This is a genomic window from Oryzomonas rubra (assembly GCF_008369015.1).
GTDB classification, from domain to species: Bacteria; Desulfobacterota; Desulfuromonadia; order Geobacterales; family Pseudopelobacteraceae; genus Oryzomonas; species Oryzomonas japonica.
The window spans coordinates 57,672-114,292 of sequence record NZ_SRSD01000001.1; the positions used below are offsets into that span (position 1 = coordinate 57,672).

General features: G+C 58.1%; 58 protein-coding genes (2 of these 58 cut by a window edge). 46 read left to right on the forward strand and 12 right to left on the reverse strand.

Translation table 11 applies throughout. The features are described from left to right. The 7 genes from ET418_RS00250 to ET418_RS00280 all read left to right on the forward strand — a co-directional run. On the forward strand, positions 1-16 hold the final stretch of the coding sequence (locus ET418_RS00250; protein WP_246152881.1) for a LysM peptidoglycan-binding domain-containing protein. 584 nt of this gene lie to the left of the window's left edge; 16 of the gene's 600 nt are visible here — the last part of the coding sequence; its start codon lies off the left edge, out of view; its stop codon occupies positions 14-16. A 272-nt stretch (positions 17-288) separates the two neighbouring features. Beyond that, positions 289-2,514, forward strand: a complete 2,226-nt coding sequence (locus tag ET418_RS00255) for an NADP-dependent isocitrate dehydrogenase (RefSeq protein WP_149305572.1) — start codon at positions 289-291, stop codon at positions 2,512-2,514. A 44-nt stretch (positions 2,515-2,558) separates the two neighbouring features. Continuing rightward, the gene (mdh, locus tag ET418_RS00260) at positions 2,559-3,512 is read left to right on the forward strand and encodes a malate dehydrogenase (RefSeq protein ID WP_149305573.1); all 954 of its coding nucleotides are present in this window, start codon (positions 2,559-2,561) and stop codon (positions 3,510-3,512) included. Between the two features lie 119 nt (positions 3,513-3,631). Next, entirely contained in the window at positions 3,632-3,829 is a 198-nt protein-coding gene (locus tag ET418_RS00265) for a 4Fe-4S binding protein (RefSeq protein ID WP_149210461.1), read from the forward strand. Positions 3,830-3,849: 20 nt separating this feature from the next. Continuing rightward, on the forward strand, positions 3,850-4,983 hold the full coding sequence (locus tag ET418_RS00270; RefSeq protein ID WP_149305574.1) for a 2-oxoacid:acceptor oxidoreductase subunit alpha: 1,134 nt from the start codon (positions 3,850-3,852) through the stop codon (positions 4,981-4,983). A 2-nt stretch (positions 4,984-4,985) separates the two neighbouring features. Further along, positions 4,986-5,801: a 2-oxoacid:ferredoxin oxidoreductase subunit beta gene (locus ET418_RS00275; RefSeq protein ID WP_149305575.1), complete on the forward strand. Its 816-nt coding sequence runs from the start codon at positions 4,986-4,988 to the stop codon at positions 5,799-5,801. A gap of 28 nt (positions 5,802-5,829) precedes the next feature. Then, positions 5,830-6,375 carry a 2-oxoacid:acceptor oxidoreductase family protein gene (locus tag ET418_RS00280; RefSeq protein ID WP_149305576.1) on the forward strand — a complete coding sequence of 182 codons (546 nt, stop codon included), beginning with the start codon at positions 5,830-5,832 and terminating at the stop codon, positions 6,373-6,375. Positions 6,376-6,484: 109 nt separating this feature from the next. Here the strand turns inward: ET418_RS00280 and ET418_RS00285 are convergent, their stop codons facing one another. The 5 genes from ET418_RS00285 to ET418_RS00305 are packed head-to-tail and all read right to left on the reverse strand — an operon-like array spanning position 6,485 to position 11,993. Next, positions 6,485-7,468 carry a methyltransferase gene (locus tag ET418_RS00285; RefSeq protein ID WP_149305577.1) on the reverse strand — a complete coding sequence of 328 codons (984 nt, stop codon included), beginning with the start codon at positions 7,466-7,468 and terminating at the stop codon, positions 6,485-6,487. Positions 7,469-7,521: 53 nt separating this feature from the next. Beyond that, entirely contained in the window at positions 7,522-9,084 is a 1,563-nt protein-coding gene (locus tag ET418_RS00290; protein ID WP_149305578.1) for a DHA2 family efflux MFS transporter permease subunit, read from the reverse strand. Positions 9,085-9,115: 31 nt separating this feature from the next. Then, entirely contained in the window at positions 9,116-10,270 is a 1,155-nt protein-coding gene (locus ET418_RS00295; protein ID WP_149305579.1) for an HlyD family secretion protein, read from the reverse strand. A 24-nt stretch (positions 10,271-10,294) separates the two neighbouring features. Then, entirely contained in the window at positions 10,295-11,569 is a 1,275-nt protein-coding gene (locus ET418_RS00300) for a TolC family protein (protein ID WP_188055174.1), read from the reverse strand. Then, on the reverse strand, positions 11,550-11,993 hold the full coding sequence (locus ET418_RS00305) for a MarR family winged helix-turn-helix transcriptional regulator (protein ID WP_149305581.1): 444 nt from the start codon (positions 11,991-11,993) through the stop codon (positions 11,550-11,552). The genes ET418_RS00300 and ET418_RS00305 overlap by 20 nt, the downstream gene beginning before the upstream one ends. Positions 11,994-12,202: 209 nt before the next feature. Between ET418_RS00305 and ET418_RS00310 the strand changes: the two genes are divergently transcribed. The 13 genes from ET418_RS00310 to ET418_RS00370 all read left to right on the forward strand — a co-directional run bounded on the left by ET418_RS00310 (position 12,203) and on the right by ET418_RS00370 (position 23,737). Further along, a complete protein-coding gene (locus ET418_RS00310) occupies positions 12,203-12,811 on the forward strand; it encodes an L-threonylcarbamoyladenylate synthase (RefSeq protein WP_149305582.1) in 609 nt (202 codons plus the stop codon). A 25-nt stretch (positions 12,812-12,836) separates the two neighbouring features. Next, positions 12,837-13,196 (forward strand): hypothetical protein, encoded by a 360-nt coding sequence (locus tag ET418_RS00315; protein ID WP_149305583.1) that lies wholly within the window; start codon positions 12,837-12,839, stop codon positions 13,194-13,196. Positions 13,197-13,210: 14 nt separating this feature from the next. After that, positions 13,211-14,281, forward strand: coding sequence for a sensor domain-containing diguanylate cyclase (locus tag ET418_RS00320; RefSeq protein ID WP_149305584.1), 1,071 nt, complete (start codon positions 13,211-13,213; stop codon positions 14,279-14,281). 102 nt (positions 14,282-14,383) lie between these two features. Beyond that, positions 14,384-15,670 (forward strand): O-acetylhomoserine aminocarboxypropyltransferase/cysteine synthase family protein, encoded by a 1,287-nt coding sequence (locus ET418_RS00325; RefSeq protein ID WP_149305585.1) that lies wholly within the window; start codon positions 14,384-14,386, stop codon positions 15,668-15,670. 220 nt (positions 15,671-15,890) lie between these two features. Continuing rightward, positions 15,891-16,259 (forward strand): 6-carboxytetrahydropterin synthase QueD, encoded by a 369-nt coding sequence (queD, locus tag ET418_RS00330; protein WP_149305586.1) that lies wholly within the window; start codon positions 15,891-15,893, stop codon positions 16,257-16,259. Then, on the forward strand, positions 16,252-17,001 hold the full coding sequence (locus ET418_RS00335; protein WP_149305587.1) for a 7-carboxy-7-deazaguanine synthase QueE: 750 nt from the start codon (positions 16,252-16,254) through the stop codon (positions 16,999-17,001). Before queD ends, ET418_RS00335 begins: the two co-directional genes overlap by 8 nt. Then, a complete protein-coding gene (locus ET418_RS00340; RefSeq protein ID WP_149305588.1) occupies positions 16,998-17,720 on the forward strand; it encodes a creatininase family protein in 723 nt (240 codons plus the stop codon). Before ET418_RS00335 ends, ET418_RS00340 begins: the two co-directional genes overlap by 4 nt. Next, entirely contained in the window at positions 17,710-18,090 is a 381-nt protein-coding gene (locus ET418_RS00345; RefSeq protein ID WP_149305589.1) for a hypothetical protein, read from the forward strand. The genes ET418_RS00340 and ET418_RS00345 overlap by 11 nt, the downstream gene beginning before the upstream one ends. Before the next feature lie 6 nt (positions 18,091-18,096). After that, on the forward strand, positions 18,097-19,428 hold the full coding sequence (locus ET418_RS00350) for a class I SAM-dependent RNA methyltransferase (protein ID WP_149305590.1): 1,332 nt from the start codon (positions 18,097-18,099) through the stop codon (positions 19,426-19,428). Continuing rightward, positions 19,425-20,456: a tetratricopeptide repeat protein gene (locus ET418_RS00355; protein WP_149305591.1), complete on the forward strand. Its 1,032-nt coding sequence runs from the start codon at positions 19,425-19,427 to the stop codon at positions 20,454-20,456. The genes ET418_RS00350 and ET418_RS00355 overlap by 4 nt, the downstream gene beginning before the upstream one ends. 61 nt (positions 20,457-20,517) lie before the next feature. Continuing rightward, positions 20,518-20,793: an HU family DNA-binding protein gene (locus ET418_RS00360; protein WP_149305592.1), complete on the forward strand. Its 276-nt coding sequence runs from the start codon at positions 20,518-20,520 to the stop codon at positions 20,791-20,793. Between the two features lie 377 nt (positions 20,794-21,170). Beyond that, positions 21,171-22,817 (forward strand): Na/Pi cotransporter family protein, encoded by a 1,647-nt coding sequence (locus tag ET418_RS00365; RefSeq protein ID WP_188055176.1) that lies wholly within the window; start codon positions 21,171-21,173, stop codon positions 22,815-22,817. Beyond that, on the forward strand, positions 22,817-23,737 hold the full coding sequence (locus ET418_RS00370) for a Ppx/GppA phosphatase family protein (protein ID WP_149305594.1): 921 nt from the start codon (positions 22,817-22,819) through the stop codon (positions 23,735-23,737). The genes ET418_RS00365 and ET418_RS00370 overlap by 1 nt, the downstream gene beginning before the upstream one ends. On the opposite strand, the gene ET418_RS00375 is transcribed toward ET418_RS00370, so the two are convergent. The 3 genes from ET418_RS00375 to ET418_RS00385 are packed head-to-tail and all read right to left on the reverse strand — an operon-like array spanning position 23,686 to position 26,272. Next, positions 23,686-24,660 (reverse strand): tetratricopeptide repeat protein, encoded by a 975-nt coding sequence (locus tag ET418_RS00375; RefSeq protein ID WP_149305595.1) that lies wholly within the window; start codon positions 24,658-24,660, stop codon positions 23,686-23,688. The genes ET418_RS00370 and ET418_RS00375 overlap by 52 nt on opposite strands. Beyond that, positions 24,653-25,615, reverse strand: coding sequence for an MlaD family protein (locus tag ET418_RS00380; protein ID WP_149305596.1), 963 nt, complete (start codon positions 25,613-25,615; stop codon positions 24,653-24,655). Before ET418_RS00380 ends, ET418_RS00375 begins: the two co-directional genes overlap by 8 nt. 15 nt (positions 25,616-25,630) lie before the next feature. Continuing rightward, positions 25,631-26,272, reverse strand: coding sequence for an ATP-binding cassette domain-containing protein (locus tag ET418_RS00385; protein ID WP_149305597.1), 642 nt, complete (start codon positions 26,270-26,272; stop codon positions 25,631-25,633). Between the two features lie 211 nt (positions 26,273-26,483). On the opposite strand from ET418_RS00385, the gene iorA reads away from it, so the two are divergent. From iorA to rsmA, 12 genes are all read left to right on the forward strand, one after another. Further along, the gene (gene iorA, locus ET418_RS00390; protein ID WP_149305598.1) at positions 26,484-28,247 is read left to right on the forward strand and encodes an indolepyruvate ferredoxin oxidoreductase subunit alpha; all 1,764 of its coding nucleotides are present in this window, start codon (positions 26,484-26,486) and stop codon (positions 28,245-28,247) included. Beyond that, positions 28,244-28,837: an indolepyruvate oxidoreductase subunit beta gene (locus ET418_RS00395; protein WP_149305599.1), complete on the forward strand. Its 594-nt coding sequence runs from the start codon at positions 28,244-28,246 to the stop codon at positions 28,835-28,837. Before iorA ends, ET418_RS00395 begins: the two co-directional genes overlap by 4 nt. Continuing rightward, positions 28,834-29,418: a beta-class carbonic anhydrase gene (locus tag ET418_RS00400; RefSeq protein ID WP_149305600.1), complete on the forward strand. Its 585-nt coding sequence runs from the start codon at positions 28,834-28,836 to the stop codon at positions 29,416-29,418. The genes ET418_RS00395 and ET418_RS00400 overlap by 4 nt, the downstream gene beginning before the upstream one ends. An 11-nt stretch (positions 29,419-29,429) precedes the next feature. Next, positions 29,430-30,731, forward strand: a complete 1,302-nt coding sequence (locus ET418_RS00405; RefSeq protein ID WP_149305601.1) for a phenylacetate--CoA ligase family protein — start codon at positions 29,430-29,432, stop codon at positions 30,729-30,731. A gap of 165 nt (positions 30,732-30,896) precedes the next feature. Beyond that, positions 30,897-31,328 (forward strand): ACT domain-containing protein, encoded by a 432-nt coding sequence (locus tag ET418_RS00410; RefSeq protein ID WP_149305602.1) that lies wholly within the window; start codon positions 30,897-30,899, stop codon positions 31,326-31,328. A 38-nt stretch (positions 31,329-31,366) separates the two neighbouring features. After that, entirely contained in the window at positions 31,367-32,506 is a 1,140-nt protein-coding gene (locus ET418_RS00415) for an ABC transporter substrate-binding protein (RefSeq protein WP_149305603.1), read from the forward strand. A gap of 73 nt (positions 32,507-32,579) precedes the next feature. Further along, the gene (locus ET418_RS00420) at positions 32,580-33,461 is read left to right on the forward strand and encodes a branched-chain amino acid ABC transporter permease (RefSeq protein WP_149306052.1); all 882 of its coding nucleotides are present in this window, start codon (positions 32,580-32,582) and stop codon (positions 33,459-33,461) included. Between the two features lie 4 nt (positions 33,462-33,465). Then, positions 33,466-34,425, forward strand: a complete 960-nt coding sequence (locus tag ET418_RS00425) for a branched-chain amino acid ABC transporter permease (protein WP_149305604.1) — start codon at positions 33,466-33,468, stop codon at positions 34,423-34,425. After that, positions 34,418-35,170: an ABC transporter ATP-binding protein gene (locus ET418_RS00430; RefSeq protein WP_149305605.1), complete on the forward strand. Its 753-nt coding sequence runs from the start codon at positions 34,418-34,420 to the stop codon at positions 35,168-35,170. Before ET418_RS00425 ends, ET418_RS00430 begins: the two co-directional genes overlap by 8 nt. A 64-nt stretch (positions 35,171-35,234) precedes the next feature. Further along, positions 35,235-35,978: an ABC transporter ATP-binding protein gene (locus ET418_RS00435; RefSeq protein WP_149305606.1), complete on the forward strand. Its 744-nt coding sequence runs from the start codon at positions 35,235-35,237 to the stop codon at positions 35,976-35,978. 121 nt (positions 35,979-36,099) lie between these two features. Next, on the forward strand, positions 36,100-37,122 hold the full coding sequence (gene tsaD, locus ET418_RS00440; RefSeq protein ID WP_149305607.1) for a tRNA (adenosine(37)-N6)-threonylcarbamoyltransferase complex transferase subunit TsaD: 1,023 nt from the start codon (positions 36,100-36,102) through the stop codon (positions 37,120-37,122). Further along, complete coding sequence (rsmA, locus tag ET418_RS00445; RefSeq protein WP_149305608.1) at positions 37,119-37,943, forward strand: 16S rRNA (adenine(1518)-N(6)/adenine(1519)-N(6))-dimethyltransferase RsmA; 825 nt, start codon at positions 37,119-37,121, stop codon at positions 37,941-37,943. Before tsaD ends, rsmA begins: the two co-directional genes overlap by 4 nt. Before the next feature lie 85 nt (positions 37,944-38,028). Here rsmA and ET418_RS00450 read toward each other — a convergent pair whose 3' ends face one another. Then, positions 38,029-38,574 carry a Ros/MucR family transcriptional regulator gene (locus ET418_RS00450; protein WP_149305609.1) on the reverse strand — a complete coding sequence of 182 codons (546 nt, stop codon included), beginning with the start codon at positions 38,572-38,574 and terminating at the stop codon, positions 38,029-38,031. Positions 38,575-38,765: 191 nt separating this feature from the next. On the opposite strand from ET418_RS00450, the gene ET418_RS00455 reads away from it, so the two are divergent. Together ET418_RS00455 and murJ are read left to right on the forward strand one after the other, a co-directional pair. After that, positions 38,766-40,106: a DNA recombination protein RmuC gene (locus ET418_RS00455; protein WP_149305610.1), complete on the forward strand. Its 1,341-nt coding sequence runs from the start codon at positions 38,766-38,768 to the stop codon at positions 40,104-40,106. A 2-nt stretch (positions 40,107-40,108) separates the two neighbouring features. Next, a complete protein-coding gene (gene murJ, locus ET418_RS00460) occupies positions 40,109-41,689 on the forward strand; it encodes a murein biosynthesis integral membrane protein MurJ (RefSeq protein ID WP_149305611.1) in 1,581 nt (526 codons plus the stop codon). 369 nt (positions 41,690-42,058) lie between these two features. Here the strand turns inward: murJ and mazG are convergent, their stop codons facing one another. After that, positions 42,059-42,841, reverse strand: coding sequence for a nucleoside triphosphate pyrophosphohydrolase (gene mazG, locus ET418_RS00465; protein WP_149305612.1), 783 nt, complete (start codon positions 42,839-42,841; stop codon positions 42,059-42,061). Positions 42,842-42,855: 14 nt separating this feature from the next. Then, positions 42,856-43,764, reverse strand: coding sequence for a hypothetical protein (locus tag ET418_RS00470; protein ID WP_149305613.1), 909 nt, complete (start codon positions 43,762-43,764; stop codon positions 42,856-42,858). 221 nt (positions 43,765-43,985) lie between these two features. Between ET418_RS00470 and ET418_RS00475 the strand changes: the two genes are divergently transcribed. Beyond that, on the forward strand, positions 43,986-45,305 hold the full coding sequence (locus ET418_RS00475) for a GGDEF domain-containing protein (RefSeq protein ID WP_149305614.1): 1,320 nt from the start codon (positions 43,986-43,988) through the stop codon (positions 45,303-45,305). After that, a complete protein-coding gene (locus tag ET418_RS00480) occupies positions 45,295-45,822 on the forward strand; it encodes an outer membrane protein assembly factor BamD (RefSeq protein WP_149305615.1) in 528 nt (175 codons plus the stop codon). The genes ET418_RS00475 and ET418_RS00480 overlap by 11 nt, the downstream gene beginning before the upstream one ends. A gap of 121 nt (positions 45,823-45,943) precedes the next feature. Here the strand turns inward: ET418_RS00480 and tgt are convergent, their stop codons facing one another. Beyond that, entirely contained in the window at positions 45,944-47,056 is a 1,113-nt protein-coding gene (tgt, locus tag ET418_RS00485; protein ID WP_149305616.1) for a tRNA guanosine(34) transglycosylase Tgt, read from the reverse strand. A gap of 450 nt (positions 47,057-47,506) precedes the next feature. Here tgt and ET418_RS00490 point away from each other — a divergent pair, with 450 nt between their 5' ends. The 10 genes from ET418_RS00490 to ET418_RS00535 all read left to right on the forward strand — a co-directional run. Further along, positions 47,507-48,175, forward strand: a complete 669-nt coding sequence (locus tag ET418_RS00490; RefSeq protein WP_149305617.1) for a succinate dehydrogenase cytochrome b subunit — start codon at positions 47,507-47,509, stop codon at positions 48,173-48,175. A 10-nt stretch (positions 48,176-48,185) separates the two neighbouring features. Further along, on the forward strand, positions 48,186-50,099 hold the full coding sequence (locus ET418_RS00495) for a fumarate reductase/succinate dehydrogenase flavoprotein subunit (RefSeq protein WP_149305618.1): 1,914 nt from the start codon (positions 48,186-48,188) through the stop codon (positions 50,097-50,099). After that, complete coding sequence (locus tag ET418_RS00500; RefSeq protein ID WP_149305619.1) at positions 50,099-50,857, forward strand: succinate dehydrogenase/fumarate reductase iron-sulfur subunit; 759 nt, start codon at positions 50,099-50,101, stop codon at positions 50,855-50,857. The genes ET418_RS00495 and ET418_RS00500 overlap by 1 nt, the downstream gene beginning before the upstream one ends. Before the next feature lie 327 nt (positions 50,858-51,184). Next, complete coding sequence (gene cas6 / locus ET418_RS00505; protein ID WP_149305620.1) at positions 51,185-51,865, forward strand: CRISPR system precrRNA processing endoribonuclease RAMP protein Cas6; 681 nt, start codon at positions 51,185-51,187, stop codon at positions 51,863-51,865. 91 nt (positions 51,866-51,956) lie between these two features. Further along, the gene (locus ET418_RS00510) at positions 51,957-52,793 is read left to right on the forward strand and encodes a polysaccharide deacetylase family protein (protein ID WP_149305621.1); all 837 of its coding nucleotides are present in this window, start codon (positions 51,957-51,959) and stop codon (positions 52,791-52,793) included. Further along, on the forward strand, positions 52,775-53,437 hold the full coding sequence (locus ET418_RS00515) for a glycosyltransferase family 2 protein (protein ID WP_149305622.1): 663 nt from the start codon (positions 52,775-52,777) through the stop codon (positions 53,435-53,437). The genes ET418_RS00510 and ET418_RS00515 overlap by 19 nt, the downstream gene beginning before the upstream one ends. A 55-nt stretch (positions 53,438-53,492) precedes the next feature. After that, positions 53,493-54,869 carry a radical SAM protein gene (locus ET418_RS00520; protein ID WP_149305623.1) on the forward strand — a complete coding sequence of 459 codons (1,377 nt, stop codon included), beginning with the start codon at positions 53,493-53,495 and terminating at the stop codon, positions 54,867-54,869. A gap of 1 nt (position 54,870) precedes the next feature. Beyond that, positions 54,871-55,788 carry a lysophospholipid acyltransferase family protein gene (locus ET418_RS00525; protein WP_149305624.1) on the forward strand — a complete coding sequence of 306 codons (918 nt, stop codon included), beginning with the start codon at positions 54,871-54,873 and terminating at the stop codon, positions 55,786-55,788. 45 nt (positions 55,789-55,833) lie between these two features. After that, a complete protein-coding gene (locus tag ET418_RS00530) occupies positions 55,834-56,091 on the forward strand; it encodes a phosphopantetheine-binding protein (RefSeq protein WP_149305625.1) in 258 nt (85 codons plus the stop codon). Then, positions 56,088-56,621, forward strand: partial view of a B12-binding domain-containing radical SAM protein gene (locus ET418_RS00535; protein WP_149305626.1) — the 5' portion only. 753 nt of this gene lie beyond the right edge of the window; the window shows 534 of its 1,287 coding nt (coding positions 1-534); the start codon lies at positions 56,088-56,090; its stop codon lies off the right edge, out of view. The genes ET418_RS00530 and ET418_RS00535 overlap by 4 nt, the downstream gene beginning before the upstream one ends.

Sequence of the window (56,621 nt, forward strand, 5' to 3'; positions counted from 1 at the left end):
TTCCGGTAAAAAATAAAACAACATTATTACGCAGCAATTTAATTCGCAAAGCAGTCGAAACAACAGGTAGTTTTTTCTTGACAGTCAAATACCTTTTGTATACTGTATACAAAATTAGTGTTCCGTATTAAGTATTGTAATACCAATAGGTTATAATTTTATGGCCTATTTGGGGGGATGCGGTTGCCGTAAACCGTTGACTATCGTCCAGGGGGGAAATCGATACCTGGCCCGCACCGTATGCGAATGTTTCCGGTAACGATAAAAAACTAAGGAGAGGAACACGCAATGACGACACAAAAAATTATTTGGTCGAAAATCGATGAGGCACCCGCACTGGCAACTTACTCTTTGCTTCCCATCGTCAATGCCTTCACCAAGGCGGCCGGCGTTGTCGTTGAAACAAGGGACATCTCTGTTGCAGGAAGGATTATCGCCAATTTCCCGGAAAACCTGACGGAAAGCCAGAAGATGCCTGATTATTTGGCAGAGTTGGGGGCGCTTACCCAGAAACCGGAAGCCAATATCATCAAGTTGCCCAACGTCAGTGCTTCGATCCCACAATTGAAGGCCGCTATCAAGGAATTACAGGAAAAGGGTTACAATATTCCGGACTACCCTGAAGAGCCGAAAACAGATGCGGAAAAAACGCTTCACGCTCGCTATGCCAAGTGCCTGGGGAGTGCCGTAAACCCTGTTTTGAGAGAAGGTAACTCCGACAGGAGATCGGCGCGCGCGGTTAAGGAATATGCCAAGAAACATCCGCATAAAATGGGTGCATGGAGCGCGGACTCAAAGACACATGTTGCTCATATGAATGCCGGGGATTTTTATCATAGCGAAAAATCCATTACCATGAAAAAAGCCGGCAATGTGAAAATCGAGCATGTGGACCAGGCCGGCAAGGTCACGGTTCTGAAAGAAAAACTGCCTCTTCAGGCGGGTGAAGTGTTCGATGGTTCGTTCATGAGTGCCCGCGCCCTGCGTAAATTCATCGAAGAGCAGATAGAGGATGCTAAAGCAAAGGGTGTGTTGTTCTCCGTGCACCTCAAGGCAACCATGATGAAGATCTCCGATCCCATCATGTTCGGCCATTTTGTCTCCGTCTACTATAAAGATGTATTCGAAAAACATGCGGCCACCTTTAAAGAGCTCGGGGTTAATCCGGATCTTGGCATGGGTGACCTGTATTTGAAGATTCAGAAGTTGCCGGAAACCAAACGGGCCGAGATAGAAGCGGATATTCAGGAAGTCTACAAAAAACGGCCTGCGCTGGCGATGGTGGATTCGGACAAGGGCATCACCAATCTGCATGCAAGTAACGATATCATCATCGATGCCTCCATGCCGGTCGTCATTCGCGACTCCGGTGGGATGTGGGGGCCGGACGGAAAACTGCACGACGTAAAATGCGTGATCCCGGATACCTGCTATTCGGAGTGGTATCAGGAGTGCATCGATTTCTGCAGGAAAAACGGTCAATTCGATCCGACCACCATGGGTTCTGTCTCCAATGTGGGGCTCATGGCACAAAAGGCGGAAGAGTACGGCTCTCACGACAAGACCTTCAAGGTCCCTGCAGATGGCACGGTGCGCGTTGTTGATGAATCCGGCGAAGTGTTGATGCAGCATACCGTGGAGGCAGGGGATATCTGGCGCGGTTGCCAGGCAAAAGACCTGCCGATCCAGGATTGGGTCAAGCTGGCGGTAAAACGGGCGCGGGCAACCGGGGCGCCGGCTGTGTTCTGGCTGGACAAAAATAGGGCCCATGATGCCCAGATGATCGAAAAGGTCAACAAATACCTGAAAGACCACGATACCAGCGGCCTCGAAATCCATATCATGACTCCGGTGGATGCCATGCGCTTCACGCTTCCCCGGGCAAAAGCCGGCCAGGATACCATCTCCGTCACCGGAAATGCCTTGAGGGATTATCTGACCGACCTGTTTCCGATTCTTGAACTGGGTACCAGCGCGAAAATGCTCTCGATTGTCCCGCTTCTGGCTGGTGGCGGCCTCTTCGAGACCGGAGCCGGCGGCTCGGCACCCAAGCATGTCCAGCAGTTTCTACAGGAAGGGTACTTGCGCTGGGATTCACTCGGTGAATTCCTGGCGCTGGGGGTGTCGCTGGAGCATCTGGCCAGCACCTTCAAGAATGAGAAAGCCCAGCTCCTGGCCGATACGCTTGATCAGGCAAATACCAAGTTCCTTGAAAACAACAAGAACCCGGCCCGTAAGGTTGGTCAGATTGATAACAGAGGCAGTCATTTTTACCTGGCAATGTACTGGGCTGAAGCATTGGCAGAGCAGACCAAGGACAAGGAGCTCGCGGCGCGTTTTGCCAAGGTAGCGCAGCAACTTAAGGAAAATGAGGCAAAGATTAACGAGGAGTTGATCGGTGCCCAGGGAAAACCGCAGGATATCGGCGGCTATTATCAGCCGGACCCGGCTAAGACGGAAAAGGCAATGCGTCCCAGCGCAACCTTAAACGCAATAGTGGACGCCATTGCCTAAAGGGATTAAGAAGCAGAACAAAAATATTCGAGGAGGAAAACAGTATGGCACGGAAAAAGATTGCTCTTATTGGTGGTGGACAGATCGGTGGCGTTCTTGCTCAACTGGCGGCTCTGCGTGAACTGGGCGATGTGGTCCTGTTTGATATCGTCGAAGGGTTGCCCCAGGGCAAGTGCCTCGATATCGCTGAGGCTTCTCCGATTGACGGTTTCGATGTCGAGCTGAAAGGCACCAACGATTACAAGGATATCGCCGGATCCGATGTGGTCATCGTTACTGCGGGCCTCCCCCGCAAGCCGGGCATGAGCCGTGACGACCTGATCGAAGTCAATTCCAAGATCATCGCGAGCGTTGGCGAGGGGATCAAACAGTACGCCCCCAACTCCTTCGTGATCGTCATCTCCAACCCGCTGGATGCCATGGTTACCCTGCTGCAGCGCATCACCGGTTTCCCCTACAATCGCGTCATCGGCCAGGCCGGCGTGCTCGACTCCGCCCGTTTCGAAGCCTTCATCGCCTGGGAATTGGGTGTGTCCGTGAAGGACGTCACCGCCATGACCCTGGGCGGCCACGGCGACGACATGGTGCCGCTGGTTCGCTATGCCAGCGTTAAAGGTATCCCGGTCCTGGAACTCCTTGAGCGTAAATACAAGGATAAGGCCAAGGCCAAGGAAGTCATGGAGGCCATGGTCAAGCGCACCCGCGGCGCCGGCGGCGAAGTCGTGGCCCTGCTCAAGACCGGTTCGGCATTTTACTCCCCCGCCTCCGCGGCCATTTCCATGGCCGAATCGATCCTCAAGGACCAAAAACGCGTGCTGCCCACCTGCTGCTTCCTGCAGGGCGAGTATGGCGTCAAAGGCTACTACGTCGGCGTACCGGCGGTCCTCGGTTCCAATGGCGTGGAAAATATCCTGGAGTTTGCCCTTGATGCTGAAGAGCAGGCAATGATGGACAAGTCTGTCGCTGCGGTCAAAAGCCTGGTCGACAGCCTCAAATAGTTCTCGGAAGCGAGTCAGGCTCTTGTTTGGAAATGCAAAAGAAGGGCTAGCGCCCTTCTTTTGCCACATTTGGCCTGATATTTCACACTATTTACTACGGAATAAAGGAGTCTTTCCAGATGGAAAAAACACTGCCAAAGATCGAGATTATCGAAAAGTACTGCAAGGGGTGCCATATCTGTGTGGAATTCTGCCCCACCAAGGTTCTTGAGATGAAGGGCTTTGTCGCCTCCGTCAAGAACCTGGAAGCCTGCATCAAGTGCATGCAGTGCGAACTAAGGTGCCCCGATTTCGCAATAAAGGTTATAACCGACTAATTTTACGGGAGGAATGAACAGTGGCAAAAAAAGTAGCGTTTCTTCAGGGTAACGAGGCCGCAGCCCACGGCGCCATCTACGCCGGCTGCAACTTTTTCGCCGGATACCCGATCACACCCTCGACAGAGGTCGCGGAAGTTTGTTCCTTGGAACTTCCCAAGCTGGGCGGCAAATTCATCCAGATGGAGGATGAGATCGGCGCCATGGCGGCCATCTTGGGCGCCTCCCTGGCCGGTTCCAAGGTTCTGACCGCCACCTCCGGCCCCGGTCTTTCCCTCAAGCAGGAACTGATCGGCTACGGATGCATCGCCGAGATTCCTTGCGTTATCTACAACGTCATGCGTGGCGGCCCCTCCACCGGTATGCCCACCGGACCGAGCCAGTCGGACGTGATGGCAGCCAAGTGGGGCACCCACGGCGATCACCCGGCCATCTTGCTGGTGCCGGCTTCGGTGCAGGAAACCTACGAAGAGACTATTCGCGCCTTCAACCTCTCCGAAAAGTACCGCACGCCGGTCATGGTCATGCCGGACGAGATCGTGGCCCACATGCGTGAGCGTATTGTGTTCCCCGAGAAGGGCGAGATCGAGGTCGTGCCCCGCAAGGCGCCAACCGTACCCCCCGAGCAGTACAAGCCCTACGACACCAGCTTCGGCGATGTGCCGCCCCTGGCCTCGTACGGCACCGGCTACAAGTTTCATGTCACCGGCCTCAATAAGATGCAGGACGGTTTCCCCACCACCAAAGCCGAGATTGTCCAGGCCGAAGAGGAACGTCAGGTCCGCAAGGTTAACGCCAGCGTGGACGACATCGTCACCTTCGAGGAATACCTGCTGGATGACGCCGAGGTTGTGGTCATTGCCTACGGCTCCACCTCCCGCTCCGCCCGCTATGCCGTCAATGCGGCCCGCGAGCAGGGCATCAAGGCCGGCATGTTCCGCATCAAGACCTTCTGGCCGTTCCCGGACAAGCAGATCAAGGCCCTGGCCGGCAAGGTCAAGGGTTTCGTAACCCCGGAGATGAACCTGGGCATGTGCGCCGGAGAGGTCGAACGATGCGCCCAGGGGAAGGTTCCGGTCCTCGGCATCTTCCGCGTTGACGGTGAGCCGATCAATCCCGATCAGATTGTCGCGAAGATCAAGGAGGTTAAATAACCATGGCTTTTGATTACGATAAGTATATTCGTCCCGGCAAATTGCCCCACATCTGGTGCCCCGGCTGCGGCCACGGCATCGTCATGAAGGGGCTCATCCGGGCGATTGATTCGCTGCAGCTGGATACCAAAAACACCGCCATTGTCTCCGGCATCGGTTGTGCGTCCCGTCTTCCCGGCTATATGGACTGCTGCACCCTGCATACCGCCCATGGCCGCGCTGCGGCTTTCGCCACGGGCGTCAAGATGGCCAAACCAGAGATGAATGTAATCCTGGTGGGTGGTGACGGCGACGGCACCGCCATCGGCGGCAACCATTTCATCCACGCCTGCCGCCGCAATATCGACATGACCTATATCATCCTCAACAACAAGATTTACGGCATGACCGGCGGCCAGTTCTCCCCCGCCACGCCGACCGGCGCCAAGGCATCCACGACCCCCTACGGCAACCCTGATCCCCCCTTCGATATCGCCAAACTGGCCATCGGCGCCGGCGCAACTTTCGTGGCCCGCGGCACCGCCTACCACGCTACGCAGATCGATAAACTGATCGCTGAAGCCATTCAGCACAAAGGCTTCTCCGTGGTGGAGATCTTGGACGACTGCCCGACCACCTACGGTCGCCGCAACAAGTTCAAATCGGTCATCGAGATGATGAACCATCTCAAGGAAACCTCCGTTCCGGTCAAGGCCGCCGAAAAAATGACCGCCGAGCAGTTGCAGGGCAAGGTCCTTACCGGTGTCCTCTACAAGGAAGAAAAGCCGGAGTACACCGCCGAGTATGCCAAGGTGATCGAGCGCGCCCAGGCCAAGTAATCATTACAGGAAAAAGGAGCGATAGAGAATGTCCAGATATGAACTCAGATTTTCCGGCGCAGGCGGACAGGGGCTGATCACCGCCGGGATCATTATGGCAAAAGCCGCCTCCATCTACGAAGGGAAACAGGCCGTCCAGTCCCAGAGTTACGGCCCTGAGGCCCGCGGCGGCGCATCCAAGTCGGAGGTTATCATCTCCGACGGACCGATCGACTACCCCAAGGTTACCGCGTGCGACGCACTGCTGGCCATGACCCAGGAGGCCTGTAACAAGTACTCCCATGACCTCAAGGACGGGGGCGTCCTGCTAGTTGACTCCGATCTGGTCACGACGCTGCCTAAAGGCAATTTCAAGACCGTGGCCTTTCCGATCATCAACACCGCCAAGAACGAGGTGGGTCGCGAGATCGTCGCCAATATCGTCGCCCTGGGCGCCATGGTTGCCCTGACCGGCCAGGTAAGCCGGGAAAACGCGGAGAAGGCCGTACTCTCCAGCGTTCCCGAGGCGTTCCTGGAACTGAACAAAAAGGCCTTCAGCATGGGCTACGAAAAGGCTCTGGCCGCCAAGGTCTAAAGCTAACGTGTGAGCAGTCCCACACTATAAAAGGCCCGGTGCATTTGTACCGGGCCTTTTATATTTTTCCATTCATTGTCCTGTGTCCCACGACTGACCGCACGGGGCACTAACGTGTTCCCGCCATGATCCCCGCACCATTGGGAAGATCGATCTCCAGTCGCCGTATGCCCCTGAGACCGGCTGCCTTCATCATCTCCTGCAACTCTCCCTGGGCATAGGCCTTCCCGGCTGGCGTCCCCACCAGCATGTTGAGCGAGAACAGGGCAGGGTGGAGCGGGGCCACCCGGTTGTCGTTCAGGATAAATTCCTGGATCAGCAGCAGGCCTCCGTCATTCAGGGCGGCGGCGGCCTTGGCGACGATCGCCGCGCAGGCTGCGGGTCCTTCGCTGTGCAACAGGTGAGAAACCCATATCACGTCATAGCCGGTGCCGATGTCGTCAGTGGTGATATCGCCGGCTCTGAAGGCGATGCGCCCGGAGAGGCCGAATCGGTCCACAGTTTGTTCGGCAAAAGGGCGGGTGGTGGGCAGGTCGAAGATTACCGCGGTCAGGTCGGGATTTCGTTTGCAGAAATGGATGGCATAGGTGCCCGGCCCGCCTGCCAGGTCGAGCATCCTGCGGCGTCCGTTCAGCTCGATCTGCGCCGCTACCTTGGGTGCCAGGAGGGAGGCGAGGTCGAACATGCCCAGCAAAAAACTCTCCCGTTCCGCAGCCCTGGCCTCGTGGGACGAACGCCTGCGCACCGGGGCGCCGTTTTTTACCGCCTCGTCCAGACGACTCCATCCCACCACCAGATGGTGGTGGTGCATGATGATATGCCCCATGTACGTGTCGGATGTTGTGGAGAGATATTCGGCGCTGAAGGGGGTGGCGCGGAACGTCCCCTCCTCCTTGGAGAGCAGGTCCATGGCGGTAAGTGCATTCAACAGCATGTCAAGGCCGCGTTCATCGGCGGCAATAAGCCGCGCCAGCTGGGAAACGGTCAGGGACCGGTCGGCTAGAGGGGTGAAAACATCCAGCTTGACACCGGCGTGCAGCGTGCAGGTGCTCCAGTAGCTTCCCGAGAGTTGCAGCAGTTCCGGCAGGGTCATGCGATGCTCCTTTCGCGGTTAATTTCCATCTTGAAGCTCCGGGCGGAAACCAGTTAGTGTCCCATGCCTCCCTCCTCCTGATGCGAGGTCCGCTTCAGGAGCAGGAGCAGCGGGAGGATGGCCAGAAAGGTCAGGCCGATGATGAAGAAGATACGGTTGAAGGCCAGGGCGCCGGCCTGTTTGCGCAGGGCCCCGTACATCATGCCCAGGGCCGTCCGGTCGGCCTGGCTCACGGCAATGCCCTTGGCGACCAGGGCTTGTTTCAGGCCCTCGAAGCGCATCTGCCAGGCCGGATTATAGGGCGAAATATTGGCAACCAGATTGTTCTGGTAGAACTGTTCCAGGCGTGCCAGGAGGGTGGTGGCCATGGCGATGCCGACGCTGCCGCCGATATTGCGCAGCAGGTTGAACATGCCGGTGGCGTTGCCCATCTCCGGTTTGGGGATGGTGGCCAGGGTAACGGTGGTCAAGGGTACGAAGATCATGGCCAGGCCGAAACCCAGGACGATACGCGGCCAGGTAAAGTTCCAGAATGCCCCTTGCAGGTTGAGCCCCTGCATGATGAACATGGAGGCGGCACCGATGAGCAGGCCGATGAATACGATCTTGCGGCCGTCGCGCTTCGCCAGGGCTGCGCCCACAAAGGGCATGGTTATGAGGGTGGCCACACCGCCGGGGGCCATGACCATGCCGGCGTTGGTGGCCGAATACCCCATCAGGGTTTGCAGGAAGAGTGGGATCAGCATGATCGAACTGTACAGACAGAAACCGACCACGAACATGATGAAGTTGCCGGCTGAAAAAGAGACGTTCTTGAACAGGCGCAGGTTGATGATGGGATGCTCGTGGGTCAACTCAACCCAGATCAGCGCTATCAGAGAGATGACGGTGATCACGCTGAACGTGATGATGAACCGCGAGCTGAACCAGTCGTCCTGCTGCCCCTTGTCCAAGACCACCTGAAGCGATCCCATGCTGGCGGTGAGCAGGAACAGCCCCCAGTAGTCGATGGAAATTCGTTCTTTGCCGCGTTTGAGATAGGCCGGGTCGTAGATGAAGAAGGCGCACATGATGAAGGCGATGATACCTACGGGCAGGTTGATGTAGAAGATCCAGCGCCAGTTGAGGTTGTCGGTGATCCAGCCCCCCAGCGCCGGGCCGACGATCGGGCCGGTCATGGCCCCGATGCCGAAGATGGCCATGGCCATGCCCCGCTGGTTCGGCGGGAATGTCTCCATCATGATGGCCTGACCCATGGGGATCAGCGCGCCTCCGGCGGCGCCCTGCAACACCCGGAAGAAGATCAGCGAGGCCAGATTGGGGGCTGAACCGCACAGGAGGGATGCCAGGGTGAACAACGCGATGCAGGTCATCAGAAAGCGTTTTCGCCCGAAGACCCGCGCCAGCCAGCCGGTCATGGGAAGCACTACGGCATTGCTGACCAGATAGGAGGTCAGCACCCAGGTGACCTCGTCGGTTCCGGCGTTGAGGCTCCCCTGCATGTGGGGCAGGGCCACGTTGGCCACCGAGGTGTCGATGATCTCCATGATGGTCGGGAGCATGACCGAGATGGTGATCAGCCATTTATTGATGTTTTTATCTTCGGATGTGGACATGGAAGATCCGCTATTCTCTCGCCCGCACGGTTTAGTTAAAGGGGTTCAGATCCTTGAGTATGCCGGCGGTGCTTCGCCCCACCAGCACCGTGGGGATGACGCTCATTCCCACCCGCAGGAGGTGCTCCGGGTCCGAGCTGTTATCGATGGTAATCTTTACCGGGATCCGCTGGACAACCTTGACGTAGTTGCCGGTGGCGTTTTCCGGGGGGAGCAGGGAAAACGCCGCGCCGGTGCCGGCCATGATGCTGTCCACGCTGCCGCTGAAGGTTCGTCCCGGGTAGGTGTCCACCGTGAATTCCACTTTTTGGCCGGGTTTGATATAGGTCAGCTGGCTTTCCTTGTAGTTGGCCGTAATCCAGGCGTCCTGCAGCGGCACCAGCGCCATCAGGGACTGCCCCGCCTGGATGTTGGTGCCCGGCTCGATGGACTTGCGCGTTATGTAGCCATCCCTGGGCGCAAAGACCTTGGTGTAGGAAAGCTGCAGTTTGGCCTCATCCATTTGCGCCTTGCGTTGGGCTATCCGCGCCTTGTTGCCGTCCCGGTTGGACAGCCCCGCCTCGGCCTGGGCGCGTTTGAGGGCTTCGGCCGCTTCTTTCTGCTTGGAGTCGGCGACCCGCTTGGCGGTTCTGAGGCGGTCGAGTTGTTCCTTGGGGATCACCTCGCGGCTGAAGAGTGCCTCGCCGCGGGTCAGGTCCAGCACCGCCTGGTCGTAGGTGGCCCGGGCCGACTGGAGGCTCGCCCGCGCCCCTTCAACCTTCTGGTATTCTCCACCGGTTTCGTTTTCCGCCATACCGACGCCAGCCTCGGTCTGGGCGACTTTCACCCGGTAGTCGCGGTCGTCAAGTTCCACCAGCAGGTCCCCCTGCTTGACCAACTGGTTGTCGTTCACCAGCACGCGCGTCACGGTGCCGGAAACCTTGGCGGAAACCGGGACGATGCGGGCCTCGATGAATGCGTTGTCGGTTTCGATGTGGGTCTTGCTTTTGATCAACCATTTCAGTCCGAACCATCCCCCGGCGATGAAGATGATCAGGAGGATGACAAGCGCTTTGCGGCGCTTGTAATTACCCTGTTTGTTGGCATCCTCCGTCCCTGGTGCCGTCGTGTCGAACGGTGGCGGGGTGGCTCCGGTGGCGGTCGGTGTTTTTTCCTCTGTCGTTGCTGTGCTCGTATCGTCTGCCATTACTTCCTCCGCTGGCGTAATTGGTTAAAGCTCTCCCACGGCGCGTTTCAGACGGGCCTGGGAAACCTGGTAGTCGTACAGCGCACTGTAGTAGTCGGTCTTGGCCTGGGTGACCAGGGTCTGGGCATCCAGCACTTCCGTTGCCGTGCCGACCCGCTCCCGATACCGCTCCCTGTTGATGCGCAGGTTTTCCTCGCTCTGACGGATGGCGGATTCGGCCACGCCGATCCGTTCCCCGGCCACGTTGACATCGTTGCGGGAGGTGTCGATCTCCAGATGCACCTGGGATTCCGCTTGACGCAGGGCGTCCTGGTTTCTGGAGCGGTTGCGCACGGCCTTTTCCGTGTTTGCGGTGGAGGCGAAGCCGTCGAACAGGTTGATCTTGACGCCGATGGTTGCCGCCATGATGGTCTGTTCCAGCGCCTTGTCGTTTTGCACGTAGTTGAGGGCGGCCTGGGTGTAAAGTTCCGGGTAGAAGGCGGCCTTGCTTTCGCGTACCTCCATATCGCTGGCTTCCACGCCGTGGCGCAGGGCCAGGACATCGTGGCGTCGGGAGAGTGCGTCGCTTTCGTCCACCGGCGTCGCCGCGCCGCTCGATAGGGAGACTCCCTCATCCAGTTCCGCGCGAAACCCGGGTTGGGAATCGGTCAGATAATTGAGTTGAAGCCAGTTGTTTTCCAAGCGGTTCTTCATGGTCAGAAGCTTCTGCTTGGCCGCAGACAGGCGTACCTCGGCCTGTAGCACATCGTTGCGGGTAACGGCCCCCTCCTCGAACAGTGCCTGGGCCACGCGGCGGTGTTCTTCCACCTGGGCAACCTCGTCCGCGGCCGCTGCGATCAGCTTGCGGGTTTCCAGGATGGAAAAGTAGGCTTCGATCACCTGCAAGGCTACGTCCGTGCGGCGGGCTTCAAAGGACTGGACGGAGGAGTCGGCAAGTGCCATGGTCATCTGCTGCCTGGCGTTCCGGCGGCCGAAGTCGTAGATGGTGTAGGTAGCGGAGAGCCCGACAGATGCATAGTCCGCCTGTTGGGTCTCGGCTTGAGTGCCAGCGATCTTTGCGCCCTGTGCGGCTTGCTGCATGGTATAACCGGCCTGGGCATCTATGCGGGGATAGTTTGCCGCCGATGTTTGGCGAATGTCCTGTTCGGCTATCCGGGGAGTCCAGGCCGCTGCCTTGAGGCCGGGATTATGCTCTCTGGCCCGCTCCAGGCATGCCTGCAATGTGAGCGGAGCCGCCCAGGCAGAGGTGCCGATCAGAAGCATGCCGCCCGTGAAGAGGCTAAAAAGTAGGTTTCTCATATATCCTCGTTTCTCCGCGAAGGATTTCCAATATGCGCCCAAGTTCGGCAACATCTTTTTTGCTCAAGCCGCTGGTGAGTTTTGCCAGGGCCTTTTTCGAACATTCCCGCAACTGGGGTTCCAGTGATCTCCCCCGGGGGGTGAGCTTGATCTGATAGGCTCGCCGGTCATGGGGGTGGGGGTGCCGCTCAACCAAACCGAATTTTTCCAGACGGTCGATCAAGCCCCCCAGTGTGGTGCGGTCCACTTGGCTTTTTTCGGACAATTCCACCTGGGTCACCCCGTCCTGCTGCCAGAGGAAGGCCAGGAGCGCGTACTGGGGAGGCGTCAGGTCGAATTTTTCCAACTCTTCCCTGAACAGCGCAAAGGTCCGTTGGTAGGCCTTTGCCAGCAGAAAGCCAATGCTTTTTTCAACATTTAACATGGAATGATTACCCTCATTGATCTATGCTGATTGTCATTGTACATATAATCAGTATACTGTCAATAGGCGGGTGATGATATGGACGGTGTATCGGTACGTTGCAAGAAATAGTTTAAATTTGTCTGGAATCATGCAATAAATATGATAGTGCGGAACGGTTTTACATTTCCCGGCACAACGGCTGCCGGTTTGAGGGAACCATCACTGACATGTTGCTGACCCTGGACTCCGAACATCCCCAGCCCCACCAGGTTGCCCGTGTTGTGGACTGCCTGAAAAATGGCGGCATTATTGCCTATCCTACCGATACGACCTATGGTATCGGCTGCTCCATCTTCAACAAAAAGGGGATCGAGCGTATCTACCTCATGAAGGGACGCGAGCGGCGTAAACCGTTTTCGTTCATCTGTTCAAGCCTGTCCGAGGTCGCCCATTATGCCAAGGTCGGCAATAATGCTTTCAAGATCATGAAACGTTTTCTCCCCGGCCCCTACACCTTTGTGCTGGAGGCCACCCGTGATGTGCCCGACCTACTCTTGACCCGTCAGAAAACGGCAGGGATCAGAATTCCGGACAACCGTATCTGCCTGGACGTGGTCCTGGCGCTGGGCAATCCGATCATAACCACCAGCGCCAACCTTTCCGGGGAGGACCCGGTCGGCGACCCGCTCATCATTGAAGAAACATTTGGGCATCAACTCGATTACGTCATCGACGGCGGCCTGCTCACCACGGACGTTAGTTCGGTAGTGGCGTTGACCGGCGCCACCCCCGAGGTGCTGAGGGCCGGCGTAGGCGACGTATCGTGGTGCGTCTGATTAACGCTGAAAAGGGACCCTGTTTATGCGTAAACGTACCGTTCGAAACGGCCTGCGCCTTATCCTGGCCGCCCTTCTGCTGATCGTTTTGGCCAGCTTCTATCATGTGGGCATAGCCGATCTGTTTTCACTGTCGGACACGGCGGAGATGCGCCTGTACCGTTTGGGCATCTTCTGGGCCGCGGCCTTTGGCGGTTACGGCGTGGTCCTTGCCGCCTTCGGCTTGGTGTTGCCGGGGGATTCCCGTGATGTCCAGGTGCGCATTCTACCGATGTTTTTCATGGTACTGGCTACGGTAGCGCTCTTTTTCTATCTGCTGGCATCGTCCTTCAATGAACCGCCCCGGCCGGAACGCCTGCAACCGGGCGATACAATTACGATCTGACAGAGGTGCGGGTAATGGTACTTGGCGACGCCGCTGCCCCCGCAAAATGTTCCCGGACAGGGGATGGGGAATTGACATCGTTGATTGAAATCGGCACGGCGCTGGCCGGAAGCCTTGCGGTTCATGATGTCCTGGAAGCCATCCTGAAACAGGCCGAACGGCTGATCGGGCCCAAGGCCTGGGCGCTGTTGCTCGTGGATGAGCCTTCCGGAGAGCTGGTTCTTGAGGTGGCTTCCTCGTCCCTGGGCGAACACCATAAAGGAGTCAGGCTTGAACAGGGGGAGGGCATCGGCGGTTGGGTCGCCTTGCACGGCAGGCCGCTGCTCTTGCCGGATGTGCAGAAAGATGGGCAATTTGCAGCCCATGTCGCCCCCCATACACCCTTCACCACTCGCTCGATCGCCTGCGTGCCGCTCATGATCAAGGAGCGGATCATCGGTGTCGTCGAACTGATCAACAGTTATGACGAGCCTCCCTTTACCGCCGACGATGTGACGATCATCTCGGCCATTGCCGACTTTGCCGCCATAGCCCTGGAAAACGCCCGCAACTATGACCGGATCAATGAACTCGTCATCACCGACGACCTGACCGGCCTGTACAATTCCCGTTATTTCGAACAACTTCTCGACACCGAGATCGAACGCGCCTCCCGTTACGGTACGTGCCTGTCGCTTGTGTTTCTTGATCTGGATCATCTGAAGAGCGTCAACGACGCCCACGGCCATCTGGTCGGGAGCCGGATGCTGAGCGAGTTTGGCAGGCTTATTGGCGACAATATCCGTTCCAGCGACATGGCTGCGCGTTTCGGCGGGGATGAGTATGCTGTCGTACTGCCCCAGACCAGCCATGAACAGGCATTGGCCATGGCAGCCAAGCTGCTCGATCTCATGCTCTCTGCCGGTTTTCGCGCCGATGACGGTCAGCCTATCCGGCTGACGGCTAGCTTTGGCGTGGCCAGCTTCCCGCAGGATGCCCAGACCAGGGTGGAGTTGATTCGGGCCGCCGATATGGCCATGTATGACGCCAAACGGGCCGGGAGAGGGGTTATCAGATCGTTTGCACACAAGATCGCTTCTTCATGATTGTACATAAAACGGATCGGCTTTAAACGAGCAAATCAAGTTGACTTACCCGCGAGGTAATTGTAACGTTTGTTCATAATCACGGCATCCCAGGAGGAAAACATGGAAAACAGAACACCAGCCATTGAAACATTAGCGCTCCATGCCGGCCAATCGCCCGACTCTGCTACGCTTTCCCGCGCGGTACCCATCTACCAGACCTCGTCCTATGTATTCAAAAATTCCGAGCACGCAGCCAACCTGTTCGGCTTGAAAGAGCCCGGCAATATCTACACCCGTTTGATGAACCCCACCACCGACGTGCTGGAACAGCGTCTGGCGGCCATGGAGGGCGGCGTCGGGGCGTTGGCGGTCGCCTCGGGGCAGGCCGCCATCACTTCTGCCGTGCTCAATATCACCCAGGCCGGCCAGAACATCGTCTCCACCAATTACCTGTACGGCGGGACCTATAACCTCTTTCACTATACCCTGCCCAAGCTCGGCATCACGGTGAAGTTCGTGGATTCTTCGGACCCCGAGAATGTTCGCCGCGCGATCGACGAAAATACCCGCTTGGTCTACACCGAATCGGTCGGCAACCCCAAAAACAACGTTGACGATTTCGAGGCCATCGGCGCCATTGCCCATGCGGCCGGAATCCCGTTCATCGTCGACAATACGGTCACGACACCGCTTCTGTTCAAGCCGCTGGAGCATGGGGCCGATATCGTCGTCTACTCACTGACCAAGTTTATCGGCGGTCATGGCACCAGCATCGGCGGAGCCGTTGTCGATGGCGGAAAATTCCCCTGGAACAATGGCCGGTTCCCGGAATTCACCGAGCCGGACCCCTCCTACCACGGTCTGAAATACTGGGAGGCCCTGGGTAATCTCTCCTATATCCTCAAGATGCGGGTTTCGATACTGCGTGACATGGGGGCCTGTCTGTCGCCCTTTAACTCGTTCCAGTTCCTTCAAGGGCTGGAAACACTGCACGTCCGCATGCCGCGCCACGTGGAAAACGCCCGTGCCGTAGCCGTCTGGCTGGAACAGAGCCCGCTCGTCGCCTGGGTTAACTACCCCGGTCTGGCCAGCCATAAGGATCACGCCCGTGCCCGCAAATACCTGCCCAAAGGGGAGGGGGCCATCATAGGTTTCGGCATCAAGGGGGGCATGGAAGCGGGCAAGAAGTTCATCGACAACGTCAAGCTGCTCTCCCACCTGGCGAATATCGGCGACGCCAAGTCGCTGGTCATCCACCCTGCCTCCACTACGCACCAACAGCTCTCCGAGGAGGAACAGGAAGCGTCCGGCGTTACGGCGGACTTCATCAGGCTCTCCATCGGCCTGGAGAATATCGACGACATCATCGCCGATATCCAGCAGGCGCTGGAGGCGTCCCAGCGGTAAGCTGAACCGGCTCCACACGATAGTGCCATACAGAAAAAGGGCAACCCAGTGGGCTGCCCTTTTTTGAGCTTTATCGAGAGACTTCGCACGCCGTTATGTCGTTGCGTGACGTCTCCGTTGCTGACGAAAACCGTCGACAGGCACCCCTTGTGATTACCTCTGCTTTTGTGTATTATAAAAAAAATTAGAGCATTCCATCCCGCGTCCAGGAGCCTGATTCATGTATAAACTCACGATCCGCACGAGCTTTGCCGCAGCCCATAATCTGATCAACTACCAGGGGGATTGCGAGAATCTGCACGGCCACAACTGGCGGGTGGAACTGACCGTGACCGCCAAGGAGTTGGACAAGGCCGGGCTGGGCATCGACTTCAAGGTGCTCAAGCGTGAGGCCGGTGTCATCATCAACGAACTGGACCATAAGTATCTCAACGAAAACCCGGTCTTTCACGATGTCTCCCCCTCCTCGGAGCATATCTCGCGCTACCTGTACCAGCGCCTTTCGGAACGCCTCAATAACGACGTTATCACCGTGGATTCCGTGACCGTCTGGGAGTCTGACAACGCCTCTGCCTGCTATTATGAGTAATCCGGCTCGCGTCAGCGAGATCTTTTCCTCGATCCAGGGGGAGGGGTACTTGGCCGGGCGGCGCCAGATATTTATCCGTCTGGATGAGTGCAACCTGGATTGCCGCTACTGCGATACGGTGTACGACAGAGGCATCCCCTGCCAGGTGGAAACCGCACCCGGCTCGGGGGCTTTGCGCCCACTACCTCAACCGCCCAACGGGGATGCTCTCGTTACACTGGTGACGGAGTGGTGTAACCGCCTGCCGGGAGCCCATCACTCGATCAGCGTCACCGGCGGAGAGCCGCTGCTTCAGGCTGAAACGCTGGTGGAGTGGCTGCCGGGGCTGCGCCGCATCCTCCCGATCCACCTGGAGACCAACGGCACCCTGCATGCCGAGTTGGGGCGGGTCATCGACAACATCGACTATATCAGCATGGATATGAAACTTCCTTCCACGGCGGTCTGCGGTCAAGATCTCTGGCAGGAACATCGCCGTTTTCTGGAGGTTGCCGTGCAGCGGCAGGCCTCGGTCAAGGTGGTCATCGGCCAGGATACGCCATTGGACGAGATCAGCCGGGTCTGTGCCATCATGGCGGCAGTGGAACCCTCCACCCCTTTGTTTCTCCAGCCCCTGACCAACCCGGCAGGCGCGGTTGACGTTACTGCCGGCCAGATCCTGCGCTTGCAGGAAACGGCTGCGGCGCTGCTCCCCGATGTGAGGGTGATCCCGCAGATGCACAAGATGCTGGGGGCGTTGTGATTATTGAAGAGATGACCATGACCGAGTTCGAGGCCGGCCTGGCCCAGACCCGGACCGTCCTGATCCCCTTCGGTTCGGTGGAGGAGCACGGCAGCCATCTTCCCCTCTCCACCGATACCCTGGAGGCCTACGAGGTCTGCAAGAAGGCCTCCCTGATAACGCCGCTGTTCGTGGCCCCTCCGGTTCACTACGGCAATTGCCGTTCCACGGCGCGGCATCCCGGCACCATCTCCATCTCGACCCAGACTCTTGGGGCGCTGTTCCAGGATATCGTCATCGCGTTGCGCGGGCAGGGGCTTCGCAGCTTTGTCGCCCTGACGGGGCATGCCGGGGGGGCGCATCGCATGGCGCTCCAGGATGCGGGTGAAACGCTGATCGCCCGTTTCGACGATATCACGGTAGCGGTGGTGAGCGAGTTCGACCTGGCCCAGGATGAGGGGCGGGACATCATCGAAACGCCAGGCGACTCCCATGCGGGGGAAATCGAAACCTCACGTATCCTCCACACCCATCCCCATCTGGTCAAAGGGCGCGCACCCCGCGAGTTTCCCCGTTTCCCCAACGGTATCCTGGTGCGCGACAAGCGCCGCTACTGGCCCGGCGGCGTGTGGGGCGACCCCGGCAAGGCATCGGCCGAAAAGGGCGTCCGGCTGGAGAATCTGCTGGTGCGAAAACTGGTCGAATTGGTGCAGGAGATGGAAAAGGGCTGTGATGAATAGCGAACAGATCGTCAGGGAATATGACCTGGGCGGTGGCATAACGGCCAGGCTCCGGGATGAAACCCGTCACTATTTCGGCGGTTATTACCATGTGCGCATCGAGGTCAGCGCCGATATACCTCTTGCCGCCTCACCCTTTTCCGGCCTCGAGGAGTATCAGGCCGCGCGCCGGCTTTTGGGGGAACGGATTCGTTTCCGCCGTGTCCTGGAAAAGATGGCGGTGCCCGAGGCCGATATCGCGGCCGCGCGCCAGAGTCTGTTGGAGGCATTCGACGCCAATGTGCTCCCCTATCTTTCCCGTCCCGATTTCCCCGAACGCTTCATGCGCAGCGAATATGCCAAATGCCTGAAGTCGTCGGCCCGTCGGTAAGCCCATATGTCGTCACCATCTGTAATTATCGACAAGCTTGCTTTCGGCGGTAACGGTGTCTGCCGCATCGACGGCAAGGTCTGTTTCGTCCCCCTGAGCTGTCCCGGCGATGAGGTCCGTCTGACGGTCATTGCCGAGAAACGCTCGTACCTGACGGCCCGGATCGCCGAGCTTGTTACCCCCTCATCCCTGAGGGTCGTCCCTCCCTGTCCGCTGTTCGGCACATGCGGCGGTTGCAGTTGGCAGCACATCGCCTATTCCCAGCAGCTTGCGGCGAAACGAAGCATCCATGCCGAAACCTTGTGGCGCGGCGGCCGGGTCGAAGGCGAGCGGGTAGGGGAGACCGTGGCCTCGCCCCTGGAATACGGTTACCGCAACCGGGTCCAGTTCAAGCTGCACGTCGGTGCCACCGGGTTGAAGATCGGTTTTTTCCGTAACGCGACCCATGTTGTGGACGATGCCGCCCAGGGATGCCCCGTCGCCGCGCCGGCCATCAACGAGGCTCTGTCCAGCCTGCGGAGCGTTCTGGCATCGTTTGCCGAAGTGTCAGCCATCCCCCAGATCAACATCGAGTGCGGCGACCGTGAAACGGTCGGAACGATCAATTACATCGGCAACAACCATGATTCTGTTATCCGTTTTTTCCAACGCCATTTTCACGAATTGGTACCCCTGACCGGTCTATTCCTGCAGACTGGTCGTAAATCCTCACTGCAGAGAGTCTGCGGTGAGGGCTACCTTGCCTACGCCATGCCGGCCGCCGCTCCCGGTTCCCCGCCGACTACGCTCACCTTCCGTCCGGGTGGATTCTCCCAGGTGAATAGTCCCCAGAACCGGGCTGTTTTGGAGCTTGTCCGGCGTATGGCCGCGTTTCGCGGTCATGAACAGCTGCTCGACCTGTACTGCGGCAACGGTAATTTTTCCTTGCCCCTGGCGGGGGGCGTGGCGAGTGTGACCGGGGTGGAGGGGTATGGGGATTCCATCGCCACGGCCCAGGATAACTGTCGCCTGAACGGTGTATCCAATGCGGAATACGTCTGCGCCGATGCCGCCGAGGGAGTCGCCCGGCTTGCCGCAGCGGGGCGGCGGTTCGATACGGTCATTCTGGATCCTCCCCGCAGCGGGGCGGCGGAAGCCATAACGGGACTCAGCCGTCTGAAGCCGGACACGATCATCTACATATCCTGCGATTCCAGCACCCTGGCCCGGGATTGCGGCCTTCTGGCGGGGCAGGGCTATCACGTGGCGGAGAGCGTTCCGCTCGATATGTTCCCCCAGACATTCCATTTGGAGAGCGTGACCCTGCTTCATAGAGGGCAATCGGAGGCATCAGCGTGAATATCCTGAAAAAACTGTTTTCCAAGAATCCTGACGACATGATGGCTCGTGGTGGTCGACTCATGGAGGAACACCACTATTACGAGGCGCGCTGTGTCTATGAGGATGCAAGACAACTTCTTTTGAGCGCAAACGGCATCCAAGGCAAGGAGGATTTGCTGGTTACCTGCGAAGAGCGAATTTGCAGCGCCAATCATGCGCTGGCCGAACTGAATATCAGCGAAGCGGAATCCGCCTTGGGTCGCGGGCTGCCGGATAAGGCGCTCGAATACCTGGAACTGGCAAAATCACTGACTGACGATGCCGTGCTACGGGAAAAGGCGGAAGGACTGGTTGCGCTCTGTTGTGGAAGCAGCGACGAGCAGAGAGAAACTGTTTCCGTAAGTGGGTGCTCTTCATGCAGTTCCTGCACTCCGGAAGATCTCGTAACAGATGATTCTAGCGACGTAAACATGCCGCTAATGGAATACTATGATCTGTTGATCCAACAGCTTCCACGCGAAATGTACAGCCGGTATTCCGATTTGGGAGAGGAATTTGCATCCATGTACGTAATTGCGAGCGGGAACCGGCATGGCGACGCTTTAGAGTTGCTTGAAGCGTGGTACACCGGTTCGGATCGTGATATCTACTGCTACGAAAAGGGAATGATCCTGTTTCGGATCGGCCACGTCGACACGGCTGAGACAAGCTTCCGGGATGCGATTGGGGCAAATGCCGCTAATTCCCTGGCTCATCTGGGGTTAGCCCTGCTGTTGATCGAAGGACAGCGGCTTCATGAAGCGGGGCAGCAACTTGAGATCATGATGTCGGCCGGGATATTGGCGGAACAATCCCACCTTCTGCGCGCGGATGTTCACGTGCTTGCCGGTGACACCGACCGGGCAATTGATATGTATAGCGGGTTTTTGACTACTCCGTCAGCCCGCATGGCGGCCGAGAGGCTCCGCGACGTTCTGGTGCAATGCGGCCGCAGCAATGACGCAGCATATATCGTAAGGCGATATCTCGGGGGGTGTGGGCACTGAGGTCGCCGTTACGTTACTTACAACGGCCTGAAGTGGCACAAATCCGGAGGTATGAGCAGACATGAACAAATCTGAGCTTATTGAGCAGTTGGCGGTCAGGAAGGACATCTCCAACAAACGGGCTGAAGAGATCGTTAATCTTATTTTCAACTCCATGACCGAAGCCATGGTGGAAGGCGAACGCATTGAGATTCGCGGCCTCGGCAGCTTTGTCATCAAGAGTTACGATACCTATACAGGAAGAAACCCCAAAACAGGTGAGCAGATTACGGTCAGCCCCAAGAAGCTCCCCTTCTTCAAGGTCGGTAAGGAGTTGAAGGAACGGGTGCTCGGCTAGGTCTGGAAAACCTCTCAATAGGAAGCTTTATGATGCTTTGTCGATTTGGTGCGATGTCCCCCTCGCCTTTTACTGGTGTGGGGGATGGCTGTCGGCTGTCACCATAATGCCTCATCTCTGGCCTGATATTACTTTCAATCGTTAATTTGATATGTTGCAGTTGACGGTTCCCGTGGTGTGTTGTCGGACATGACACGGTGCCGGAACAATTAGCTGTGCTTTTGGCGGGGGCTCTGGTATAGTTTTCGGATAGAAAACTATACCTTTTGGCGCTCACTTTGCGTGGAATCCGCGCAAAGAATAGAATGATTGATAACGGGGGCATGCTGCAGTTCAGACTGGTCCCCCCGGAATTAAGGATATGGAGCAGTACCAATATGTCTCTCAGTTTGATTGAGGGCGCTTTGGGTGGGATAGGCCTGTTTTTGCTCGGTATGCGCCTCATGTCGGACGGCATCCGGACCGTGGCTGATGCTCGCATCAGAGACGTCTTTACTAAGCTTACCTCGAACCGTTTCTATTCCATGTTGTTCGGCATGGCCACCGCCTTGGCTGTTAATTCCGGCAGCGCTGCGGTGATCTTTACCATCGGTCTCGTCAATGGCGGCGTCCTGAATATCTTTCAGGCGTTGAGCGTTTTGGGGGGGGTGCTCATCGGGGCTTCACTGCCCCTCCATATCCATATCATTCCCTACAGCCTGATTTCGACCCCGCTCATCTTTTCCGGCGTCGTACTCAAATTCTTCGCCCGCAAACGCCGCTATGCCAACGCCGGCGACCTTATCCTGGGTATCGGCTTGCTCTTTCTTGGGTTGACCCTGCTTGAGGGAAGCTATCGTCCCTTTGATCATCATCCCTTCTACACCACCTTCAATGAGTTGTTTTTTCACCAGCCAATCCTGGCAACCATCTTTGGGGCGCTCATATCATTTCTCGTTCAGTCGGCCCGTTCTTCGGTGACGGTCGTTGCTTCGCTGTCGTCAGGGTATCAGATCGATCCGATTACCGCCTCGCGTATGGTGTCGGGAGGTCTGATCGGCGTGGCGGCGATGGGTGCCTTGGCCTCGGTCGGGGGGAATTCCGTGACCCGCAGGGTCGCCACGACCTACCTGTTTTTTGCCTTCTCGGTGGCCCTGCTGCTTGTGCCCCTTGCCTCACTCATGTTGGAGGCAGCCCAGCGCTTGCCGTTCGTCGAATTGTCGGGCGCCTGTAGCGAGGGCCAGCCGCTCTTTTGCCAACTGGCATGGGTACACACGGTCTCCAGCCTTCTGGTGGCGTGTATTCTGATCGCAATCAGCGCCCCGTTGGCCCGCATGCTCGGCGGCTCATCCGTAATCACCGGCAATGGGGCGGTTGCATCCCAACCCTGTGCCGGCTACCTTGACGAGCGCATCCTCAATACCCCACCACTTGCCATGGAACAGGTCCGCAAGGAGATTATCCGCATGATGTCGGTGACGGCGTTCATGTACGCCGATATCCACGAAGTCCTGTCCGATTTTGACGCTCGCAGGGCGGATACCATTCGGCAGCATGAACAGGTGCTCGATTCGCTCAATCATGAGATCACCACATTCCTCGCAGCCCTGGCCCGGACCGCGGACAGCCCTGAGATCAGCTACGAGATCCCCGGCCTTTTCCAGACGGTCAGCGACCTGGAACATGTGGGTGACCGTTGCGAGAATATCCTGAAGGGCATCGTGAGCAAAAAGGAGGCCGGCGTCGTTTTTTCGGAGGATGCGATGGATGACCTGAAGCGGCTTGCCCAGATTGTAGCTACCGCTATCAGCGATACCGAACATATGATCAGGCATGGCTTCATCCGGGATGATTTTGATCTGGCGGCCGCAAAGACAGCGGCTCGCGTCGTCTTTGAGACGGCACGGCAGAACCATTTCGAGCGGATGAGCAACGGCGTCTGCCCGCCGCGGGCCGCCAAGCTGTTCAATGAAATGACCTCCGACTTCGAGGGGATAGCCAGGCTATGCTGGAACATCATCACCTGCCAGGGGAGGAAACGCTGATGGGTACCAGGATTGCGGCTATCGACTTCGGTACCAACACCGCCCGCCTGCTCGTGGCGGAGCCTCGGGATGACGGCTTTGAGCATGTCCGCCTCGAACGGGAGATCGTCCGCATGGGCGGCGGCTTCAGCCGCGAGGAAGGACTCTCCGGGGACGCCCAACGGCGCGGCCTGGACTGTCTGCACCGTTTTGCCGATATCATCGGTTCGCTGAACGTCTCCCAGGTTCGTGCCGTCGCGACCAGCGCCGTGCGGGATGCGGTCAACGGCCAGGCATTCGTGGCGTCGATCCGCGATAAGACCGGCATAGAACTCACGGTCATTGACGGCATGCATGAAGGTGAGTTGACCCTGGCCGGGGTTCTGGCCGGGCTTGACCGCAGGGCAGAGGAACTCCTGGTTTTTGATGTGGGCGGCGGCAGCACCGAATATACGCTTGCGCGTGCAGGCCGTGCCCAGTTCGTCCGCAGCCTGCCCATGGGAGTGGTCAGGCTGACCGAAGGCAAGGTGACGCCCGAGGCGGTGTCGGAAAAAATCGGCAGGGAATTGGATCTACTTGTGCAGGAGATGGCGACGGCCCACAGCAGGCCGACAGCAGGCGCCACCCTGGTCGGTACCGCCGGCACCGCAACCACCTTGGCGGCCATCGCCATGGAGATGAAGGATTACGACTATCGTAAGGTTAACAATGCCACCATCTCCCGTCGGCAGATCGAGGCCATTTACGCCCGCCTGCTGCCTATGACCCCGGAGGAACGGTTGACGATCCCCGGCCTGGAAAAGGGAAGGGAAGACCTTATCATCGCCGGGACGCTCATCATTCTACATACCATGGAAAGGTTCGGGTTCGATGCCATGAAGGTGAGTGATTACGGATTGTTGGAGGGATTGGTGGTTGCGGGCGGCATCGCCGGCTTTTGAGTCGAGGTGCGTTCCGCCAGTTCGCGGGCCTTGGCTTGTGACGCCTCAGCCTTGGAATTATCCCCCAATTTGCTAAACAGATCTGCCAGCGCGCACTGGGCTGCACCGGCCGCCTTAAACCTGCCGGCGCTGTAATGAACGTCATAGGCCCGTTCCAGATAGCGGGCCGTTTTGTTGAGATCGCCGCCGGCGCGAGCCGTGGCCGCCAGCTCCTCCAGGTCCGAGGCGATCTTGGCGCTTGCGCCGATCTGTTTATCGATCCCCAGCGCCTCCTTCAAAAGCTGCTCCGCCCCGCCGAAATCCTTGCCGTTCCGGGCGACGATCCCCAGCATCCGCAGGGAATTGGCCCTTTCCTCCCGGTTGTAGTCCCCGCGATTCTCCTCCAGTGCCCTTTTAACCGTCTGACCGGCCTTGAGCCACTCTCCCTGCGCCAAGAGGATACGCCCCACCAGATTGAGCCGCCTTCCCAAGGATGTCCCCGGTCCCGCCGCTACGGACCGTTCCGCCCATGCCAGTGCGGTTGCCGGATCGCCGGAGGCCAAGCAGACAAGCGCCTTCTCATGGGCCGCCTCGCCGTAGAAATCCGCTTGGGGGGTGAGAAGCCCCAGGGCCGCATCAATGGCGGCCGCTGCGGCCGCAAGGTCGCTGTTCAAGCGGCTCAGGCGGGCCAAGTTGATGAGTTCCACCGATTTCGCGGGGATGTCCTCGATGGATGAGCTTACAGCCAGCGCCTCCCTGAGCAATTTTTCGGCTTCGGCACCATCGCCTTTCTGCTCGGCACGGATGGCCCGTTTGAGGAGCGTGTCGGCCCGTGATTCCGCCTCGGAACGCACCGCCTTGTTGCCGCCGCCGAAACAACCCGCCAGGGCGAGGCAGATCAGCAGGACGACCAGCCGTTGCAGGGACGTGCGCAGGTTACTCATAACTGTCACCCTTGATGAATATCTGGTCGCTCGCCGGCGGCGGGGACGAATCCCTGAGCAGCCAGGTGTTCTGGAGGGAATTGAGCAGCTTGTCGGTGCTGAACATGACGTCTTCGGTCTGGGAGAGCAGGCCGGGTAGCTTTGTGCGGGTGTCCCGGGAGATGCGCGCCACATTGCCCAGGGTCTCGTCGGCCTTATCCAGAAGCGGCGGAAGTTTTTTATCCAGCGTATCGATGGCGCTGTTCACCTTGTTGAGGGTCGGCGTCAATTCGATACTCTCGATCTTCCGGTTGGTGGTGTCGAGCACGCTGCCGGCCTGCCCGGCAATGCGGTCGATGTTGCCGTTGGCCGATATGAGCAGTCTGTCGGCGTTCCGACGGGTGCCTTCCAGGTTGCGGGTCAACACCTCCAGATTGTGGATGCTTTTCTTGAGATCGCCGTTAGGATCGTTGATATAGCCGATAATGTCCCTGACTTCGATCAATACCGGCTTGACCTTGTCGGCAATCTCTTCGGCCAGTTCGTCCAGCGCCTTTGTCTTCACGTAGCTGATGGCCTCGTTGTTCTTCAACTCCGGCTTGTCGAGGGAACCGACCGAAACCTCGACGATGGTGTCCCCCACCAGCCCCTCCTTCACCAGCTTGACAATGGAATCGTTGCGGATCCAGGTCTGGTACTTTTTGTCGATCTCGATGGCGATATCCACCATGGCCTGATCGTTCAGAGCGATGGACGTGACCCGGCCGATTCTGAAGCCGGAAAGTTTGACCGGCATCCCCTTGGTAAAGCCGGTGCCGCGGTCAACGGTAAAGTGCAGGTTGTATTTTGAGGAGAATAAATCTTTCTGCAGGCCGAACAGGACGAGGGCCACGGAAATGCCGATCAGGGCAAGCGCAATGAAGATACCGATCTTTCGTTCGAGGTTTTTGAATCTGGGGTCTTGTTCACGTATCATGGTTCGGCGCGTTCCTCACTGGAGCGAAATGATGTTATCGACCGGTACGTCCCGGGCCATGCCCTGAGAGGTGGCCAGATAGATGGACGTCATGCCGGGCGCTCCGCGGTGAAATTCCGTTGTGATGGCACCCCATTGGGTTCGTGCCGCCCCCGGCAGGTCGTCGAAGCAGTTGGCGTAGACCATGATCTGCGGGGTGCATAAGGCGGCCCGGATAAAGGCTGCCATGCGTTTTTCGTGGAGCGTCAAATGGGCGGGCAGGGCCATGATGTTGCCGCGGTAGCCGAACATCTCCAGATACCGCAGGGCCGTTTTCTCCGCTTCGGGCGGGATGCTCCCCCGGGTGTAGAGCAGGGGGAGTGTCATGTTCTCCCACAGTTTCAGGTTTGAAATCAGACCGCCCTTTTGCGGGACAATGCCGATACGGTGCCGCAGCCGGTATAGCTGTGCCGATGGCAGCCCGGCCATGTCCTGCCCGTCCACATGCACCGAGCCGAGGGATGGCTGGGACAGACCGGTAATGAGCCGCGCCAGCATGGTGCCCACATCCTCCCGGGCAGTGACGACCAGGGCCGAGCATCCTGCCTGGATCTGGAGCGAAACCCCTTCCACGAGATCCGCACAGACTACGTTTCTGAACTCCACACTCCACGCCATGTCCTACATACTAGCGGCAAATCAAACTATGTCAATTGTTAAGCGTTCGATTCGGGCCCGATGAATGTGCCTCTTTGCAACTGTTTTCATTGTATGAAAACAAAAATCGCAATTACTAAGGATTGCAAACGAATTGCATTCCCGGCGCTCTTTTAGTATAGTTCACAATCCTACGTGGCTTTATACAAACTGACTACTCCAAGGAAACCTGATGAAGAAAGAAATTCTATCCGGCAATGAGGCCATCGCCCGCGGTGCCTATGAGGCTGGTTGTCGTGTGGCCTGCGCCTATCCCGGCACCCCTTCCACCGAGATTCTCGAAAACACCGTTAACTACAAGGAAATCAATTCCTCCTGGGCCCCCAACGAGAAGGTTGCCCTGGAGGTCGCCATCGGGGCCTCTTTCGGCGGCGGCCGCGCCCTGTGCACCATGAAGCATGTCGGCGTCAACGTGGCGGCCGACCCGCTCTTTACCCTTTCCTATACCGGTGTTAACGGTGGTTTGGTGCTGGTCACGGCCGATGACCCCGAGATGCACTCCTCCCAGAACGAACAGGACAACCGCAATTACGCCAAGTTTGCCAAGGTGCCGATGCTGGAACCTGCCGATTCCCAGGAATGCAAGGAATTTACCCGGCTGGCCTTTGAACTCTCCGAGCAGTACGATACGCCGGTCATGTTACGCACCACCACCCGCATCTCTCACAGCAAGTCCATTGTCGCCTTGGGCGAGCGGGCGAACGATCTGCCCGAGCCAAAGCTGATCAAAAATGCCGCCAAACTGGTGATGCTGCCGGGCAATGCCCGCGTCCGGCATCCTTTCGTGGAGGAACGCATCAAAAAGCTCTCCGAGGCGGGCGCCGACATGGCCATCAACCGTCGGGAACTGCGCGACACCTCCATCGGTATCATCACCTCCGGCGTCTGCTACCAGTATGTACGCGAGGCCTTGCCCGACGCCTCGACCCTCAAGCTGGGCATGGTGCATCCCTTGCCCCAGACATTGATCCGTGAATTTGCCGCCCAGGTGGACAAACTTTACGTGGTGGAGGAGTTGGATCCCTTTATCGAGGAGCAGGTCAAAGCCATGGGTATTGCCGTGACCGGCAAAGAACTGATTCCGCTGTGCGGCGAGTTGTCGCCGGGCCGCATTCGCACCGCTTTCGGCCTCCAGCAGCCCCCTGCCGATGCCGGCGACAAGCTTCCCGGACGTCCGCCCAACATGTGTCCCGGCTGCCCTCACCGCGGGGTCTTCTTCGCCCTCAATCAGCTCAAGGCCTATGTTACCGGCGATATCGGCTGTTACACGCTGGGGTTCATGCCGCCACTCTCGGCAATGGATACCTGCGTCTGCATGGGCGCTTCCATCGGCATGGCCACCGGCGTGAGCAAGGTCGTATCCGCCGAGGAAAAGAAGAAGGTCGTGGCCGTGATCGGCGACTCCACCTTCCTGCACACCGGCATCAACGGCCTGATGGATATGGTCTACAATAATTCGACCTCCACGGTCGTGATCCTGGACAACCGCATTACCGCCATGACCGGCCGCCAGGATAACCCGGCCTCCGGCTTTACCCTGATGGATGATCCGTCCCATCGCATAGATTTCCCCCTGCTCTGCAAATCGTTGGGCGTCAAGCATATCCAGGTGATCAACCCCTTTGACCTGGAACAGACCAAAAATGTGCTCAGGGAGGAGATGGAACGTCCTGAGCCCTCGGTAATCATCACCGACAAACCCTGCGTCCTGGTCAAGCGGGAAGGAGTCTTCCAAAAAGGGCCGGTCTACGAGGTCGCGGTCGAGAAGTGCACCGGTTGCCGCGCCTGCCTCAAGATCGGCTGTCCGGCCATCGAGTGGCGGCCGGCCGGGGACGGCAGCAAAAAGGGCACGGCCTTCATCGACCCGCTGCTCTGTACCGGCTGCGACGTCTGCCGGCAGTTGTGCAAGTTCGACGCGATCGGGAGGGCCAAATGAATAATCGCATAACCAACATCCTGCTGGTCGGGGTCGGCGGGCAGGGGATCCTGCTGGCCGCCGAGATCCTTTCCGAGGCGGTCCTATTGGCCGGTTTCGATGTGAAGAAGAGTGAGATCCACGGCATGTCTCAGCGTGGGGGCTGCGTGGTTTCCCATGTACGCTATGGCGCGGAGGTCTTTTCCCCCACGGTGCCGGAAGGGGAGGGGGATATCCTGTTCGGTTTCGAACTGATGGAGACCTGCCGCTCCCTGCCGCTTCTCAAGAAGGGGGGAGCCGTGGTGGCCAATGATCTGCGCATCGCGCCGCCGTCGGTACTGATGGGTCAGGAAGCCTATCCTGAGTGGGTGACGGAACGGATCAGGGAACGATTTCCCGACTTTCTGCTGCTGGACGGCCAGAAGCTGGCCGGCGAGGCGGGCAATGTCCGGGCGGCCAATACGGTACTTTTGGGGGCGGTTTCCCGGCGTCTGGATATCGATGAACAGTACTGGCTGCAAGCCATTGAAAAGATGGTGCCGAAGAAAGCAGTAGAGGTGAACAAAAAGGCCTTCCTCCTGGGCCGTTCCGTTGATTGGAGTAAGCCATGACCCAGTTGGAATCGATTATCGCGGCCAACCGGCGCTTCACGAAACCGAACGCCTTTCCGCCGCTGTCCAAGTCGCCCCAAAAGCAGTTGGCCATCTTCACCTGCATGGATACCCGTCTGGTCGATTTCCTGGAGCCGGCCATGGGGCTTAAACGCGGCGACGCCAAAGTCATCAAAAACGCCGGCAACATCATCGTGGACCCCATGGCGGGGGCTGTCATCCGCAGCCTGGTGGCCGGCATCTTCATGCTGGGGGTCGAGGAGGTATTCGTCATCGGGCACCGGGATTGCGGCATGGCCGGACTGGAACTGGATGCCGAATCGGTCAAGCGCGACATGATCAGGCGTGGTATCTCTCCGGACGTCATCGATATCCATGTGCCTGATCTGAAGCAATGGCTGGGCCTCTTCGCCCATCCGCTGGAAAACGTAGAGCGAGTGGTCAAGATCATCCGCCACAACCCGCTGATCCCCAAGGACGTACCGATACACGGCCTGCTGTTCTGCCCCGACGATGGCCATCTGGACGTGGTCGTGGACGGTTATTCCCAGGAGAATTTTGCTGCCCATATACTTGAATGAGGTAACGACGCATGTATTTTAACGAAGAGTTTGAGACCCTGCCTCGCCCGGCACTGGAGGCGTTGCAACTCAAACGGCTGCAAGTCGTGGTTGAGAGAGTGTATGCCAATGTCCCGTTTTACAAGGATTCTTTTGATAAGGCCGGGCTCAAACCTGCCGACGTGCGCAGCCTGGAAGATCTGCAGCGGTTTCCTTTCACCACCAAGCAGAACATGCGCGACTCCTATCCTTACGGCCTGTTTGCCGCTCCTCTGGAAGAGGTCGTCCGCATCCACGCTTCCTCCGGTACCACCGGCAAGCCGACCGTGGTCGGCTATACCCAGAAGGACATCGAAACGTGGAGTGAGTTGATGGCCCGCTCGTTTATGGCGGCCGGCGCCCACAGGGGGGATATCATCCATAACGCCTACGGTTATGGACTTTTTACCGGCGGCTTGGGAGCCCATTACGGCGCCGAACGGCTGGGGGCGTCGGTCATCCCCATCTCGGGCGGCAATACCAAGCGCCAGATCATGATCATGCAGGATTTCGGCTCAACGGTATTGACCTGCACCCCATCCTACTCGCTCTTCATGGCCGAGGAGGCCAGTGCTGCGGGAATCGATTTCAAAAAGCTCAAGCTGCGGATCGGCATCTTTGGGGCCGAACCCTGGTCAGAGGCCATGCGGGGCGAAATCGAGGCAAAACTGAACCTGTCAGCCATCGATATCTACGGCCTGTCCGAGATCATGGGGCCGGGAGTGGCCATCGAATGCATCGAGGCCAAGAAGGGGCTGCATATCTGGGAAGACCACTTCATCCCCGAGATCATCGATCCTGCAACCGGCCTGCGCCTGCCCGATGGGGAGCTGGGCGAACTGGTCATCACCACCATTACCAAGCAGGGCATTCCCCTGATCCGTTACCGCACCCGCGACATTACCAGCATCACCTACGAGCCCTGTGTGTGCGGTCGGACCCATGCCCGCATAAATCGCATGTGCGGCCGCTCGGACGACATGCTGATCATTCGCGGGGTCAATGTCTTCCCCTCCCAGATCGAATCGATCCTGGTGGGCATCGAAGGGGTCGAACCCCATTATCTGCTGATTGTGGACCGCAAGGATAATCTGGATACCCTGGAAGTGCATGTGGAGGTGGATGAAGGAATCTTCTCCGACGAGATCAAGATCTTGCAACTCTTGTCGAAGCGGATCGAAAAAGAGATCAAGGATGTGCTGGGGATCACCTGCACCGCCAAACTGGTTGAACCCAAGACCCTTCAACGCAGCGAAGGCAAGGCGACACGGGTTATCGACAAGCGGAAATTCTAGGAAATTCTAACATCGAAATCTGCCACGGAGACACAGAGGAAAAACAGGAGAAAAGCGAAATTCCTTTAGGGGTTACCCCCAAGCTTTTTTACGATTGATTTTGAAGTTCTCCGTGCCTGTGTGGCTCTGTGGCAGAAGCCGGGTTTTGACCCCAGGAGGTACATCATGAAAGTCGAGCAGATATCCATCTTCATCGAGAACAAATCGGGTCGTCTTGCCGAAATCACCCGTATCCTGGGTGAGAACGGCATCAACATCCGGGCGCTGTCCCTGGCCGACACCTCGGATTTCGGCATTCTGCGTCTGATCGTGAATGATGTGGAGAGGGCCAACCAAGTGCTCAAGGGAAAGGGGTTCACCGTCAACAAGACCGAGGTGGTCGCCGTTGAGGTGCCTGACCGTCCCGGCGGTTTGGGGGCCATACTCCAGACCCTGGATACGGAATCGATCAATGTTGAGTACATGTACGCCTTTGTCGAGCACTGCGGCGGCAATGCGGTGATCATCTTCCGTTTCGATGAGACCGATAAGGCCATTGATGTGCTTAAGGTTAATAATTTCAGTGTTTTGTCGGGGGAACGTCTGTACAGCATGTAATCCGGTTCGATGCATCCGGTTCAACTCTAGGGGGGAGAATGAAAAAACTGATCGCAGTGTGCGGTGTCGTGTGCATCGGTCTTCTGTCTGCCACAGCAGTCTTTGCCGCGGGAACAATCAAGATCGGCGGGCTGTTCGCCGTGACCGGCCCGGCGGCCTTTCTGGGGGAACCGGAGCGCAATACCGCCAAGATGGTGGTGGAAGAAATCAACAAGGCCGGCGGCGTCAAGGGACACAAGCTGGAACTGGTGGTCTATGATACCTCCGGCGATGCGACCAAGGCGGTACAACTCGCCACCAAGCTGATCAGGGACGACCATGTGGCGGCCATCATCGGCCCCAGCACCACCGGTGAGTCCATGGCGGTTATCCCGGTGGCCGAGCGTGAAAAGGTCCCGCTTATCTCGTGTTCCGCCGGTATCAAGATCACGGAACCGGTTAAAAAATGGGTATTCAAGACCGCCCAGAACGATACCCTGGCTGTCGGAAAAATTTACGAATATCTGCAACGGCATAAACAGTCGAAGGTTGCCATCCTGACCGTTTCCGACGGTTTTGGTGCCTCGGGCCGCGAGCAGCTGAAGGCCCAAGCCGGAAAATATGGCATCACCATCGTGTCGGATGACACCTATGGTCCCAAGGATACGGACATGACCGCCCAGCTGACCAGGATCAGGGGCTCCCGGGCCCAGGCGATCATCTGCTGGGGCACCAATCCGGGGCCGGCGGTTATCGCCAAGAACGCCCGCCAGTTGGGCCTCAAAACGCCCCTGTTCATGAGTCACGGCGTATCTTCCAAAAAGTTCATCGAACTGGCCGGTGATGCAGCCGAAGGGATCAAACTCCCTTCCGGCAAGGTGATCGTGGCGGACCTGCTTCCCGGTTCGGATCGGCAGAAGGGGGCTCTGACGGCCTTTGTCAAGGATTACCAAAAGCATTACCGGGCCGAGGGGGATCACTTTGGTGGCCATGCCTGGGATGCGGTCATGCTGCTGAAAAACGCCATCGAACGCGGGGGCGATACACGCGCCACGATTCGGGATCAGTTGGAGAGGACGCGCGGGTTTGCCGGCATCGGCGGGACCTTCAGTTATTCGGCCCAGGATCATGCCGGATTGAACAACGACGCCTTTGTGCTGGTAGAGGTAAAAAAACGGCACTGGTCCATCGTAAAGTAGCAGACGTCTCACTATGAAGGGAAACTCCCTCCCCATGAAGGGGAGGGAGTTTCTGCGTAAGAAACGGACGCCAATGCAGCTCGAACAGATCCTCCAATATTCATTTTCCGGCCTGTCCACAGGAGCGATCTACGCTCTGATCGGCATCGGCTTCTCCATCATCTTCAATGCCACCGGCATCATCAATTTCGCCCAGGGCGAATTCGTCATGCTGGGGGGGATGCTGACACTCTTCTTTCTGGAGCTGTTGCAACTGCCGCTCTGGGCCGCCGTCCCCTGCGCCGTGGCGGTATCCGCCCTGGCCGGGATGCTGTTCGAGCGTCTTGCCATCAGGCCGCTGCGCCAGCCGACCCCCATCAATCTGGTGATCATCACCATTGCCGGCAGTATCCTGATCCGCGGCCTTGCCATGCTGCTGTGGGGCAAGGATACCCATGCCATTCCGCCATTTTCAGGGGACGAACCGATTTCCATCGCCGGGGCGACCATCCTGCCCCAACACATCTGGATACTGGCCATCACGGTGCTGATCATTGCCGTCAACAAATTTTTCTTCTATCACACCATCAGCGGCAAGGCCATGCGGGCCTGCTCATACAACCGCCGCGCCGCCAGTCTTGTGGGTATCGACGTGCGCCGCATGGTACTGCTCTCCTTCATCATCAGTTCCGTGCTGGGATCGCTGGCCGGCATCATCGTGGCCCCCCTGACCATGACCGCCTATGATGTGGGAATCATGCTGGGCTTGAAAGGGTTTTGCGCCGCCATCATCGGCGGGATGAGCAGCGGCATCGCCACCGTGGTCGGGGGGCTGATCCTGGGGGTGCTTGAATCCCTGGGAGCGGGATTGATATCCTCCGGCTACAAGGATGCCATTGCCTTTATTATCCTCCTGCTGATCCTATTCATCCGGCCCCAGGGGTTGTTCGGCAAGGCCGAATCGGAGCGGGTGTGACGGCATGAGACGCGAGCTGCTCAAATTTTTGTTTTTTGCCGTCCTGATTCTTGCCGCGCCGCTGGTTTTCACGGGCGGCTACCTGATGAACGTGCTGGTGTTCGTCGGCATCAACACCATGCTGGCGGTGGCCCTCAATCTGCTGTTGGGGTATGCCGGCCAGATCTCTCTCGGCCACGCGGGCTTTTTCGGCATCGGCGCCTATCTTTCCGGGATATTGACCGCCACCTACGGTTGGAATGCATGGCTCGCCATGCCGCTGGCGGCGCTCGCGGTCGGCATACTGGCCGGCCTGATCGGCTTCCCGATCCTCAAGCTCAAGGGGCATTACCTCGCCATGGCCACCCTCGGCCTGGGCATTATCATCTATATCGTGTTCAACGAGACCGTGGATCTTACCGGAGGCCCGTCCGGCTTGTCGGGCATCCCCAATCTTGCCATCGGTTCCCTGGTATTCGACAACGACTTGAAGAATTACTATCTGATCTGGACGTTCGGCCTGGCGGTTGTGCTGTTTTGCGTCAATCTCGCCGGTTCCCGGGTCGGTCGCGCCCTACGGGCGGTTAACGATTCCGAGGTCGCGGCCCGGGTCATGGGGGTCAATGCCCGCATCCTCAAGGTGCAGGTCTTTGCCCTGTCTGCCGTCATATCCTCTCTGGCCGGCAGCCTCTACGCCCATACCATGACCTTTGTCTCCCCGGCTTCGTTTGGCTTTAATTTCTCCGTGGAGTTACTCACCATGGTGGTGATCGGCGGCCTGGGCAGTGTCTACGGCTCGTTTCTGGGGGCGGCGCTCCTGACGCTTTTGCCCGAACTCCTGCGGGGTGCCCAGGACTACGATATCATCATCTACGGTGGCCTGCTGATGAGTATGGTCATGTTCATGCCGGGCGGACTGGTGCGGGGCCTCCCCGAACTTTTCAGAAGAGTGGCCAGGAGACGGGAGGGCGCAGGCAATGCTTGAGGTTTCCGGCATTACCCGCATATTCGGTGGCGTCACGGCCCTGGATGATGTCTCCTTTACCATCGGGCAAGGTTCCGTTACCGGCGTCATCGGCCCCAACGGCGCAGGGAAGACGACCCTGTTCAATATCATTACCGGCATCTACAGCCGAACCTCCGGCAGTGTGAAGCTGGGCGGCAAAGACATCACGGGGCTTCCCCCGGAACAGCTGGCGCGCCTCGGCATGGTGCGGACGTTCCAGAACATCGAACTGTTCGGCGCCATGACTGTTCTTGAAAACGTCATGGTCGGACTCCATACCAAGAGTTCCAGCGGGCTCCTGGCCTGTTCCCTGATGATGCCCTGGAGCATTGCCGAAGAGCGGCGCATCCGGAAAGCTGCCATGCATTGGCTTGAGTTCACAGGTATCACGGGACTGGCGGACGATACGGCCGGTAATCTCTCCTTTGGCAATGGGCGGTTACTGGAGATCGCACGCGCCCTGGCGGTGGAGCCCCGCATCATTCTGATGGATGAACCGGCCGCCGGGCTCAACAGCCAGGAAACCCTCGGTTTGGCGCAACTGATTGGAAAAATACGCGGGATGGGTATTACCGTGGTGCTGGTTGAGCATGACATGGAACTGGTGATGGATGTGTGCGACCGGATCGTGGTGCTAAATCTGGGCAAAAAGCTGGCGGAGGGTACGCCGCGGGAGATCCAGGAAAATACGGAAGTAATTGCGGCATACCTGGGTGATGGGTAAGACTTGAAATATCGGTGACGGGTTATGTTCACGGCCTTATTTTGCGAGGGTAGTGGTTATTCCGATGTTGAGACTTAAAAATATAAATACCTACTACGGTAAGGTCCATGCCCTTAAAAACGTTTCCCTGCATCTGGGGGAAGGGGAGATCGTGACCCTGATCGGCGCCAACGGGGCCGGTAAAACCACGATCCTCAATACCATCTCTGGGGTGACGCCGGCCGGCAGCGGTGAGGTGCTGTTCCGCAAGGAGCCGGTCACGGCCCTGACGCCGGACAAGATCGTCAAATACGGCATCTCCCAGGTACCCGAGGGGCGCCAGGTGTTCAAGCCGCTCTCGGTCGAGGATAACCTGGAGTTGGGCGCCTATCTGCGTTACCGCAACCGTGAGGATCGAACCGTCATCCGCAGGGATATGGCGCAGGTATTTACCCTGTTCCCCCGTTTGGAGGAACGGCGTCGGCAACTGGCCGGCACCATGTCGGGGGGGGAACAGCAGATGCTGGCCATCGGCAGGGCCTTGATGGCTAACCCCAGACTCCTGCTGCTGGACGAGCCTTCCATGGGGCTGGCGCCCATGGTGGTGCAGGAAATCTTCCGGGTGTTGGAGCGGTTGCGCCGGGAGAACGGCGTCACCATACTGCTGGTGGAGCAGAATGCCAAGGCCGCCTTGAAGCTGGCCGACCGGGGCTACGTGCTGGAGACCGGCAAGATCATCCTGGAAGGGGCGTCGGCCGAGTTGCTGGAGAATGCCGAGGTCAAACGGGCCTATCTGGGAAAGGACAAAAAAGAGATTTGGGAACGATAATATGTTGTCACGGAACCGCCGGGGAGAGTCAGACCTTGATGATTTTGCGAAGTAATGAGATCCTCTTTTTGCTTTCACCCCAATCTCGGCGTCTGCGTGCCGCAAAAAGGTAATAACTATTGTGTTGATACTTGCCATTGAATCATCCTGCGATGAAACCGCAGCCGCAGTGGTGCGTGACGGCTGCGAGACGCTCTCGTCGGTGGTGTCGTCGCAGATCGCCATCCATGCCGAGTATGGTGGCGTTGTGCCGGAAATTGCTTCGCGCAAACACCTGGAGATGATTACCCCTGTGGTGAACCAGGCGTTGCATGAGGCTGGTTTGGCCATGGGAGACATCCAGGGGGTGGCGGTCACGCGTGGGCCGGGTTTGGCCGGGGCTCTTCTGGTGGGGCTTTCCGCCGCAAAGGCGATCGCCTTTGCCCAGGCCGTTCCCTTTGTGGGGGTTCATCACATTGAGGGGCATATCTTTGCCACCTGTCTGGAACAGCCGGTGGAGTTCCCTTTCCTGGCGCTGGTCGTGTCGGGCGGCCATACCCACCTCTATCTTGTTGAGGGCTTCGGCCGCTATACGACCATCGGCAGAACCATCGATGATGCCGCCGGCGAGGCCTTCGACAAGTCCGCCAAGATCATGGGGCTCGAATATCCGGGCGGCGCCCGGATCGATGCTCTGGCACGGACGGGGGACTGCCGGGCGGTGCGCCTGCCCCGCCCGCTGATCAATGACGGCAGCCTCAATTTCAGCTTCAGCGGCCTGAAAACGGCTATGCTGCAATGGATCAACAAACATCCCGTTGCCATGCCGAGCCAAGATGCCAGCGATCTGTGCGCCTCGTTCCAAGAGGCGGTCTGCGATGTCCTGGCATTCAAGACCGAGGCGGCTCTCCGGCAGTGCGGGGCGCGACGTCTGGTTGTAGCGGGTGGGGTAGCCTGCAACAGCGGACTGCGCGCCCGTATGACCCGCATGGCGGCAGATCTCGGGGTGGAACTGCATATCCCCAAGCCCGCCCTGTGCGGCGATAACGCAGCCATGCTGGGGGTTGCCGGCAATTATTATCTGTGCAACGGTCACGCATCATCCCTGTCCCTGGACGTTACCGCCACCTGGGAGATGGACCGTATCAAGGACATGTTCTCATGACAGCATTGCGTCGCCCCCTCAAGGCCCTTGGCCAGAATTTTCTCGTCGACGGCAACATCATTGCCAAGATCATCCGTGCTGCCGAATTGACCCCTGAGGACCGTATCCTCGAGATCGGCCCAGGCCGAGGCGCGCTGAGCGAACTGCTGGCGCAACACGGCAGCTGGCTGACGCTCGTGGAGTTCGACCACGCCCTGGCGGCCGCCCTGAAAGAACGTTACGCCGGAAATGATCAGATCACGGTGATCGACGGTGACATCCTGGCGCTCGACCTTGCGGGGGTGCTGGGCGCGGAACCGGCGGCCTGGAAGGTGGTGGCCAACCTGCCGTACAATATCTCGACGCCGATACTCTTTCGCCTACTGGAATTGCGCGGCCTTTTCTCGCGACTGGTGCTGATGCTGCAACGCGAGGTTGGGGAGAGGCTGGTGGCCTCGCCGGATTGTGCCGATTACGGTGTGACGACGCTGCTGTTGGGGTTGTGGTTCGATATCCGCCGGGAGTTCATTGTTCCGCCGACCTGTTTTCATCCCCGTCCCAAGGTGGACTCGGCTGTGTTGAGCTTCGTGCCGCTTGTGCGGCCCAGGGTTGAGGTCGGTGATGAGTCGGTTTTCCGAAAAGTGGTCAAGGGGGCCTTTGCCATGCGCCGCAAGACCTTGTCCAACTGCTTGAAAGCGGCTGAACTCGCCTCGCCGGATGAGATGTACGGGATTTTGGAACAGTGCGGGATCGATGGAAAACGCCGTGGCGAGACCCTTTCCATGGAAGAGTTCGCTGCACTTTCCCGGTGTCTGACAACCCTTCAAACTGTGGGACGCTGAGAACAGCAAGGGATTGAGAGAAGGACGCCACAACAAAAAAACCGCATCTCAGCGGTTTTTTTGTTGTGGCAATGGGTATAAATGATTAGGCTTTGGTTTTGGCCGGTTTTGCCTTGACGGCTTTAACGGCGACGGCTTTCGCTGCTTTAACCGGTTTTGCTGCAGCGGCCTTTACCGGTTTTGCCGGTTTTGCGGCGTCTTTTTTGGCGGCACGCACGGCGCGGGCCTTTTCCAGGTTGGCAGCCAGATTGTTTTCGTTGGCAGCCTTGCGGCGTGCCTCGGAGTAGTTCTTGGCAGTCAGGGACTGGGATGCGGGGATATTGAACTGCTTGCGGTACTGGCCCGGTTTCATGTCGTGAGCCTGTTTAAGGTGGCGGGTAAGGGTCTTGAACCCCGTTTTGCCGCAGATCAGGCAGCAGACCTGATCGTTCTGGAAGGCTTTTTTGATCGACATGGCCGGTGCACCCGGTGCAGCGGCGCCTTCTGCCGCCGTGGCTCCTTCGGTTTCCAGTTTTTTCAGCGTCGTGAAGACCCGGTTGATTTCCTGGATAAGATCGTCACTGTTCATCTCCGTACCGGCCGCATGGGAAGAAACAATGCCCGCAGTCAGTTCAACAAGAGTTGCTGTCATACGTCCTCCTTTATATATATTTAACTCTATTACGGGTTATCACGAAATACCGACATAAATCAAGAAAATAAATAAGCAAAAAATTGATTAACTACTGAGTTGCCGAATACAAAAACTAGTTGCTAAGCATAACAAGGATGTGGCATGAAGAACATCAGTATACCAACCACGCATGAAACGGAACAACAGCCATGACAGCACCATTGTTTTACCTGCTACTCATAGTGTCGCTACTTTCCCTGATACTGTTGGCCCTGGTGTTGGCGCGGCTCTCGCGCATCGCTTCAAACGCATCGTTTGACGTGCGTATCGATGCCCTGGAGCGGCAGTTGGAGCGCATGGAGCGCATGCTGCGCGATGAACTTGCCAGAAACCGTGAGGAAGCCCAACTATCGGCCCGCCAGGGGCGCGAGGAGGGAACATCGCTCGTGGGTGCCCTGGGGGATTCGCTCCTGAAACGCATGAGCGAGATTGCCGGCTTGCAGAAGAATCAACTGGACATCTTTGCCGGCCAGTTGAAAAGCCTGACCGCGAGCAATGAGGGGAGGCTGGACAAGCTGCGGGAGACCGTGGAGGACCGTCTGCGACTGATCCAGGAGGATAACGCCCGGAAACTGGAACAGATGCGGGCGACGGTGGATGAAAAGCTGCACGATACCCTGGAAAAACGCCTGGGCGAGTCCTTCAAGCTGGTCAGCGAACGTCTTGAATTGGTCCAGCGGGGTCTGGGGGAGATGCAGTCCCTGGCCAGCGGTGTCGGGGACCTGAAAAAGGTTTTGACCAACGTCAAGACCCGCGGCACCTTCGGCGAGGTTCAACTGGCCAGCCTGCTGGAGCAGATACTGGCGCCGGGGCAGTACGAAAGCAACGTCGAATCTAAAAAGGGGAGCGGACAGCGGGTGGAGTTTGCCCTGCGCCTGCCCGGCCGGGACGGTACGGCGGAGGGCATGGTCTGGTTGCCGCTGGACGCCAAGTTTCCCCAGGAGGACTATCTCCGCCTGGTGGAGGCCCAGGAGAACGCCGACGCCGGTGCCGCCGAGGAAGCAGCCCGTCAGTTGGAGCGGGCGATCAAGGAGATGGCCAAGGCCATCCGCGACAAGTACCTGGACCCCCCGCATACCACCGATTTCGGCATCATGTTCATTCCTACCGAGGGGCTGTATGCCGAGATATTGCGGCGGCCCGGCCTGGCCGAGACGTTGCAGCGGGAATACAAGGTCTTGGCGGCCGGGCCCACCACCCTGGCTGCGCTCTTGAACAGCTTGCAGATGGGCTTTCGCACCCTGGCCATCGAGAAACGTTCGGCCGAAGTATGGACCCTGCTTGGCGCGGTGCGGACCGAATTCGCCAAGTTCGGGGTGGTACTCGAAAAAACGAGCAAGAAGTTGCAGGAGGCGGGCAATCATATCGATCAGGCTGCCATCCGCACCCGGGCTATCGAACGCAAGTTGCGGGACGTGCAGGAACTTCCCCAGGAGGAGGCCGCCGGACTCCTGGACCTGCCTGAGATGGGCGAGGGGGATGAGCACTGACTATGTCTGAAAAGGGTAATATAGCGCGGGCAGCAGGTATCCTCGGTTCGGCAACCATTCTGTCGCGAGTCATGGGCATGGTGCGTGACATGGTGGTGTCGCGCCTGTTCGGCGCAGGATTTGCGAGCGACGCCTTTTTTGCCGCCTTCCAAATCCCCAACATGCTGCGACGTTTTTTTGCCGAGGGGGCACTGACCTCGGCCTTTGTGCCTATTTTTTCCGAGACTCTCAACAAGCGGGGCGAACATGAGGCGCGGGAACTGGCCAATGCCTGCTTCAGTCTTTTGACTATTGTCATGGCCGGTGTGACCCTGGCCGGCATCCTGTTTTCTCCCGTCATCGTCGGCTTGATGTTTCCCGGATTTCACTCGGTGCCGGGCAAGTTCGAGCTGACCGTACTCCTGAACCGGGTGATGTTCCCCTACATCTTCTTCATCAGCCTGGTGGCGCTCTGCATGGGGATTCTCAACACCGTCCGCCATTTTTTTACCCCTGCCATCTCCACAGTCTTCCTCAATATTTCCATGATCGTTGCGGCCCTCTCTCTACGGGGCTTTTTCGATGTTCCCATTACGGCCCTGGCAACAGGCGTGTTGATCGGCGGGATCGTGCAACTGCTCCTGCAACTGCCGGTGCTGTGGCGCAAAGGATTTCCGATCCGTCCCCGTTTCGCCTTCGGCCATCCCCAAGTGCGCCGTATTGCACTCCTGATGCTGCCGTCCCTCTTTGGCGTGGGGGTCTACTATCTCAATATTACCGTCAGCGCCATACTGGCCTCGCTGTTGCCCCAAGGGAGCGTGTCGTATCTTTACTACGCCCAGCGGTTGTTCGAGTTTCCCCAGGGGATCTTCACGGTCTCCGTTGCCCAGGCTGTGCTCCCCTCCATGAGCCGGCAGGCGGCCGAGGGCGACATGAACGGCATGAAGGAGTCCCTCTCATTTGGCCTGCGTCTGACCCTCTTCATCACCATTCCGGCCATGGTCGGCCTTCTGGTCTGCTCGACCCCCATCTTCAGCCTGATCTTCATGGGGGGGGCATTCGACTACGCAAAGGCGGTCAATTCGGCCCAGGCGCTCTTCTATTACTCGTTAGGCCTTTCCTTCGTAGCCATGACGCGGGTCCTCGCCCCGGCCTTCTACGCGCTCAAGGATACCAAAACGCCGGTCTGGAGCGCCTTTTGTGCCTTTCTGGTCAATCTGGGTTTCAGCCTGGCTCTGATGGGGCCCTTCAAACATGGGGGATTGGCATTGGCCACCACGATTTCGGCCTTGGGCAATATGGTAATGCTGCTCTGGTTCCTGCGGCGCAAGATCGGTCCGTTCGGCGGGCGGGGGGTTGTGTACTGCGGTCTGAAGTCGTTGGTTGCCGCCGTGCCGATGGCCATCACGGTCCGTTATCTGTGCGGTTGGGCCGACTGGTCGCTCATGGGTCATAAAACAGGCAAAGCCCTGGTGCTTGGTGGCGCCATAGCGTCCGGCATCGTCATCTACGGGCTCTGCGTCCGGTTGTTGCGGTCGGAGGAAGCGTTGGAAGTGCTGACAATGCTCAAAAGGAAAATGGGACGGAAAAGAAGTGCACCTTGAATTGGCGGCACTGCAGGCAAAGAATATCTTTTACGGGCGGAACACGTTGAATTTAAAGGGCAACGAATTTTTCTGAAAAAATGACAGTTATGAACAGGTCAACTTGGCATGGAATTTATTTGTTGTATCCAAACCGCCGCCAATCGGCTAACTACCCAAAATCCAAAGAGACAAACATAACTTGTTGAAATTATTTTGAAATGCGTTTGTGTAAAAAAAAGGCAAAGTGCAAAAATCACTTGTAAAAATATAACTTTTGTATTTCATCAACACCGTTGTCCACAGCTTATCCACAATTTTTGTGGATAAGCTGAAACCTGATGGTAAAAGACGTCACATTCCTGTGACTTATCCCCACCGACACGCTGATCATTCGAGTTTTTTAGCCTCTTCCCAGAGGATATCCATGTCGGCAAGCGGGGTCTCATTCATCTTCTTTCCCTGCCCCTGGAGATTTTCCTCCACATACCGGAAACGTCGTTGAAACCGGTTGATCGTTTTGCGCAGGGCCTCCTCGGGATTGAGCGACAGGAAACGCCCCAGGTTGACGATGGCGAACAGCAGGTCGCCTAGTTCGTCCTCCATGCGGGTCTCATCGCCCCCGTCCCACGCCTCCTCAAACTCGTGCAACTCTTCCATTACCTTGGCAAAGACCTGGTCGGCATGTTCCCAGTCAAAACCGACCCGCGATGCCTTTTCGGTGATCTTCTGAGCCTTGAGCAACGCCGGTAGATGCGGGGGCACGCCGGACAGGGCCGATGGCCGCTCCTGCCCCTTTTCGGCCTTCTTGATGCGCTCCCAGTTCTCTACCTGTGCCTCGCTGTCACTGATCTCCATGTCGCCGAAGACATGGGGGTGGCGTCTGACGAGCTTGTCGCAGAGTTCCTGGATGACGTCGGCCATGTCGAACGCTCCCGCCTCTTCGGCAATTGCGGCATGAAAGACCGGTTGCAGCAACAGGTCGCCCAACTCCTCCTTCAGATGTTCCGGAGATTTTGCGTCGATGGCCTCAATGACCTCGTAGGCCTCTTCCAGCAGATAGCGCGTCAGGCTCTCGTGGGTTTGTTCGGCATCCCAGGGGCAACCGCCGGGGCCGCGCAGGCGGCGCATGATATTCACCAGGTCGTCGAAGGTGCCGTGGTTTGCGGTCATAACGGTCTCGTTGCTCATTTCGCGGCCACAAGATCGGCGGCCAGTTCATCGTAGACCGCCAGGGATTTTACGCTTGCCGCTTCCTTTTTCGTGATCTCTTCGAAGGATCTCAGCTTGCCGTTGAATCGGTTGGCCTGGGTCTTGAGGTTGCTGGTGCTCTCCGACAGGAAGCTCTTTTCCTTGGGGTCGACATCCTTTTTCATCAGCCCCTTGACCTTGTTCCAATATTCGTCCGTTCCGCTGGCGTAGTGGTTCACGCTCTCAAGGAAGGAGAGGGCGCCGGACGAGAGGTCGGCGACCGTGGCCAGTTTTGTTTGGGCGTCGTTCATGTCTTTCAGCAGTTTCTGATCGGCGAAATGGGACGCTTCGGTTATTGTCTTCTCATCGAGCGGTTTGGCCGGGTCGATGGCCTCGACCAGCGCGATGAAGCGTTGGGACGAGTTCAGATAATTGGTGACTGAAACGGAGGCGTTGTTGAGTGCTATCGTAAACTGGGCGACGAACTTGGTGAAGATTGAAGCCTGTCCGGCGTAGGGGATCGGGAGCATTCTGGCGGCCACCGCCGCATAGGAACCGGCCTGGATGTACCGGTTATAGCCCGCCAGGTTGGTGCTCATCCATTTGACGAAACCCTGAAAATCGCTGGTGGTTTGACGCTGAGTCTTGACCTCGGCGGCGATTTCCCGGAGGCGCTGGACCTTTTTCTGACGCAGACGTTCGGCTGAGATGGTCTTGACGGTTTCAAGCTGTTTGATTCTGAGTTTGAGCCCTTCGTTCTCCAGTTGGAGATTGAACAGATGCTCTTCGCTCGGTGTGGTCGGGCCGCAGACATTTTCCTCCGCATGTACGGCGGCGGAGGAAAACAGGATCAGGGCGGCCAGCACACCTATCGTCCCGACTGATGGACGTCGTCTTTCGATCATAATGTTGCATCCTTTTCTGTTGGTTTGGTTATGGCGGAAGTGCGCGCGGTTTTTATATAGCTCTGCGCCAGGCACAATGCAACGTCTTTTGCCATGTTGACGTGCATGCGGCGACAATGAATTGCATTTGCCCCCGTTTCTGTACTACCATAGGCGGGCCGTATCGGGTACCCTTACCTGCCGTGCCACCGAACGGAGTTTACGCACTAGAGGCTGATGCCATGCCATTCCCCGGACATTTTCGCTTGAGCCTGATCCAGAAGATGATCATCAGTTTTGCCCTCTGCGGGATATGTATGATGGCCGCGCTGATATATGCCGTTACCGGCCTGGGGTCGATGCATCGCATGGAGGAGGAGATCGCCAGAAGCGATCTGTCCGCGGCCACCATTACCATTACCCTGCGTGAGATGATGCTGACGCAGGAACGCTATGTCGGCAAGTTTCAGATCCTGCGGCAGGCGGAATTCCATGAGCTTTACGACCAAAATGCGGAAAAATTCCGCTCGGAGTTGGCTTCTTTGCAGCGTGTCTACCGGGGCAAGGGCGGCGACAAGCTTGTTGCGGCATACGCAGCCTACGCAAACCTTACCAAGCGGGTGTTCAGCGGCAGGGAGGTCGACGCCGGGGCCATGAAGCAGGCTACGGCACGGGTGGAAGATCTTATCGAACAGATTCGGGTGGAACAGAAGGAATCCCTGGCGAACAAGTTGAAAGTATCCGATGAAAAGGAGGCCAAGACCGTCACCCGCTCCATAGGGCTGGCCTTTGTTGGCGTGCTGTTCGCCTTCTTGGTGGCAGTCTATCTGATCTATACCTTCGCCTCCTCCATCGGCAAGCTGCAAACCGCCACCCACCGCATTGCCGCCGGCGACTTCGACCACGATCCGGGCATTCCGCCGGGTGACGAGATCGGCACCCTGGCGCAAGATTTCACGCGTATGGCGGCCAGGCTCAAGGAGTTGGAACAGATCAGTCTCGACGCCAGCCCCCTGACCCGGCTGCCGGGAAATATCGCCATCGAACGTTCCATCAGCCGGCGGTTGCGCGAACGGCAACCGTTTGCCATGTGCTACCTGGATCTGGACAACTTCAAATCCTACAATGATCGCTACGGTTACATCAAGGCCAGCGAGATACTGCGTGAGACCGGTGAACTGATCCATAATGCGGTCAAGCGCCTGCATGATCCCGAAGCCTTTGTCGGGCACATCGGCGGCGACGATTTTGTCGTCATCGTCGCCGCGGAGCTGGCCAAATCGGCCTGCCAGACGATCATTCAGGAATTCGACGCCATGGTCCCATTCTTTTATTCGGATGAGGACCGCGCTGCCGGCTCATTTGAAGGGGTTGACCGTTATGGTGTGCCTCGGGTGTTCCCGCTCATATCCATGTCGATTGCCGTGTTGGTCTGCGAGCCGGGTGATTATGCCACCGCAGCCGAGATCGCTACGGCTGCGGCCGAGGTCAAGGATCACGTCAAGGAATCATCGGGGAGTAACTATATCATCGTGAGAGAGGCGGGAAACTATGATGTTTGAGCGGGCTGCAGTTGCGCTCATACTGTCGTTGGTGGTGGCGTTTTCCGGTGGCTGCAGCCTGTTGCGGGGCAAGCCGCCTTCAACGGCCACTCCAGTCATGGAACAGGAACGCCGTTTTGCCGGTGCGCTGCAGTATCTGATACAGGGGAAAGAGCGGGAGGCACAGGGGTTGCTGGAACAGGTCGTCGCTGGTCAGACGTTGCCCGGTGTGACGGATGAAGCGCTTTTCCGGTTGGCCTTGCTTCATTTGCGCGACGATGGAGGAAAAGGGGACACCCATGCCCATGCCTTGCTGGTGCGATTGAAAAAGGAGTTCCCCCTCAGCGCCTGGACCAGACAGGCGGCGCCCTTGGCCGCCTACCTGGTGGGTGTGGGCGCTCTTCGCGACAGCCAGCACGACGTGAGAACCCTGCGGGAGCGAAATCTGTCCCTCACCCGGGATAACAAAGAACTACGCCAGAGTATCGAGCGTTTGAAAAATCTTGATCTTGAGTTGGAACAAAAGATCAAGCGCTGAATAACGCCTCACCCTGCCAACGCACTCTTTGCGATCTGTGTGCACATAGCCTCTCATCGGTATCGAGCTGCTAACGCCCCATCCTCTGGCATCAGGGAAATAAAGGGTGCCGGCAGGCGCTCTACTTTCGTTCATTCCCCAGGTATTCCCCAAGAAACGCACCCTTGTATTCCATGAACCGGTCGTTGGCGATCGCCTCCCTGATCTCAGTCATCATGGTCAGGTAGAAGTGGATGTTGTGCAGGGCGGACAAGATCGCCGAAAGCACCTCGTTGGCCACAAACAGATGGTGAAGGTAAGCGCGGGTGAAATGGCGGCAGGTGTAGCAGTCGCAGCTGGGGTCAATGGGGAAAAAGTCCCGTTTGTAGTTCTTGTTGGTGAGACGAATCTTGCCCCGCCGGGTGAAGAGCGTCGCGCTCCGGGCGTAGCGGGTGGGGATGACGCAGTCGAACATGTCGACACCTCGCTCGACACTCTCCAGGATGTCTTCCGGGAGGCCGACTCCCATCAGGTAACGCGGCTTGTTTTCCGGCAGATGCGGCGCCGTCCAGCCCACCACTTTTTTGAGCAGTTCCAATCCTTCGCCGACACTGACACCGCCAATGGCATAGCCGGGCAGGTCCAGCTTGCGCATCTCCCGGGCGCACATGGCCCGCAGATCCTCGTACACACTCCCCTGGACGATGCCGAACAGGGCCTGGCCGTTGTCGGTCATGGCGTTACGGCACTCCTTGAGCCAGCGGATGGTCTTTTTCGTGGATTGCTCGGCGTACGCCTTGTCGCAAGGGTAGGGGATGCACTCGTCGAAGGCCATGATGATGTCGGCCCCCAGGTCCTGTTGAATACGGGTGGCGCTGGCCGGGTCGAGATAGATTTCCTCACCGGTCACCTCGTGTTTGAAGAAAACACCATCCTCGGTGATCCGTTTATTGGGAAGGGAAAAGACCTGAAACCCGCCCGAGTCGGTCAGAATCGGTTTGTCCCACGACATGAATTTGTGCAGACCGCCAGCCTTTTTCACCAGACCTTCGCCCGGTTGTAAATGAAGGTGATAGGTGTTGCTGAGAATGATCCGCGCCCCGGTTTCCTCTATCTGCGCAGGGGTGAGCGGTTTCATGGCGCCGTGGGTGGCCACCGGCATGAAAATCGGCGTGGGAATCTCACCCCGCGAGGTAGTGATAAGGCCCAGCCGGGCGGCACAATGCTTGTCTTTTTTTATTAATTGGAATAACATCTAACCCCTCGTTATCAATTCTGTTCTAAATCTTGTTCGCATCGTAGCTACGGTGACCGGGTCACGGAGAGGTACAGGTGTGAATCATATCATATGTTCGTAACAAAATGCTTACGATAGCGTGTAGTTTACTATCAGAATGTCGCTCCAAATGCAATCCCGGTGATGCCTGACGTCTGGAGCTGTTTCGCCTGTATTCTGTATACACAAAACCCTTGCAATTTTTTATAACGGTGTTTACTATGCCCTGTCTGGATTCCACAGAGAAAATGACATGGCATTAATTGCATGACTGCCGCATCAAATACACTCGAAGGAGGATAGAATGCAGGTCGTCTCAAGGTCGTGTTGGCGTGGTCCCCCGCCTTTCCCTTATCATCTCGCTATCCCCATGCTTTATTTCCATTGATGCTCCGAGCGTTATTACCATCTTGAAAAGGAAGGAACTCTATGCAACTACTATCATCGTCTATCGGCAGAAAGATCGTGATGGCGATCACGGGACTGCTCATGATCTTGTTTGTCGTGGTCCATCTGATCGGCAATACGACCATTTTTGGCTGGATCAGCGGAGGCATCAACGCCTATGCCCACCACCTCCATGCGTTTCCTCCCCTGGTGTGGGCATTCCGGGCCTTCATGCTGGCTGCCGTTTCCATTCATATCTGGTACGGCATTCAGTTGACCATTGAGAATCGCGGCGGCCGGCCCCAACCGTATGCCGTCAAGGCGACCCAGAAGGCCACGTTTGCCAGCGAGAACATGATCTGGACTGGCCTGCTCCTTCTCTGTTTCATTATTTATCACCTGTTGCACTTCACCATGAAGGTCGTCCCCGGCATGGCCCTGGTGCCCGATGCCGAAGGGGCGATCAACGTCTTTACCATGGTAGTCTCCAGCTTCCAGAACTTTTTTGTGGCCTTCATCTATGTGGCGGCCATGGTAACCCTGTTTCTGCATCTGTCACACGGCATCCAGAGCTTTTTCCAGACGATGGGGTGGAGTACCGACAGGACGCTGCCGGTCTATGTCAAGGCCGGCACCCTGGTTGCGCTGGTTTTGTTTCTGGGGTACGTCGCTGTTCCGTTGTCAATCTTTGCTGGAATTCTGAAAGGTTAAGGGGGTTACCGTGATACTTGATGGAAAATGTCCAACCGGACCGATTGAGCAAACCTGGGACAAACACCGCTTTGACCTGAAACTGGTCAATCCTGCCAATAAACGGAAGTACAGCGTCATCGTGGTCGGCACCGGCCTGGCCGGCGGCGCTGCCGCGGCTTCCCTGGGAGAGTTGGGCTACAATGTGCAAGCGTTCTGTTATCAGGACAGCCCGCGCCGCGCCCACTCCATAGCCGCTCAGGGCGGTATCAATGCTGCCAAGGCATATCCCAACGACGGCGACTCCATCTATCGCCTGTTTTATGACACCATCAAGGGGGGGGACTTTCGCGCCCGCGAAGCCGACGTCTGGCGTCTGGCCCAGGTGTCCAACAACATCATCGACCAGTGTGTGGCCCAAGGCATACCCTTTGCCCGCGACTATGCCGGCTATCTGGATAACCGCTCCTTCGGCGGCGCCCAGGTCTCCCGAACTTTCTACGCCCGCGGTCAGACGGGCCAGCAACTCCTGTTGGGGGCCTACTCGGCTCTGTCCCGCCAGATCAAAGCCGGCACGGTCAAGATGTATAACCGCCGCGAGATGCTCGACCTGGTCGTGGTGGACGGTGTGGCTCGCGGTATCACCGTGCGCAACCTGGTGACCGGCGCGCTGGAAAGTTACGCCGCCGATGCCGTCTGCCTCTGTACGGGAGGGTATGTCAACGTATTCTACCTCTCCACCAACGCCATGGGGTGCTCGGTTACGGCCAACTGGAAGGCCCATAAAAAGGGCGCCCTGTTTGCCAACCCTTGCTACACCCAGATACATCCGACCTGCATTCCCCAGGCCGGCGACTACCAGTCCAAGCTGACCCTCATGTCGGAGTCGCTGCGTAACGACGGGCGTTGCTGGGCACCCAAGAAAAAGGGTGACACCCGTCCGCCCAACCAGATCCCCGAGGAAGATCGCGATTACTATCTGGAGCGCAAGTACCCGAGCTTCGGCAACCTGGCCCCGCGTGACATCGCCTCCCGCGCCGCCAAGGAACAGTGCGACGAGGGGCGTGGCGTCGGCCCGGGTGGCCGCGGCGTGTATCTGGATTTTGCCGATTCCATCAAACGCCTCAGCGAGGACACCATCCGCGAGCGCTACGGCAACCTGTTCGAAATGTATGAGAAGATCACCGACGAGAACGCCTACAAGTCGCCGATGCGCATCTACCCTGCACCCCATTACTCCATGGGTGGTCTCTGGGTCGATTACAACCTGATGAGCAACGTCCCCGGCCTGTTCGTGCTGGGCGAGGCCAACTTCTCGGTCCACGGCGCCAACCGCCTGGGAGCGTCGGCCCTGATGCAGGGGTTGGCCGACGGTTACTTCGTTATTCCCTATACCATCGGCGGTTATCTGGCCACCGTCAAGCCGGGCCAGGTCAAGGAAGATCACGCCGAATTCAAGAAGTCCATGGAGGACGTCAACAAGGATGTCAACAAGCTCCTCTCCATCAACGGCAAACGTACCGTTACCGACTTCATGCGCGAGCTGGGCACCATGATGTGGGAAAACTGCGGCATGGCGCGTACCAAGGAGTCCTTGGAGGCGAATATCAAGAAGATTCCGGCCCTGCGCGAGGAGTTCTGGAAGAACGTCAAGGTCTCCGGCAGCGGCGCCGATCTCAATCAACAGTTGGAGAACGCCGGCCGCACCGCCGACTTCCTGGAGTTCGGCGAACTCCTGTGCCGCGACGCATTGCACCGCAACGAGTCCTGCGGCGGCCATTTCCGGTCGGAATACCAGTACGATGACGGCGAGGCCAAGCGCGACGACGTCAACTACTGCTATGTGGGCGCCTGGGAGTTCAAGGGCGTGGGTGTTGAACCCGAACTGCACAAGGAGCCGTTGAAATTCGAGAACGTACATCTCGCCGTAAGGAGCTACAAATAATGAGCGATCACAAGACCATGACACTGACACTGATCGTGTGGCGCCAGAAAAATGCCAGCGATCCCGGCAAATTTGAAACCTATACCGCTAAGAACATCACCGAGCACCACTCCTTTCTGGAGATGCTCGACTGCGTCAACGAGGACCTGATCCTCGAAGGCAGGGAGCCGATCGTATTTGACCACGACTGCCGCGAGGGCATCTGCGGCATGTGCTCCCAGGTGATCAACGGCGCACCCCATGGCGGTCAGGTGCGCACCACCGTCTGCCAACTCCATATGCGCAAATTCAAGGATGGCGATACCATCTACATTGAACCCTGGAGGGCGCGCGCCTTTCCGATCATTAAAGACTTGATCGTCGACCGCTCCGCCCTGGATACCATTATCCAGGCCGGGGGCTATACCTCCTGCCACACCGGCGGTGTGGCCGACGGCAATGCCATCCTGATCCCCAAGCCGGTGGCCGACGAGGCCATGGATGCCGCCGAATGTATCGGCTGCGGAGCCTGCGTGGCCGGTTGCCCCAACGGCGCCGCCATGCTGTTCACCGGGGCCAAGGTTTCCCAGTTGGCGCTCCTGCCCCAAGGCAAGACAGAGGCGGCTGCCCGCGTCACAGCCATGACCAAGGCCATGGCTGAATGCGGTTTCGGCAACTGCACCAATCATTACGAGTGCCAGGCCGCCTGCCCCAAGGGGATCAACGTCAAGTTCATCGCCCGCATGAATCGGGAGTTTCTCAAGGCGCAATTCGCCTAATTCTGATTCGTTTTACGGCAATATGTGCTATAATCGGGGCATCCTGCGGGACGCCCCGATTTTTTTTATCGAGAATGAGGATTTTACTTGGATTTCAGTTTCGTTCACCTGCGTTTTACCATCCATACCAGTGATGTTTCCCGTGTGGTTTCGTATCTGTACCGCAGTGGCCCGGACTTTGCCGAGGTATTCAGAAAGCTCGTCTGCACTGGAAACGCATCCGCATGCTCAACGGGCTCCGATTGTGCTGAGTGTCCCTATTGCGTATTGTTCAGCCAGCAGCTTGGTGCCGACCCTTCTGCCGTGAGGTGCCATCAAAAGCCTCCCTTGCCGTTCATCTTTTCGTTCCCGCCCCACGGCGCCGCCCCGAGACAGGCCGACGATTTCGCCTGCACGCTGGTTCTGGTGGGAAAAGCGCTCAACCATACGACGGAGTTCATAAGCGCATTCCGTTCCCTGCTCGCAAACGGGCACAACGCGGGGCACTTTGCTGCTGCGGCAATTTCCCGGGTGGAATCCTTGGACTTCCACGGGAATCCGGCCGTTATAGCCACAGGGGATGGTGCGCCGGATCTGGGAAACCTGGTTACCCTCGACGCCCACGGCATTGTTGATAGCCGTTGCCGTCCGACCGATGCCGTGGGGGTCGCTTTCATAACCCCGCTGAAGCTGGCGAAGACCGGCAAGGTCATGAATTCTTTCGATGCCGGGCAGTTTGTCCGATCACTGATGCGCAGGGTCTCTGCCCTGGCCTACTACTATTGCGGCTACGAGATGCGGGACAACTTCAGGGAGTATGCCCATGTTGCCAACCGTATCGAACTGCTTGAAGATAATTTTTTCTACGCTGACGCCGGCCGCCGTTCCATGGCCCTGTCCGGGGTCATGGGAGATGGCGTCCTGAACGGCGATTTCAACGATCTTATGCCATTTCTGGCGCTGGGGGAGTATCTGCATTTGGGCAAGGGTGCCTCCTACGGGATGGGGCATTACCGGTTGGCGTGGTGAAATGTCCGGTTTTAACTCGCAACTTTGCAGGCCGCTCGGTATAATTGACGAAAAAATATAATTACTGTATTTTTTAAAATCTTGGAGGATTGTGGCGAAGCAAGCCGTACATAGCCTATCGGTTGACTTGGAGGATTGGTTTCACGTCTGCGGCCTCAAGCAGCAACCGTGTATCCCGCCTGATGACTGGCGTGTCCACAGAGCCACGGAGGTGCTGCTTGACCTGTTCGCAGAGTTTGGGGTAAAAACAACCTTTTTTGTCCTTGGCTGTGTGGCAGAGTCCGATCCGGAGTTGGTGCGCACCATTCATCGGCAGGGGCATGAGATCGCCTCCCACGGTTATTCGCACCGTCTGGTCCACGAACTCAGCTCGGCGGAGTTCGTGGATGAATTGCAAAAGACCGAAGACGTCATCATGGGGATCACCGGTAGCTTGCCGGTCGGATTTCGCGCACCCCAGTGGTCGGCAACAGCCCACACCCCCTGGTTTGACGACATCCTCGCGCAGCGCGGCTATCGCTACGACTCCAGCCGCAACCCGCTCCCCTTTATCGGGGACCGAAACGCTGCACGTCACCCGTACCGGATTGAAACGGCGCACGGGGCGTTGTGGGAGATACCTCCCATGGTGTCAGGGTCACCCCTGGGAAATCTGCCCACCGGCGGAGGATGGGGATTCCGCCTGTTTCCATTCGGGCTGATCGCGGCGACGGTCGAGAGGTATGGCCGGGCCGGTCGGCCGGCAGTGCTGTACCTGCATCCCCGTGAGGTTGACCCCCAGGGGCCGCGTCTCAAATTGCCGCTCCTGAAACGCTTTGCCTCCTACGGGACGCGGCGGGATGGGCTGCCGCGGCTGCGGAGGCTGCTGGGCAGCTACACGTTTACCACCTTGCGGGAAATGGTCGATTCATGGCAGTCTGTATCCTGATCCCGGCGTTCAACGCCGAGAAGTCCCTGGCCGCGATCCTGAACGAGTGTTCCAGCCTGGGGTATCCGTTGGTGGTGGTGGATGACGGGTCGACCGATGCCACGGCGAGCATAGCTGCCGGACATGGGGCGCTTCTGTTGCGCCATAATCGCAATCGGGGCAAGGGAAGGGCGCTCAGAACCGGTTTTGCGTGGGCGCTGGAACATGACTGCGATGCCGTCGTCACCCTTGATGCCGACGGCCAGCATGATGTATCCTCGGTTCCCCGGGTGGTCGCTGCCGCCCAGGAGGGGCGTTTCGATATCCTGATCGCCTCCCGTTTCAGCCAGTTCCAGGAGATGGGCGGCCTGCGCAAGGTCTGGAACCGTTTCGGCGTCTGGTGCATGCGCCAGCGGACCGGGTTTGAGATCAGCGACAGCCAGTCAGGGTTCCGTTGTTATTCCGGGCGACTGCTCCGCTCGGTGGCGCTTGCTGCCGACGGTTATAACCTGGAGATGGAGATTCTCATGAAGGCTTGGCGCAGCGGGTTTTCCATCGGTTCCCTTGCGGTGCCGGCTCGGGTGGCCGATGGCCGCGCCACGAGCCATTTTCGTCCGGTACGGGATACCTGGAACATCTGCATGACCTTCCTGCGCTACATGTAAGGAAGAGAACACCGACGTACTAACCGAACTGATTCAGACGAGTGGAGTGGAAAGCATGATCCAGACACTGAAAAACTATACCAGGGAAAAAGTGCTCTCGTACCTCCTGTCCATGGCGACGAATTCATCGGATGAGACGCTGATCAAGATGACGCACCTGATGGAACTGATCCCCAAAAAAGATTACTACAAAGAGCGGATCCGCTGGATTCGCGGCCTGATTCGCGACAAACACCCCAGCATCGAGTTTCCCCGCCGCATCTTGCGCGACCTGCACCCTAACCAACGGGACAAGTGGATCAGCAACCTGGCCATCAATCACCTGCTGAACGGCACCAACAAGCGCAAGGAGTGGGCCGACCAAAACGGCTTCTATCCTCCCTCCACGGTGGTGATCAGCCCGACCATGCGCTGCAATCTCTCTTGCTACGGCTGCTATGCCGGCGATTACAAAAAGTCCCTGGAACTCTCCCTGGACGAACTTGATTCGGTGCTGAACCAACTCAAGGAGATGGGAATCTATTTTGCTGTCATTTCCGGCGGCGAGCCGTTCTACATGAAGGGCATCTTCGAGATATTCAAGAAGCACAGCGACATGGCCTTTCTGGTCTTTACCCACGGCGGCCTGATCGACGAGCAGATGGTGGAGCGGTTGACCGAGGTGGGCAACGTCATGCCGGCCTTCTCGCTGGAGGGATATGAGCAGGAGACCGACGAACGCCGCGGGGCCGGGCATTTCAAAAAGGTCATGCGGGCCATGGACCTGCTGCGGGAGGGGGGGCTTTCCTTCTGCGGTTCGTTCACCCATTCCCGCAAGAACACTGACATCATCACCAATCCCCGTTACATCGACATGCTCCTGGACAAGGGGGTTTTTGCCATGTGGCTGTTTTCCTACGTGCCGGTGGGGCGCAAACCTGACACGGAGCTGATGCCGACCCCCGAGCAGCGCGACCTCCTGCGCCGAACGGTGACCGGTTACCGGGCCACCAAGCCGATGCTGTTCGTAGATTTCTGGAACGACGGCCCGATGATCTCCGGCTGTCTGGCCGGAGGGCGAAAATACTTCCACATCAATGCCAACGGCGATATCGAACCGTGCGTCTTCTGCCACTTTGCCGCGGATAACATCCGTCGCACGTCACTGCGCGATGCGCTGGCGTCGCCGCTGTTCCAGAAGATCCGTCAGAAACAGGGGGAGCACGATAACCTGCTGCGCCCCTGCATGCTGATCGATCACCCCGATGCAGGTCGGGAACTGTTCGCCTCGGAAGGAGCCTACGCCACCCACGAGGGAGCCGATGAGATCTTTACCGGCCTGGCGGACAGTATGGACGACTATTCCCGACGCTACGGCGAGATCGCCGATGAGGCGTGGGAGGCGGAATTCAAGGGGCACCCGGTCAAAAAGGGAAAGGTGTCGCGCACCTAAGATGGCCCTCTACAGCGGTATCAACCTGTTCCTTATCAATCTGTTCACCATTGTGGTGCCACGCAGGCTGTTTCCTCCGGCCGCCTTTTGCTTCGTGATGCTTTTTTACCTCCTTCTTGGCGAAAAGCGCCGCGGCTTTCGGGCAAACATGCGCACCGTCACCGGACGCGCAAATGTGGAGCGGCTGGTGGTTTCGGCCTACTACAACTATGCACGCAACTGGTGCGATGTGATGCTGATGATGCGCCTGACCGGCCCCCGGTTGCAGGCCCTCATCGGCCGGCGCAGTACCCAGAAACCGCTAGATGACGCCCTGGCCGCGGGAACCGGCGCCATCCTGGTCTCGCCCCATTTCGGCAACTGGGAACTGGGCGGACTAGGACTGGCCGACCTGGGGTACAAGGTCAACGTGCTCACCTTCCGGGAGCCTGACGAGAAGGTGAACGAACTGCGGGAGAAGGTGCGCGGCACGCGCGGTATCGGCTTTATTTACGTCGATCGCAACGATACCTCGCCACTTGCGATCATCGAGGCGGTCAACGCCCTGCGGCGCAACGAAGTGCTCTGTCTCCTGGGGGAGCGCGACGGCTCTTCCCATACCAGCATCATTGATTTTTTTGGAAAGCCGACCCCCTTCCCGGTGGGGGCCGCCTATCTTTCTCTGGCCAGCGGAGCGCCGGTCATCCCGGTCTTTGTACCGCTTGAGGGGGATCGATACGCCACGTTGATGGATGAACCGATCTATTTCAAAGGGGGCCACGGGGGGCATACCGAGGCGATTCGGAGCGGCATGGAACAGCTGGCTGCGGTGTTCGAACGCTATATCGGACGGTATCCCGACCAGTGGTACAATTTCTTCGATTTCTGGGGCGAGGACCGCCCCGCCGCGGCACCCCGCAAACGCAGGGAAGAACGCTGACAAAAAGGCACGCGCGAAGCACTATATTGGTGAGAGGACTTGTGAATGAGTGAAGAGTTGATTCCAAAAGTGAAACAGATGATCATTGAAAGCCTGCGCATCGAAGGGATGTCACCCGACGAGATCGAGACCGACGCCCCCCTGTTCGGCGAAGGCTTGGGGCTCGACTCCATAGATGCCCTGCAACTGGTTGTGGCCATGGAAAAGGATTTCGGCGTGGTCGTGCCCGACGCGGCCACCGGCACGAAGGTGTTTGCCTCGGTGCGCAGCATGGCGGAGTACATCGCGGAACATAAAAAATGAAGGTGCTCTTCGTCTCGCCTGGCTGGGAAAAGGGGCGCCTGTGGGGGGAGCTTGCCTTCAAGTTTCCCACCCTGTCCCTGGCGTCGATTGCCGCCGTTACCCCGCCGGAATGGGACGTCGCCTTCCTTGACGACAATTTCGAGACCATTGACTACTGTTGCACAGCCGACCTCGTCGCCCTGACCGCCATGACCCCCCAGGCGCCGCGCGCCTACGAGATAGCCGACGAATTCCGCCGGCGGGGGAAGACGGTGGTCATGGGGGGCTTCCATGCCAGCAATTTGCCGGACGAGGCGCTCGGCCACGCGGATGCCGTGGTGGTGGGGGAGGGGGAACTGGTCTGGCCGCAGCTTCTGTCCGACTATCGACAGGGGAGCCTCAAACGCCTCTATCAGTCCGGCACCCAGATGGAGATGGCCGCCATTCCCCGCGCCCGCCGCGAGATCTTCACGGGGAAGCGCTATCTGCTCACCAACACCATCCAGACCACCCGCGGCTGCCCCTTTGACTGCGAGTTCTGCTCGGTGACC

Coding starts and splice junctions, on each gene's coding strand:
- ET418_RS00255 (WP_149305572.1), top strand. CDS start 289: ATGACGACACAAAAAATTATTTGGTCGAAAATCGATGAGGCACCCGCA.
- mdh (WP_149305573.1), top strand. CDS start 2,559: ATGGCACGGAAAAAGATTGCTCTTATTGGTGGTGGACAGATCGGTGGC.
- ET418_RS00265 (WP_149210461.1), top strand. CDS start 3,632: ATGGAAAAAACACTGCCAAAGATCGAGATTATCGAAAAGTACTGCAAG.
- ET418_RS00275 (WP_149305575.1), top strand. CDS start 4,986: ATGGCTTTTGATTACGATAAGTATATTCGTCCCGGCAAATTGCCCCAC.
- ET418_RS00280 (WP_149305576.1), top strand. CDS start 5,830: ATGTCCAGATATGAACTCAGATTTTCCGGCGCAGGCGGACAGGGGCTG.
- ET418_RS00285 (WP_149305577.1), bottom strand. CDS start 7,468: ATGACCCTGCCGGAACTGCTGCAACTCTCGGGAAGCTACTGGAGCACC.
- ET418_RS00290 (WP_149305578.1), bottom strand. CDS start 9,084: ATGTCCACATCCGAAGATAAAAACATCAATAAATGGCTGATCACCATC.
- ET418_RS00295 (WP_149305579.1), bottom strand. CDS start 10,270: ATGGCAGACGATACGAGCACAGCAACGACAGAGGAAAAAACACCGACC.
- ET418_RS00300 (WP_188055174.1), bottom strand. CDS start 11,569: ATGAGAAACCTACTTTTTAGCCTCTTCACGGGCGGCATGCTTCTGATC.
- ET418_RS00305 (WP_149305581.1), bottom strand. CDS start 11,993: ATGTTAAATGTTGAAAAAAGCATTGGCTTTCTGCTGGCAAAGGCCTAC.
- ET418_RS00310 (WP_149305582.1), top strand. CDS start 12,203: ATGTTGCTGACCCTGGACTCCGAACATCCCCAGCCCCACCAGGTTGCC.
- ET418_RS00315 (WP_149305583.1), top strand. CDS start 12,837: ATGCGTAAACGTACCGTTCGAAACGGCCTGCGCCTTATCCTGGCCGCC.
- ET418_RS00320 (WP_149305584.1), top strand. CDS start 13,211: ATGGTACTTGGCGACGCCGCTGCCCCCGCAAAATGTTCCCGGACAGGG.
- ET418_RS00325 (WP_149305585.1), top strand. CDS start 14,384: ATGGAAAACAGAACACCAGCCATTGAAACATTAGCGCTCCATGCCGGC.
- queD (WP_149305586.1), top strand. CDS start 15,891: ATGTATAAACTCACGATCCGCACGAGCTTTGCCGCAGCCCATAATCTG.
- ET418_RS00335 (WP_149305587.1), top strand. CDS start 16,252: ATGAGTAATCCGGCTCGCGTCAGCGAGATCTTTTCCTCGATCCAGGGG.
- ET418_RS00350 (WP_149305590.1), top strand. CDS start 18,097: ATGTCGTCACCATCTGTAATTATCGACAAGCTTGCTTTCGGCGGTAAC.
- ET418_RS00360 (WP_149305592.1), top strand. CDS start 20,518: ATGAACAAATCTGAGCTTATTGAGCAGTTGGCGGTCAGGAAGGACATC.
- ET418_RS00365 (WP_188055176.1), top strand. CDS start 21,171: ATGTCTCTCAGTTTGATTGAGGGCGCTTTGGGTGGGATAGGCCTGTTT.
- ET418_RS00370 (WP_149305594.1), top strand. CDS start 22,817: ATGGGTACCAGGATTGCGGCTATCGACTTCGGTACCAACACCGCCCGC.
- ET418_RS00375 (WP_149305595.1), bottom strand. CDS start 24,660: ATGAGTAACCTGCGCACGTCCCTGCAACGGCTGGTCGTCCTGCTGATC.
- ET418_RS00380 (WP_149305596.1), bottom strand. CDS start 25,615: ATGATACGTGAACAAGACCCCAGATTCAAAAACCTCGAACGAAAGATC.
- ET418_RS00385 (WP_149305597.1), bottom strand. CDS start 26,272: ATGGCGTGGAGTGTGGAGTTCAGAAACGTAGTCTGTGCGGATCTCGTG.
- iorA (WP_149305598.1), top strand. CDS start 26,484: ATGAAGAAAGAAATTCTATCCGGCAATGAGGCCATCGCCCGCGGTGCC.
- ET418_RS00395 (WP_149305599.1), top strand. CDS start 28,244: ATGAATAATCGCATAACCAACATCCTGCTGGTCGGGGTCGGCGGGCAG.
- ET418_RS00400 (WP_149305600.1), top strand. CDS start 28,834: ATGACCCAGTTGGAATCGATTATCGCGGCCAACCGGCGCTTCACGAAA.
- ET418_RS00405 (WP_149305601.1), top strand. CDS start 29,430: ATGTATTTTAACGAAGAGTTTGAGACCCTGCCTCGCCCGGCACTGGAG.
- ET418_RS00410 (WP_149305602.1), top strand. CDS start 30,897: ATGAAAGTCGAGCAGATATCCATCTTCATCGAGAACAAATCGGGTCGT.
- ET418_RS00415 (WP_149305603.1), top strand. CDS start 31,367: ATGAAAAAACTGATCGCAGTGTGCGGTGTCGTGTGCATCGGTCTTCTG.
- ET418_RS00420 (WP_149306052.1), top strand. CDS start 32,580: ATGCAGCTCGAACAGATCCTCCAATATTCATTTTCCGGCCTGTCCACA.
- ET418_RS00425 (WP_149305604.1), top strand. CDS start 33,466: ATGAGACGCGAGCTGCTCAAATTTTTGTTTTTTGCCGTCCTGATTCTT.
- ET418_RS00430 (WP_149305605.1), top strand. CDS start 34,418: ATGCTTGAGGTTTCCGGCATTACCCGCATATTCGGTGGCGTCACGGCC.
- ET418_RS00435 (WP_149305606.1), top strand. CDS start 35,235: ATGTTGAGACTTAAAAATATAAATACCTACTACGGTAAGGTCCATGCC.
- rsmA (WP_149305608.1), top strand. CDS start 37,119: ATGACAGCATTGCGTCGCCCCCTCAAGGCCCTTGGCCAGAATTTTCTC.
- ET418_RS00450 (WP_149305609.1), bottom strand. CDS start 38,574: ATGACAGCAACTCTTGTTGAACTGACTGCGGGCATTGTTTCTTCCCAT.
- ET418_RS00455 (WP_149305610.1), top strand. CDS start 38,766: ATGACAGCACCATTGTTTTACCTGCTACTCATAGTGTCGCTACTTTCC.
- murJ (WP_149305611.1), top strand. CDS start 40,109: ATGTCTGAAAAGGGTAATATAGCGCGGGCAGCAGGTATCCTCGGTTCG.
- mazG (WP_149305612.1), bottom strand. CDS start 42,841: ATGACCGCAAACCACGGCACCTTCGACGACCTGGTGAATATCATGCGC.
- ET418_RS00470 (WP_149305613.1), bottom strand. CDS start 43,764: ATGATCGAAAGACGACGTCCATCAGTCGGGACGATAGGTGTGCTGGCC.
- ET418_RS00475 (WP_149305614.1), top strand. CDS start 43,986: ATGCCATTCCCCGGACATTTTCGCTTGAGCCTGATCCAGAAGATGATC.
- ET418_RS00480 (WP_149305615.1), top strand. CDS start 45,295: ATGATGTTTGAGCGGGCTGCAGTTGCGCTCATACTGTCGTTGGTGGTG.
- tgt (WP_149305616.1), bottom strand. CDS start 47,056: ATGTTATTCCAATTAATAAAAAAAGACAAGCATTGTGCCGCCCGGCTG.
- ET418_RS00490 (WP_149305617.1), top strand. CDS start 47,507: ATGCAACTACTATCATCGTCTATCGGCAGAAAGATCGTGATGGCGATC.
- ET418_RS00500 (WP_149305619.1), top strand. CDS start 50,099: ATGAGCGATCACAAGACCATGACACTGACACTGATCGTGTGGCGCCAG.
- ET418_RS00515 (WP_149305622.1), top strand. CDS start 52,775: ATGGCAGTCTGTATCCTGATCCCGGCGTTCAACGCCGAGAAGTCCCTG.
- ET418_RS00520 (WP_149305623.1), top strand. CDS start 53,493: ATGATCCAGACACTGAAAAACTATACCAGGGAAAAAGTGCTCTCGTAC.
- ET418_RS00525 (WP_149305624.1), top strand. CDS start 54,871: ATGGCCCTCTACAGCGGTATCAACCTGTTCCTTATCAATCTGTTCACC.
- ET418_RS00530 (WP_149305625.1), top strand. CDS start 55,834: ATGAGTGAAGAGTTGATTCCAAAAGTGAAACAGATGATCATTGAAAGC.